Source organism: Pseudalkalibacillus hwajinpoensis (assembly GCF_015234585.1).
Classification (GTDB): Bacteria; Bacillota; Bacilli; order Bacillales; family Guptibacillaceae; genus Guptibacillus; species Guptibacillus hwajinpoensis_B.
On sequence record NZ_JADFCM010000003.1, the window covers coordinates 1 to 55,498 of the forward strand.

The window sequence follows — 55,498 nt, forward strand, 5'->3', positions numbered from 1 at the left end:
AGGGGTATATCCATACTACTTCAAATACTGAGGAGGAAGGTATCATGTATACGAAAATTGTAGTAGCTTATGATCGTTCTGAGGATAGTGAAAAGGCGCTCCACCAGGCAGTTAAATTAGCAGAACTAAGCAAAGCTTCTATTCATTTAGTACATGTTGCGAAAGAATCACATAAACTTTCAGCTCAACCAGCGACGAGAATTCCATATGGCACTGGAAGTATTGGTAATGAAGGACATGCTGGTGTCCCCACACCGATACCTGAAGAGCAAAGTGGCGTAACGGTCGAACGAAGTGATGGAGAAGCAATGCTTCGAGAAGTGAAAGAAACGCTGCATCATATGGGTGTGAATGTTCATTCTGATGTAAGAAGTGGCGATCCGGCGAAGGAAATCGTGGATCTAGCCGTTATGTCAGAAGCAGATTTAATCGTTATCGGGAGTCGAGGGTTGAGTGGGATTAAAAAATGGATGCTTGGAAGCGTAAGTGAGAAGGTTGCTCAACAATCGCCATGTCCTGTCCTAATTGTAAAATAGAAAGCCTGGGAAACCAGGCTTTTTTCTTTGGTCAAAAAGTTAATTATCATTAACTTGAAGTTAGGTTTACTTAACATTTTGTTTGGTATAGAATACATATAAAGGAAATGTGAGAGAGGGGTTCAGGTGACATTACAAAATCGAATTAGAGAACTAAGAGCTCGTTTTCAGTTAACACAGCAGCAGCTTGCTTCCAAAGTAGGGGTAACGAGACAAACGATTGCCGCTGTTGAAAAGGGAGAGTATGTTCCGTCATTATTACTAGCTATGAATATTTGTAGAGAATTTAACATGTCGGTGGAGGAAGTATTTCAACTGCAGGGGGAATCGGAGTGAAATTATCTTTCGTTTATTTAATGAATTTGGTTATAATTGGTCTGTTTGGTTGGGCAATGGTTACTTATTTCGATGCAGCTTCGCAATTTCAAACTATAATAAGTGGAAACGGAAATGAAGTTACGATTAACCTACTCCCTATTCTTATGACTCTTTTGATCACGGGTATTATTGGCTTTATATTCACTCGTAGTAAGAGAAGAAAGAATAAGGGTTGGAAAGAAGCGCTTTTGCTTCCTTCTGAACTGTGTGAAGATGATGAACGTGAAAAAGCCTTAACCGCCCATGCGTGTCGCAATGCTTATATTGCGATGATGTTTGTCACGCCTTTTCTAATTGCTGCAATGACTTTTCAACCGGTTATATCTCATCATTTCTCAGCCTATCCGATTCTAATATTGCTTCTACTGCCGTTCGTTCAGGTAAGTGTTTTTTATTTTTCTCTTCGGAGGAAGTTAAAGTAACGTTTACCAGCAGAGCTTTAGCGTTAATTCACTGCAATTATCTTGATTTCCTGCTGTGAGATCTACGCGAATGGCGTCTGGCGTATAAGCTATGTGAAAGGGAGAAGTCACGCCAGCACGTTGAATCAGCATATGAACATGGGAATGATCATTTTTCTGAGCGGCGTCTTTTAATTCATGAGCAAATTGAGCGTCGTTTTCCACTTTATTAAGCAGTTTCTCCCCATCTTTCATTAGCTTCGAACACGTCTCGGCTGATTGTTGGAAACGAGTAACTTCAATTGGAGGGAAAGGGCGATAATAAGAGGGATAACAAGGTGTATACGGATTGGGCCATGCGTTGTATCGGTAATGTTTAATCGACATCATAGGCCTCCTGAATATGTGATGCTATTACCCTATGGGTTTATAAAAAAGGTGTGCATCTTTCTTTAATTTGTGAAATTTGATTCCAACAGGTTACAATAATTCAGAAGACGTTTGGAGAAGGAGCATGGTGTTTTGAAGAAATACGTTATTTTTACGATCAGTCTTATTAGTTTCTATTTCATTTTGAATTTAATCATTGGTTCAATTGTTAATGCTATATTTCAACCAGATTGGCTGATGGCCTGGGCTAAGGGACAACAGGTGACAGGCACCGTTACGTTTGGCCTTCTATATAATCCTATTGATCTTATAAGTTTGATTTTGTCGCTAGTGATCAGTGTTATCATTACATCTAAAGTCAAACCATCTTAAATCGTGCTGAGGCACGATTTTTTATTTTTATGATGTTTGAAGGCGTTGTTCATAAAAGAATAGAATGATTAACTTGTGAAAAAGAAAAAAGGTAGGATGAAAATGAGTTAGTAAGGAGATTTTTTGATGAAGATAATGCAAATAAAAAAGGGTTTTCCTTATGATCTTCTACTTGATGCTGATCCATCTCTCGATCATATTGAACGTTATTTAAAAGTTGGGAGCTGTTATGTTGCGGTTGAAGAGCAAGAAGTTATGGGAGTCTATGTTCTAGTAGAAAAAGAAGAGGAAATAATGGAGATCATGAATATAGCAGTAAGGGAGGATAGAAGGGGAAAGGGAATAGGAAAAAAGCTTATTCACGATGCTATCCAAAGATCAGAGGCGCTTGGAGCCACCAAGATTGAGATTGGCACGGGTAATTCAAGTCTGGATCAATTAGCTCTCTTTCAAAAATGTCACTTTCGAATAACGGATATTATTGAAGGTTTTTTTGATAGCTATCCTGAGACGATTATAGAAAACGGTATTCCTTGTCGGGATATGATTCGGTTAAGCTATAGCAAAATATAAATTGGTCTGTTCCATTTTCCAATGTGAGGAAATGGAACTTTTTTGTAAAATTAGTAGTTATTGAAGAAGAGGAAGTGCATTCAGGGGGGCCGGGCAGGGAAGGTGAATTTTACATCTGTGTGAGGACGCTGAAGTGAAAGTGCTTCACTCAATTAAGCCAATATTCAAGAATTAATAGTAAATACACAGCTTTTTATTTTACAAAACAGAGTTGTATGATACGAGAATACAACTAATTACCTTATCAAAAATGCAGTTCTAGTTGAATGGTACAATGGTTAATAGAAAAGAAAAAGGAGTGGCTAGCGTGAAACCCGGTGAGCTTACTAAGAAGTGCAGTATGTTAGAAACAATTATTGATAACGCTTACGAATGGCTTGTCGTTGTAAACAAAGAAGGTATGATTGATTTCATGAACAAAACGTATTGTGAATTTCTAGAAGTAGATAGCTCAGAAGTTATTGGGATGCACGTAACGGATGTCATTGAGAACACACGGATGCATATCGTTGCTAGAAGCGGAAAGGTAGAAATTGCAGATTTGCAGTACATACGCGGAAACTACATGATTGCCAATCGCGTCCCTATTTATCACAACAAGGAATTAATCGGAGCTGTAGGCACAGTTATCTTTCGTGACACTGAACAATGGAAGCAAATGAATACGCATATTAAAGAGCTTTTATCTGAATTGGAATATTATCGAAGCGGATCTGCAAGGGAAAATGGTGCGAACTATTCCTTATATGACATCGTTGGTAGATCAGAATCTATTCAGAGTTTAAAAGAGAAGGTGAAGCAAGTAGCAAGCGGAAATGTTTCGGTTCTTATTCGTGGTGAAAGTGGCACAGGTAAAGAACTTTTTGCACATAGCATTCATCAACTGAGTGAGCGTAGCAATAGACCTTTTATTAAAGTGAATTGTGGTGCCATACCTGATCAACTACTTGAATCGGAACTTTTTGGATACGAGGAAGGGGCTTTTACAGGAGCGAAAAAAGGAGGGAAGCCAGGAAAATTTGAGCTGGCTAATACAGGTACAATTTTTCTTGATGAAATAGGAGACATGCCCCCTAACATGCAGGTGAAATTATTACGTGTCCTACAAGATAGAGAAGTAGAACGAGTTGGCGGAGTCTCATCGAAAAAAGTTGATGTAAGAGTGATTGCGGCTACAAACCGACCTTTAGAAGCGATGGTAGAGGAACGTCGCTTTCGTGAAGACTTATTCTATCGAATCAATGTAATGCAATTACAAATTCCCCCATTAAGAGAAAGAATTCAGGATGTAAAGCCTCTTGCAGAATCTTTTGTAAAGAAAATTTCCATGAAAGCAGGAAAGCGCGTCATAGGAATTAACGAGCAAGCCTTTCAATTATTAAGGAAGCACAACTGGCCTGGTAACGCTCGTGAGCTTGAGAATGCGCTAGAAGCTGCTGTTCATTTAACACGTAGTGAAACAATAGAAGTCACATCACTCCCCGATTACTTAAAAGATAAAGATGGGATCATAGCGGGAAACAGAAAGTTAAGAGAGATTTTAGAAGAAGCTGAATCAGAAGCGATTCGTAAAACGCTTGCTCAATGTGAGAATGATAAATTTGCAGCATCCGAAATACTTGGTATAGGGAAAACGAGCTTATATGACAAAATTAAAAAGTATAATCTTTAATGAAAATTCCAGAAAACCGGAATCTATTCCGGTTTTCTGGAATTTCTTTTTATTATATCTCTAGAAACGTGTTTTAAGAGATTGACGATTGAATATTGATTATTTTTTCCGGAAAAACGGAATGAAAAGAAAAAGAATAACCAATCAAACGTTGAATGCGCTTACAATATTGTGAACTAACCTGTTATGGCATGATTCTTGCACTACAAAGATTGAGAAGAAAAAAGGAGTTGGAATGATGAAGAAACAGTATAGGGATGGTTATGATGCAGTAAGCGAAATTGTTGATGGATCAACGCTAATGGTCGGTGGATTTGGTCTAGTCGGTATTCCAGAACAAATGATACTAGGACTAGTGGAGTCAGGAGTCAAGAATCTTACAGTGATTTCAAATAACTGTGGTGTAGATGATTGGGGACTTGGTCTGCTACTTAAAAACCATCAAATTAAGAAGATGATTGGTTCGTATGTTGGAGAAAACAAGGAATTTGAACGACAGGTACTGTCGGGTGAGCTTGAAGTAGAGTTAATTCCGCAGGGAACACTTGCTGAAAGAATTCGTGCTGGTGGTGCTGGGATTCCAGCTTTTTATACCCCTGCAGGCGTTGGAACTAAGGTAGCTGAAGGAAAGGAAACGCGAATGTTTGATGGGAAAGAATATGTTTTAGAGCATGCGTTATACGCTGACTATAGTCTAATTAGAGCCTGCTATGGGGATGATTCAGGCAATCTTATTTATAACAAAACGGCTCGCAATTTTAATCCAATGATTGCAACTGCTGGAAAAGTTACGATGGCTGAAGTGGAGCAAATCGTAGCTACAGGTGATTTAAATGCAGATCAAATTCATACGCCTGGAATTTATGTTCAGGGACTTCTTAAAGCCAAGCAGGAAAAACGAATCGAACGAAAGACTGTTCGAAATGGATCGGGGAGATAAGGATGAAGGGTACAAAAAGTAATGTACGGGAACGAATAGCGAGAAGAGCGGAACAAGAAATTATGAGCGGGTATTATGTGAACCTTGGCATTGGGATGCCGACGCTAGTTGCCAATTACATATCAGAGGATAAAGTGATTGTCCTCCAATCTGAAAATGGTTTGCTTGGTATCGGAGAATATCCACAAGAGAATGAGTTGGATCCGGACCTCATTAATGCTGGAAAAGAGACCGTAACAGCAATTGAAGGAGCTTCTTATTTTGATAGTGCGGAATCATTCGGAATGATTCGAGGCGGCCACATTGATCTTGCGATACTCGGTGGAATGGAAGTATCTGAAGGCGGAGATCTTGCAAATTGGATGATCCCTGGAAAGATGATTAAAGGAATGGGTGGTGCGATGGATCTCGTTCATGGAGCAAAGAAAATCACGGTGATCATGGATCATGTTAACAAAGATGGGGCACCTAAAATTGTGAAGGAATGTTCGCTCCCACTTACTGGGAAAGGTGTAGTCAATCGAATTATTACCGATCGAGCGGTGTTAGACATTACCGATGAAGGATTAGTCGTGCAAGAAATTGCTTCAGGATACACGTTAGAAGAGATCAGGAATTCTACAGAACCTGAAATCAATGTGTCACCAACACTTCAGTATGATGCTTACTAAAAAGGGGGAACAACCATGTTAAGTATGATTGGATTAATTGGTGGGTTACTATTGCTTATTTATCTCACAATGAAAGGGATGAATTTGCTCGTCGCAGGTCCACTTTGCGCTATTGTAGTAGCTGTTCTAAGTGGACTGCCTCTTTTCCCACAACTCGTTGAAGAAGGTGCTCCGAACTTCGTTGGTAACTATATGGGAGGATTCTCAGGATTTGTTGCATCGTGGTTTCCTATGTTTTTACTTGGAGCGATCTTTGGGAAGGTCATGGAAGACAGCGGTGCGGCAGATAGCGTCTCCAAATGGGTTGTAGCAAAACTTGGATTAAAACAGGCGGTGCTTGCTATTGTTCTAGCCTGTGCGATCTTAACGTACGGAGGTGTCAGTCTTTTCGTTGTCGCATTCTCTGTCTATCCAATGGCTGTAAGTTTATTTAAACAAGCGGATTTACCACGTCGTTTTATACCAGCTACGCTTGCGTTTGGCTCGGTTACCTTTACAATGACATCTGCAGGATCGCCAGAAATTCAAAACTGGATTCCGATCGAATATTTAAATACGAGTCCTTATGCCGGTTGGGAAGTAAGTTTAGTAGTGGCGTTGTTCATGGGGCTGTTTGGCTACTGGTGGTTGAAACGGATGATTTCAAAAGCTGTGGCAAAGGGAGAACGGTTTGAAGCGCGTAAGGAGGATCCTGAAGTGGAAAATCGTCCGCTTCCAAATCCATTACTCGGCCTTGTACCACTTGTCATCGTATTAATTATCTCATTCATTTTCCATGATAACTTAAAGCAATCAGCGCTCATTATTGCTTTACTTGGAGGAATTGTAGCTACATATTTGTTGAATCGCAAATACTTTGAGAACTTTGGACGTGCGGTTTCTGATGGAACGCTTGGATCATTGATTGCAATCGGAAATACAGCAGCGGTAGTGGGTTTTGGTGGTGTAGCAAAAGTTGTTCCGGCATTTGAAACAGCCGTGGATTTCATGACTGGTATTCCAGGAAGTCCTCTTATTGGGGGAGCCATTGCAGTCAGTGTGATCGCTGGGTTAACAGGATCAGCTTCTGGTGGTCAGGTTATCGCCTTGCCTCTTCTTGCACCTCACTATATTGATGCTGGTGTGAATCCAGAAGCGCTCCACCGTACGGTTGCGATCTCTTCTGGAGCACTTGATTCACTTCCTCATAATGGATACGTCGTAACAACGATTCGGGCTATTTGTGGTGAATCCCACCAGGATGCCTACGGAGCTGTAGGGGCACTAACAGTCATCGTACCTCTTATTGGACTTGCCCTAGCAATTCTATTATTCAGTTTAGGATTTGGAATTTAGCTCGACGAAGGAGAGGATTTTTTGTTAGTGGATAAGAAAGTAGTCGTTATTACAGGGGCAGCGAGCGGAATTGGGAAAGAGTTGGCACGAGTGTTTGCTGAAAATGGGGCAAAGGTTATTCTTAGTGATTTGGATGAGGATAAAGTAAAAAAGGCGGCAGCTGAATTAAAAGAAAGCGGTATGAATACGATTGGAATCCGCTGTGATGTAACGAAAGAAATGGAAGTTGAGTCGTTATTTAATCAAACGATTAACACCTTTGATCGATTGGATGTACTGATTAACAATGCAGGACTTCAACACGTTTCAGCCATTGAAGCTTTTCAAACGGAGAAGTTTGAGCTGTTAACGAAAGTAATGCTTGTTGCACCGTTTATTGCAACTAAGCTCGCCTTTCCAATCATGAAAAAACAAAAGTATGGACGAATTATTAACATGTCTTCTATTAATGGACTTGTGGGCTTCTCTGGAAAAGCCGCTTATAATAGTGCAAAGCATGGAGTGATTGGACTTACGAAGGTAGCAGCACTTGAAGGAGCGGAAGATGGCATCACGGTTAATGCGGTTTGCCCAGGATATGTTGATACCCCGCTAGTAAGAGGTCAGCTTGAAGATTTAGCTAAAAGTAGAGCCGTGGCTTTAGAGAGAGTACTTGAAGAAGTGATCTATCCGCTCGTTCCACAAAAGCGTCTGTTAACAGTGCAGGAAATTGCAGATTACACGATGTTTCTAGCAAGCGACAAGGCAAAAGGAATTACAGGTCAGGCAGTGGTCATTGATGGAGGATACACGGCACAATAATGGATTCAATCAGTGAAAGAGAGTTAAATCTTTTCTCTCTAAAAAAACTTGTAAACGCTTTCCTTTTATTTGTAAAATAGAGAAGAATGGAGGGGAGAACATGAAAGATGTTTTTATTTTGGAGGGTGCCAGAACGCCATTTGGAACGTTTGGAGGTTCACTTAAAGATATTAGTCCAACTGACTTAGGAATTACGGCAAGCAAGGAAGCGCTAGTAAAAAGCGGGATAGAGGCTAGTGAAATTGATCTTTCTGTAATTGGGAATGTGATTCATTCAACATCAAATGCTTCTTATCTCGCACGTCATATTGCTCTTGGAACAGGAATACCGATCGAGAGCCCTGCACTAACAGTGAATCGTTTATGCGGTTCTGGAATGCAGGCCGTCATATCAGCTGCTCAATCTATTATGATGGTAGACGGTCAAACGGCCCTTGCCGGCGGAGCGGAGAATATGAGTTTATCGCCTTATACGTTAAGAGGAAATCGTTTTGGAGCTAAAATGGGTGCTCCTAAAATGGATGATATGCTGTTGGCTACGTTAACAGATGAGTATACTGGAACTGGAATGGGGATAACGGGAGAGAATCTTGCAGTAAAGTATGGGATTTCTAGAGAAGATCAAGATGAGTATGCAACCCAAAGCCAGCAAAAGGCAGCCGAAGCAAGAGAGAAAGGTATTTTTGCGGAGGAAATCGCCCCTGTTGAGATAAAAGGGAAGAAGGGGATTGAAAGCTTTGCGATTGATGAGCATATTCGAAAAGGTACTACAGAAGATAAGCTAGCTAGTTTAAAGCCAGCTTTCAAAAAAGATGGAACTGTCACTGGTGGAAATGCAAGTGGAATTAATGATGGAGCAGCTTCGGTCGTATTAGCAGGAACAGATTACGTTACGTCAAAAAATCTCAAGCCTCTTGCTCGAATCGTTTCTTGGGGAATAGCGGGAGTAGAACCTTCAATCATGGGGATTGGTCCTGTTCCTGCCATTCGACAGGCACTAGATAAAGCAGGTATGACATTGCAAGATATGGACTTGATTGAAGTAAATGAAGCTTTCGCAGCTCAGTATCTGGCTGTTGAAAAGGAGCTAGAGCTTGATCGCTCACGAGTGAATGTAAACGGGGGTGCCATCGCGTTAGGACACCCAGTAGGAGCAAGTGGGACACGTGTTCTTTATACTCTCATAAAAGAATTAAAGCGCAGAAATGGGAAATATGGTGTTGCCTCCCTGTGTATTGGTGGAGGACAAGGTATTGCCGTAGTGATTGAAATCGATTGATTTGTCAGAAAAGATTGCTAATTCATGCGATGTTGCGTATACTAAAAGAACTAACTAACGGAAAGGGGTTGTGCATTATGGTAAATAACAAAAAGAATTCATTGTTAATTGCATATTGTGCACAGTCCAATTGGTAGGGTAGGAGCCTTTTCTTACTTCTGATTAATAAGATCAAAAACCATGGGCTGTGCGACTGTGTCTATGGTTTTTTATACTTTATCAGCTAATCACTTACGCTGATAGTATGATAAGAGCCGACATCATTGTACGGCTTTTTGTCATATTTACACTTATTAATCAGGAGGCTTTCAATTGAAACGAATAAAATTAGGATGGAATTCATACTTTGAAGAAAATTATCAAGCTATGGCAGAAGATGGACTTATACCAGCTCGAGTTAAAATGGAACATCGTGGAGGTTACAGCGTTTCAACAGGAGAAAGTTCTTATGCAGCAGAACTCTCAGGTAAGTTCCGATTTGAAGTAACACAGCGTGATGCTTTGCCAGCGGTTGGTGACTGGGTACTGATTACTCCAAAATCAGAGAATAAAGCGATCATTCATCAATTGCTCCCAAGAAAAAGTAAGTTCTCTCGAAAAATTGCTGGCACGACGACAGAAGAGCAAATTATCGTAGCCAATGTCGATACGGTTTTTCTTGTAAACGCATTAAATCAGGATTTTAATCCAAGTCGAATTGAGCGATACCTTTTGATGGCATGGGAAAGCGGGGCAAACCCCGTTATTGTTCTAAGCAAAGCAGATCTTTGCGATAACGTCATGGAGAAAGTGAATGCATTAACTGGGGTCGCAGGTGGAGTACCAATTCATGTGGTTAGTTCAGCGACTGAGATAGGGATTGATGAATTAACTCCTTATTTAATTGAGGGAACGACAACCGCTCTTCTTGGTTCGTCAGGAGCTGGAAAGTCCACGCTTATAAATAAGTTATACGGACAAGATATTCAAGTTGTTCAAGACATTCGTGAAGAAGACGGTAAGGGTAAACATACGACGACAAGTCGAGAACTGATTACTCTTCATACTGGAGGTGTACTGATTGATACGCCAGGTATGAGAGAACTTCAATTGTGGGAAACGAATAACCTGTCTCAGAGTTTTCCTGATATAGAAAGCCTTGCGGAACAATGTTATTTCAGGGATTGCAAGCACGAAGGTGAACCAAAATGTGCTGTAAGAAATGCTATTTCTGATGGAATGCTAGAAGAAAGAAGGTTTGAGAATTATAGAAAGTTCAATCGAGAGCTTGCTTTTCTTGAACGACAAACGAATAAGAAGGCCCAGCTTGAGGAGAGGAAAAAGTGGAAAAAAATCGCTGGAGATCGAACTAGAAAGCATCGCTAGGCTCTTTAATTTAGGAAGGAGTAGATGAGATGACAGATGAGCGTTCAATTTTAAATGAATATGCTTCATTAACGAACTGGTTAGAAACGACGGCGATGGAGATGAGTGAGAAAGTGTTTTTTAAGCCTATTAAATCAGGTAAATGGTCTCCAGCTGAAATTCTCTCTCACATCATGAAATGGGACGATTATCTATTAGAAGAGCGAATTCCACACATGAAGAGTGAAGCGATTTTGCCAAAACTTGAAAATGTAGAAGCAGTGAACAACCGTGCAGCCAAATTTGCTAGATCTGGGATTACCCAAAAGGAATTAATTAAGGAAACGATAAAATCAAGGGAACGAGTAGTCAAGCGACTTCTAGAGTGGCGCCCAATCGAGTGGAAAAACACGTTTTATATTGATAAGTATCCTCTCTGTCTAACAAGTTATATTAAAGGCTTAATTGAACACGACGAGCATCACAAACTTCAAATAGAAGTTTTTATGAATGAACAGGGAATACCCCACTCTCTTTTCTTAACATAGTTGTGAAAGGTATCGGATAATAAAAAGAGGCACGGGAGAGTCTAAAAGGTGGAGGTGAGAAAAATGGCAAAACATAAAGCAAACCCCACTACAAATGGACTTGCTTCATCTCAGCCAGAAGGACAAGGAACTGGTATTGAAGTTGGAACAGCCCGTGATTCTCAAAGAAAAAAGAAAAAGAAGTAACCAAAAACGCTGTCTCGCACGAGATAGCGTTTTTTTTGTGATTATTTGTCTTTATCTATCCAACGAAGTATTGTTGCCCGGGATGATCGGTGTTTGAATGGAAATCATTATCGCCAACTATTAGTAAATTGCTGCGAATTGTCTCACATGTAATGTATTTAAGACACTGATTAGGCGACTTGTCCCTTCTAAGAGCTGCTCTTTTGTTACATAAGAAAGCGGTAGTCTAATTCTTACAGCATGCTCTTGCTTATGTGGCACAAGCAGGACGTTTGATTCTAGTAGCGTATCAAATAATTCCTGGCGATTAAGTGATGGCTTGAAATCAAACCAAATAGAGGTAGGGTCTTCTATTTGAAGTATCGTTATGTGATCTTTAAGGGTATTAAGCTTATGCAGGACTTTCTGCTTTCTTACATACAGTTGTTCTTGGATCGTATCAATATGATCATGAAGTTCATCAGAATTTAAAATGTTATCAACGATTTCGAGCAATACAGGAGGAGGAGTCATGCAAAGTTGCATTTGTACCTCTTGTATTCGGTTTACCACATGCTCAGGCCCAAGAACCCATCCTAAACTTAGGCCTGGGGCTATGCCAGTGAAGTGGCCAATCTGAACAACTAATTCACGATTCGATCCTAGTTCAAAAAATGAAGGGAGATCGTTTCCTACAGAATTAGTAAGTAATGATGTTTCGACAATTTCGAGAATAGGAATGCCTACTTTCTCACATTGAGAAAGTAGTTTTTTTCTTTGTTGTAAAATGGCTGAATGACTTAAGGAATGATCGTAAATGTTGTTTGAATTAGCAATTACAAGTTTGATGCTTTCTTTTTGAAACATGGTTTGTGTTAATGGCTTGTCTGTTGAATACTTAATAACTCGGATGCCTGAGACAATTAGGATATTTAAGTGTGGGTAATTCACAGGTTCTTCCATAGCTATCGCATCCCCGGGGTTTAGAAAACATTTAACTGATAAGAGCATCGCTTGTTCAAGGCTTGATGTTAGGACCATATGTTCACTTAGAGATGATTGTTTCATAAACCGACAGATCGAGTGAGTGACGCGCTCTTTTGTTGGTGGAGCATTATCAAGCTTAGTTGTAAAAGGTGTTAATTCATGAGCAGATTTTGCCAGGCATAAATCTTCCGCTATTGATCCTGATATTAGATTTATTAGTGAAGGGTCTTTTAAATAATCGTAATGTTTTCCATACAAAGAAGAGTCTTCAGCTAAATGCTGATTTCGTAGTTTGTTCCATGTCATTGAATGATCAGGAATTAAATCTGCAGCCTCAGAACTTACGCGTGTGCCACTCCCCTGTCTGGATGTTATATAGCCATTTGCACGTAATTCGGCGTATGCTGTCGTAACGGTGCTCCGATTCACACCTAGTTGGACAGCCAGGTCACGCTCAGCTGGAAGGGCATTACCTGTTTGAAGAGATCCATTTATAATCGAATTCTCATAGTAATCAACGATTTGTTTGTACAACGGTTTGCTGCTCTCTGGATTGAGTATAAATCTCGCCATTGTCCACCACCTCACTCCTATTATAGAGAATTTTAGATAAAATTGTATAAAATTTTCAAAAAAATTAACGATTAAATATTCTCTATAAACACAGGTTTTAACCCATTTGACGGATATTTTTGTAGGAAAAGACAAATTGGATGGTATACTTTTGGCTAAATTGGATGGTTACAGAAAGTTTTTTGAAATTTAAAATAAATTTAATCATTCAGTTAATTGTTAATATTCAAACGAATAGTCGGCATTGGTTTACATAGGTTGAGTGATATGACCTCCCTGTTATAGATCTCACAACGTTTTCCGTCGAATGTATTCGTTTGAATAATTAACTGTGAAGAGTCTATATTGTGCTAGATCTTCAACTGAATGGTACAAACAAATAGGGGGTAACACAATGAAGAAAAAGTTTTCGCTTCTGCTTTCGGTCATCTTGTTGTTAAGCCTTTTCCTTGCAGCGTGTTCTGGTAACTCAAACACGTCTAGTAACTCGAACAGTGAGGGAGAAGCAACCAGCGGAGATAGCGATAGCTCTGAGGGATCAGCTGAACAGGTGCTAAATTTAACGGATACACAGGATATACCGACTATGGATTCAACACAGGCTACAGATACAGTAGCATTTAACGCAATGAACCAGGTATTTGAAGGACTGTATCGTCTAGATAAAGACAATAAGCCAGTTCTAGGTATGGCAGCTGAAGAGCCACAAGTTGAAGAAAAAGACGGAGAAACTGTATATACTTTCAAGATTCGTGATGATGCGAATTGGTCTGACGGTACTCCAGTTAAAGCAGATGATTTCGTATATGCATGGCACAAAATTATTCACCCAGATACTATGGGCGGATATGCATCAATGATGGGTGCTGCAGGAATTAAGAATGGTAACGAAATTATCACTGAAGGCGATCCTTTATACGGTAAGGTAGAAGAGCTTGGTGTTAAAGCAGTAGATGAGAAAACACTTGAAGTAGTAGTGACTCAAGAGGTTCCTTACTTCTTCGACCTTTTAACATTTGCATCTTTCTATCCACAGCCAAAAGACTTTGCTGAAGAGCAAGGCGAAAACTATTCTCTTGAATCTGATACAATGCTTTACAACGGTCCATTTACACTAGCTGAATGGAATCATGGCGACGGTTGGAAGCTTGCTAAAAATGATGGGTACTGGGATGCAGATACAGTACAACTTAAAGAAGCGAATTACAAAATCGTAAAAGATGAAGCAACTCGAGTTAACCTTTATGAAACTGGAAAAATTGATCGTGCTGGTCTTAGTGCAGATTTCGTTGATCAGTTCAAAGATCGCGAAGATTTCACAACAATTCTTGATACAACTATTTACTTCCTTCGAATGAACCAGAAGAATGAAGCACTTGCGAACAATGACATTCGTAAAGCGCTATACCTTTCTTATGATCGCGACGGTCTAGTAAATGTATTGCTTAACAATGGTTCAGTAGCAGCTCGCTATCTTGTACCAAAAGAATTCCTATTCTTTAACGATGAAGATTTCCGTGCACCAGCTCCAGACGGCTATCTTGCAGATCAAACAGCAGACGATGCTGCTGAGTACTGGAAGAAGGGTCTAGAAGCTCTTGGTACAGATAAAGTTGAACTTGAATTCCTTACAACTGATAGTGACCTTGCATCCAAAATTGCAGAGTATGCGAAAGATCAGTTTGAGTCTAAGCTAGACGGTCTTACAATTACAATTAACAAACAGCCTTGGAAGCAGTTCCTTGATCTTGAAGATGCAGGAGACTTTGATATCTCAACTGGTGGTTGGGGACCAGACTATCCAGATCCAATGACTTACATTTACATGTTTGAAACAGACGGCGCTTATAACCGCATGGATTACTCTAACGAAGAGTATGACAAGCTAGTTTCAGATGCAAAAACTGAAACGGACGAGCAGAAGCGCTGGGAAATGATGCAAGAAGCTGAGCGTATTCTAATCGAAGAAGATACAGCGATCTTACCAACTTATCAAGGTGGTTCCGCTATTATCATGAAAGACTACGTGAAAAACTACCACATCCACAAGTTTGGTGCCGATTCTTCTCTTAAATGGGTAACAATCGAGAAGTAATCTTAAAAAGCGCGAGCCGAGAGGCTCGCGCTTTTTATTTGGTGTGAAAAGGAAAAGTTTGATCATGGCTCTTTAATAAATGACAGTCATCTTGTCTCATGTGTCGTCTGGTTATTGATAAACAAATACGGCAATCTTCGATGATGTGTATGTTGTTCGAAGACGTAAGCAAGTTTAATAAGCTGTGGTTCACTAAATGCTTTACCAGTCAGAGTGATGCCAAAAGGTTTGTTATTAGAAGTGAAACCAGCTGGTACGGTTATAGAAGGGTAACCTGCTTTTGCGGGAAGTGTTGAACCGTAAGAGCCTGCGAATAGTAATAAATCTAGCTCTTCTCTTTCCATAAGTTGATCAATACCTTCATCCTTTGCGTATTTCAAATCTTGGAGTCGACTTTTGAGATAGGATGGATCAGATAATGTTCCTTGCGTTTGGTTTGATTCGATAAGAAGCGATTGACCAAATGGCAGAGAAGTCGACTGATTTTGGTTATAGTAATCAATAATTGTTGATAGATTTAGTGGAGCAGAAGAGGTTGTTTCCTTAGCAAGGTAGCTGTTCACCCCTGATTTGAATTCGTGGAGAAGGACCTGGTAGTCACTCTCTAACTCTTCCTGATATGGACTTATTTCTTTCACTTCTACAATAGAGCAACCTATCGTTTTAAGATCTTCCATGGCTTTAGCCAATTGTTCTTGTTCTTCCTGATGCATCGCATCATAATAGCCTTTTTGAACGACACCTATTCTTAAATTCTCAAGTAATGTAGGGAAGAGATATGGCGTATAATCATGGTACTCAGGTACAAAATGCGTCGCTTGATCTTGTAAATCCTTTCCCGATAACACACGGAGAAGGATAACAGCATCAGTGACATTGCGTGTCATTGGACCAGCGGTATCCTGTGAATAAGAAATAGGAATAATTCCAGTCCGGCTAATAGATCCCACGGTTGGTTTTAGACCAACACCAGCATTGGAGCTTGATGGGCTAAGAATAGAGCCATTTGTTTCTGTTCCTACAGCAGCCGTAGCGAAATGACAGGCAACAGCTACAGCAGAACCAGAGCTCGATCCTCCGACGTCAAGTGTTCCAGGCCCATAGGGGTTAAAGACTTGACCGCCTCTTGAACTAAATCCATTAGGCATTGTTTCACTCATGAAATTAGCCCATTCGGTCATATTGGTTTTCCCGAGAATCACAGCACCAGCCTGGCGAAGATTTTTTACTAGAAAAGCGTCATTTTTGCCATAAGAAGAAGCTAATGCCATAGAACCTGCACTTGTATGCATGTGGTCATCGGTGTTGATGTTATCTTTGAGCAGGATTGGGATTCCGTGTAATGAACTTCTAGGTCCATTTTGTATGCGTTCACGATCAAGAGATTCTGCAATAAAAAGGGCGTCAGGATTGATTTCTAGTATAGCGTTTACTCGTGGATTATAATTTGCGATTTGTTCAAGATAGAACTGTACGAGCTGCAGAGAAGTAAGCTTGTCTTCTAACATTGCTTGCTGAAGATCAAGGATCGTTGATTTTTCTAACCATTCTAATGACAGCATATAGTATCCCCCATAAAAAACCTTTTTGTAACTATTTCAACAAAAATTGGTAAAATCCTTTTGCAATAGTCAGTTCTTAAGCATTCGTTTTCAATTCACATAAAAAACCCGAATCTTATTGTAAGATTCGGGTTTTGATATTTAAGCAACTCTCGTTTGACGAGCAAACCAAGGTTTTAATTTTATAAAAAAGGCAACGAATATACTTGCTATAATAGCGCCTTTTACAAGGTTGAATGGTGTAATTCCTGTTAATACGAGAGCCTGACGAGCTGATGAAGACATTTCTTCAAAGCCCATAAACCACGTATATGCTGGAAGAATAATTAAATAGTTCAACAATCCCATCACTGCTGACATTAGAATCGTTCCGAGCGTCAATCCCAGTGCTAATCCTTTCTGAGTTTGATTAAATTTACGGAAGATTAAAGAAGTTGGTACGATCAAGAAAACTCCTGCAATGAAGTTTGATATTTGACCAATTGGTACTCCGGTGAAGCTTCCTTGAATTCCAAAATGAATGAAATTCTTAATCGCTTCTACAAGTATCCCTGCAACTGGACCATACAGAATGGCAACAAATAGTGCTGGAATTTCACTGAAGTCTATTTGTAGAAAAACAGGAAATCCAGGCAGTGGAAAATCTAAAAGCATTAACAAGTAAGAAATACTGCTGAACATCGCAACGACAATCATACGTTGCGTTTTTGAAACACTTTTCATTTTGACATTGCTCCCTTTTTTTCGAACCACCGAAAAAGGAGATGTGGCCCCAGTGCACACAAAAAACCATGAGTATGGGGCTCATGGTTACGGCATGGGGAAATAAGCAAGCTTCTGTTATAATTCAAAGAAAGCTTACTACTCCACCATCTTCTCCCATCCAGACTATACTGTCGGCTCTGGAATCACACCAGATCCTGCCCAAATTACAGGCTCGCGGGCTTGAGGAATTACTTGTCCTTCACCGCCGGTCGGGAATTACACCCTGCCCCGAAGATAGTTCGTTATAATATTTACAAGTTCATTATACAGCGAAAGTAGCGATATCTCAATGAAAACATCTTGAACATATGCTATTTTATGATAACGCTTTCTTTTTTAGGGGGAACTAGCACAGACAAAAACTTAAAAGCTCTCCATCTTTGAAGAGGGAGAGCTTAAAATAAAGCGCTATTATTTTTTCTCAGAGAGCCACGTTGCGACCTTTTCAGCGTCTTCACCTTGAATGACACCAGCGGGCATACCGCCGCCTTTACCATTCTTGATTATTTCTAGAATTTCATCTTTTGAATACTTGCCACCTACTGCTTCAAGAGCAGGACCAGCACCGCCTCCAAGGTTTTCACCATGACAAGACGCGCAGTTTTGAGAGAAGATTTTCTCGGCTTCTCCTCCAGCTGAATCTCCACCGCCTTCTTCAGACTGTTCACTATGGCCGGCTTCATTTCCACCAGCATGTTCTTCGGTTGTGGAAAGCCAGTATGTAAAGCCTACAACCATAACTAGGAACAAAATTATTGCAGTAATATATGCGGATGATTTTCCCATTCTGTTCACCTCCTGTATCCTCATCTTTATCATACTTTTCAAACATTCAATTATCAAATATATTTTGCTTATTTCTTCCTGAATTATGTATGCGTTTCTATGATCACTAGTGAAAAAATCTTCTATTTTGGGGTGCGGATTCATAGACATAGAGTATGACGTTTAAGGAGTGGGAGGGAAAAAAATGAAAAGTAGCTCACACAGTCTTTTTAGTAGTACAAGCAATAATAAAATTAGGTTTGTTTCATTTTTTACTATTGTTGGTCTTATTTTGTTATTTATTGTGGCAGGTATGATTTCCTCATCAGAAACGAAGTATCAACTCTCCTCTTCTGTGTTACATGATTGGATTACAAGTTTCTCGACTGAAGCTCTGGTTTATGGAATGGGGACGGAAAACCATTACTTGACACAAGTACTACCAGAGGAAAGTGAGCCGCCAGCGCTGTCCTTAGTTGCCTTTCAGTTTATTACGAGTGTGAAACCCGGGGATATACGTAGTCTTTTGGGTGGGGAGCTACCAGGGTTTGCTTTATATGATGCTAAAATCCACGTGGCTGGTGAAGGGACGAATTTCACTAATCTCCCTATTGAGTCAGCCCCTGCATTAGATGAATTGCTAAAAGAACGTGAAGTTCCAACTGAGAAGTTAAAAATAAACAACGCTAAGGATCAAGTAACACCTCCTCTTCAAACAACAAATGGTCGAAAAGTAGCTTTTATTTATCACTCTCATAGTTATGAATCATACCTGCCATTACTAGGACTTGAAGGCAACAAAAATGCAAATCTTGCAAATGATGGAAAAACGAATATTACGTTAGTTGGTAAGATGCTCGGAGAAGAACTGGCTGAGAGAGGGATTGGAGCAAAAGTAGATGATTCAAATATAGGCGCACTTTTAAATGAAAAAGGTTGGGAACACGGTAAAGCATATGATGTGTCTAGAACAATCGTACAATCGGCTGTGGCAGGAAATGATGATTTTAATTTGTTTATTGATATTCATCGAGACTCCTTAAGAGAAAAAGATACGACAGTGACAATTAACAATGAGGAATATGCTCGTACGGTCTTTGTTATTGGAGAAGAGAATCCAAATTACGAGAAAAACTTAGCACTTGCAAAAGATTTACATGTAGAATTAAAGACCAAGTATCCTGGGCTCAGCAGGGGAGTTATTGGTAAAAAAGGTCAAGGGGTAGACGGTATCTACAACCAGGACATATCTCCTAACGCTATGTTAATTGAAATAGGGGGCGTAGATAATAACCTCGAACAGCTGAGTCGAACAGTTAAAGCGATTGCGGATGTCGTTAGTGAACACTACTGGAAAACCCAAAAAGTAAATAACTAACAAAGCGCTGTGCATATGCACAGCGCTTTAAGCAGTTTCTTTATTTAATGTTAGTAAGCTAGTCGCAATTCCAACTGCAAAAATAGTTATGGCAGAGTATAATGTAGCATTCAATCCAATCGTCTTTGAACCGATAATAATAACAACCCCATCGATGAGAAAGATAATGATACCAATATTCAATGACAGGACACGGGAGATGAACTGAGCAAGCAGATCTGTTCCGCCGGTGCTTGTATCATATCTCAACATAATACCAATGCCTGATCCAACAAAAAAGCCGCCAAGGACAGCGCTAGTAAGGATCGGAAATGAAAACGTATATCGAAGGGGAGAGAGAATATCAATAAAAAATGAAGAAAGTAATAAACCATGAAGGCTATTGTAGAAGTAAGGCCGAAAATATAGAAACGCAATAATATAGAGAGGTACACTTAAACAAATAATGGTAAAGCCTGTTTGATAGCCCCAAATGTATTTGATAATGAGGCCAATTCCGATCATTCCCCCATCGATGAGATGGTTCGGTACAAGAAAGGCGTTAATGCCAGCACCAACTAGGATGCTTCCAGATATTACTGCAGCGATTTTTTGATACATATCATACTCACCTGCTTGGTCGTGGTTGTATCATATTTATGTAAGAATGGCTGAGTTCATAACGGGTTTCTCTAATATCTGTTCAATAGCAATGGACTATCCCAAAATACTATGAAAACGTCTGTCTTCGGAGAGACATAGAAGAAAGTCGGAGGATTTAATGAAGTCAATCATCTCGTTATATCAATTAGAATATATATTTGTTATTTTGGGTTTTCTTGTCTCTTTTCTTACCTTCTATGGCGGGCTCTCATTCATCCGTCTTTTCTTAAAGAAAGAGCGTGAACAACCAAAATGGAAGATTGGTATAGTTTCATTCGTATTAGGAGTTTTCTTTTATTCTATTAATATAATGGTGAATCTATCTGTTTTGGAAATAAACGATAGAGAAGTGTTGGTGTTTCACGGACTGATTATTGTGTTATTAAGCAGTGTGATTAGTTATATTGTTATAAGGATAATTTTGAATAAAAATTGGAGAGGGCGATTTTTACTCAGGGGTGGATTCCTAGTAGCGGGAGGTATTTTTTTAACTTTTTTTATAGGGAACCTTGTGTATTTCAATAAAGTTATCGCATTCAATTTCGTTCAATTGATATTAGCTTTGTTGCTTATTATAGGGTTTTCTCTATGCATTGTTAGGTTTCTTCATCTTATGAATAGTGATGAAAACTTATTAATTAGTTTGGGCTGGAATGTGTTAGGTAGCCTTGCTTCAGGAACGGTCTTTTTATTTTTACCGTACCTCGTGTTTTATGGAATGATCGAGGAAAAGTTGATTATTAATCTCGATCAGCAAGGTGATCCCTATCTTATTGCACTTGCATTCAACCTGTTGTGTATCGGTCTACTTATTTATATTCCTGATCGGTATGGAGTTTTGAAACAAATGGAGCAGTCCGAACAGTTAGTCAAGCACGAGCAACAGTTTCAAACCTTGTTTCATCATAACCCTGATGCTGTATTTTCTGTTGATCCGAATGGAAAGTTTATAAGTGTAAATTTCATTGCTTCGGAATATACCGGCTACTCCATTTCAGATCTTAAGAGAATGACATTTGAAGACGTGGTCGCTCCGGAGAATGCAAATCTTGCTAAAGGTATGTTTAAGCGTTCTTTACAGGGAGAGGTTCATCAATTTGAGGTTCTAATAAAGACTAAAATAGGAGACTATAAAGAGCTATATATTTCCACAGTACCTATTATGATCAGTGGGCGTATTGTTGGTGTTTATGGTATTGCGAAGGATGTCACTGAGAACAACCGCGCAGAGAAAATGATTCATTATTTAGCTTATCATGATGAGCTGACGGGCATGGCAAATCGCAGATATTTTAATGAAGAGCTAGAACGTTTATTAATGCATGAAAATCAGGTTTCATTTGCGATTATGTTGCTCGATTTTGATCGATTTAAACGAATTAACGATTTATTTGGTCATGAATTCGGAGATCGAGTCATTCAAGCAATCGGAAAGCGTCTTTCTGAAGTATTAGATGATCGTTTTGTTGTTGCACGTCTTGGGGGAGATGAATTCACCATTATAGTGACAGGCAATTTGGGAGAAAGGGGTGTGTCACTTCTTGCACAGCATGTGCTTGAGTCATTTCAATATCCACTCTTAATCGATCATCAGGAATGTTTGTTGACGGCAAGTATTGGTATTTCGCTTTATCCGCAGCACGGGAAGGATGCAGCTGAGCTGATAAAGTATGCGGATATGGCGATGTATGATGTGAAAGACAAGAGCACCAATAACTACGCTTTCTATAAAGAAGAGATGAGTAATCAAACCTTACATAAGATCGTATTAGAAAACGATTTGCGTCGTGCCATTGATGAAGACGAGCTGATCCTACACTACCAACCTAAGATCAATACGAGGTCGAACAGTGTGATTGGATTTGAAGCGCTTGTTAGGTGGCAACACCCGTCTATCGGATTGATTTCTCCGGATGAATTTATCTCCGCTGCTGAAGAAACAGGATTAATCATACCGATTGAGAAGTGGGTAATGAGTCAGGCTTGTCAGCAACTGAAAAAGTGGCAGTGTTATTTTGGAGAGAATTTAACGATGGCGGTTAATCTATCACAGCGCCATTTTTATCAAGAGGATATCGTTTGTACTATCTCATCTATACTGCAAAATGTGGGGCTTGCGCCTTCGTCACTTGAATTGGAAATTACAGAAAGCATGGCTATGTTTAATGAAAAGGAAACGATCGAGAAATTGAACAGGCTAAGAGAGTTAGGACTAGAAATAAGTATGGATGACTTCGGAACGGGATATAGCTCGTTAAGTTATATGAACAAGCTTCCGATTAATCGCTTGAAAATCGATCGGTTATTTATTCGTGATATTACGAGTAACTCAGGAGACCTAGCCATCGTGACAACAATTATTTCAATGGCTCATCACCTTGGGCTTGAGATTATTGCAGAAGGGGTAGAAACGGAAGCGCAGCTACGGATTTTGCATGAGTTAGATTGTTATGAAGTTCAGGGATATTTTTATAGTAAACCTCTCTCGGTTGAAGGGGTAGAAGAGTATATGCATAGTTATATGAAGTGAATTTTTAAATTTGGACATTCAGAAAGGTGGAAACATATTCGAAACATGTACTAGTTAAGAGATTACGATCGAAAAAAGTAGGGTAGAAATGCTAACATCCGAGAAATGTTACTTTAATCAAATGTAGTACCATTGGTAGATAAATAATAAATCATCACTTTCTAGACAGGCCATTGGTCTGTCTTATTTTCATTTAACCACCCATTTATGTAATAAATTTACATTTTATGATGAGCACAAGAAAATTATACCACGTAGATTACAAAGTTGTTATTGGGAAATTCAAAGTGAAATAACGACTTATAAACTCATGTTTTCCTCTATATTTCCCAATACAAACATTAAGAATTCTGTGATAATCTACAAATGTACCAAAAATTCTCACTATTCTGAAACGGAGGAAATGAAATGAAAAAAGGAATTGCCGTTGTACTTGCAACAGGTCTTGCGTTTGGTTCAGCTCTCCCGTCTGCTTCTGCTGCTTCTTCTAACAACTTAAATGCGGAGCAGAAACAAGCCCTGGAAAAAATGGAAATTGTAAAGCAGGATTGGGAAAGTGAACGTAAGGTCCCTTCATTCCTTTCTGGTAAACTATCAGAAAAGAATGTGAAAACAGAGAAAGCCGTGAAATCATATCTTAAGTCAAACGAATCTCTCTTCAAAGTGAAAACGAAAGATTTGAAACTAGTGAATGAAACGACAGATGAGCTCGGAATGACACACTATGAATATGTTCAAACAGTAAAGGGTGTTCAGATCGACGGAGCAAAATTCATCGTACATACGGATGAAAAAGGCGAGGTTACAGCTGTAAATGGAGACCTTCATCCAGAAGCATCTAAGAATTATAAAGGAAGTTCAGATGTAAAGATTTCTGATAAAGAGGCACTTGAGAAAGCATGGGATCACATTGATGTAAAACCACAGAACGTTGTGAGTGATGAACCAAGCTTTGTAAGAAAATCTGATGCTTTTGATATGGTAGAAAAAAGTGAGAAAGTTGTTTATGAGAAAGATAACAAGTACTACCTAACTTATAAAGTACAGCTTCAATTCATCGACCCTTATCCAGCAAACTGGCAAGTTTATGTGGATGCTCGCGATGGATCGATCGTAGACGCATATAATGCAGTGGCTGATGGAGCAGAAACAGGATACGGGTATGGCGTCCTTGGCAACTATAAGTCCCTCAACACGTATTATTCAAATGGCACCTACTACCTTTATGACACGACGAAGGCAATGAGCGGTGTGATTGAAACAAGAACAGCTAATAACGGAACATCCCTTCCAGGAAGCTATGCGGTAGATAGCAACAATGCGTTTACGTCTAGTTCTCAAGGTGCAGAAGTGGATGCTCATTACAATGCTGGTGTTGTGTATGACTATTACAAGAATACACATAATCGCAATAGCTTTAATAACAATGGAGCCACGATTCGTTCAACTGTACATTATGGATCGAATTACAACAATGCGTTCTGGAATGGCTCACAAATGGTTTACGGTGATGGAGATGGATCAGTATTCGCTCCGCTATCAGGTGCACTTGATGTAGTGGCTCATGAAATTACTCACGCCGTTACGGAAAGAACAGCTGGACTTCAATATCAGAACCAATCAGGGGCTCTTAATGAATCGATGTCGGACGTATTTGGCTACTTCGTTGAGCCAGGAGATTTCCTAATGGGTGAAGATGTCTATACACCTAACAAGGCAGGAGATGCATTAAGAAGTCTATCTAACCCAGAAGCGTATGGACAACCATCTCATATGGATGACTATTATTATACGTCTTCTGATAATGGAGGAGTTCATACGAACAGTGGAATTCCTAACAAAGCTGCATACTTAACAATTCAAAGCATTGGCAAAGCCAAGGCTGAGAAAGTTTACTATCGCGCACTAAGTGTCTATTTAACGCCTACAAGCAACTTTAGTTCAGCACGTTCAGCGCTACTTCAAGCGACATCAGATCTATATGGTACAGGTACAACATACAATGCTGTTGCAAGCGCCTGGAGTCAAGTTGGAGTAAATTAAAGTTAGAGAAGGAAGAGTTCGAACATTGAACTCTTCCTTTTTTTGTTTCGTTCAAGCCAACGATTATGAGCACTTTAGGCAACAGTGAATTTTCGAGCATGATTCATAAAGTGCAGGAGATAGTAAAGAAGGTAAGAGATCAGGTATGCTTTTACATTGTTTTGATCACCGCATGTTTATGAAACAGAAGTAAAAGGAATTTTCCAATACTGTGGGATATTGGTTATAATGAGAAGATACTTACGATCGGAGGCTCTATATGGAACATTTAGATATGCATCATATTTTTGAACTTGGACTTATCCTTACTATGATTGCAGCGGGTATTACAGCGATAGCTAAGAAGCTGAAGCAGCCTTATCCGATTGCCCTTGTGATTATTGGCACATTAATCGGCTTGTTTAACATTCCCGTGCTTGAACCGCTTAAAATGTTCATTACGGAGGGTGACGTTTTTAATTTTGTTATTTTAACGATTTTCCTTCCTGCACTTCTAGGGGAAGCAGCGCTAAAATTGCCTTTCTCCCATTTAAATCAAAACAAAAAGCCGATCATTGCCCTGGCTTTTGGGGGAACCTTCCTTTCCTTTCTAGTGATCGGGTTCTCAACACACTTTCTTCTTGGATTATCAATTCCAGTGTCGTTCGTCTTTGCTGCATTAATGAGTGCAACAGACCCTGTTAGTGTATTATCGATTTTTAAAAGTATGGGGGTAAACCACAAACTCTCTACAGTAATTGAGGGAGAGAGCCTATTTAATGACGGGCTTGCAGTTGTTTTATTTAAAATCTCAGCCTTCTCTCTTTTAGCTTATCTTGATATGGGCTGGGGCGGCTTAACGAGCGGTGCTTTTGAATTCATAAAAGTTGTTGCTGGTGGATTGCTTGTCGGTGGAGGATTAGGATATGCGATTTCAATCCTTACAAAGTACTTTGATGATTATCCACTTGAAATTATTTTTAGTATTCTCCTTTTCTATGGTTCCTATTTAACTGCAGAAAGTATCCATGTTTCCGGGGTTATTGCAGTAGTTGTAGCAGCTTTAACGTTTGGTAATTTTGGTTCGAAAGTTGGAATGAGTCCAACAACAAGATTAAATATCAACAACTTTTGGGATGTTGCCGCTTTATTAGCAAATTCCATTGTTTTCTTAATGGTTGGTCTTGAAATTACTCGAATTAATTTCGCCGATCAGTGGGGTACGATAGGACTTGCGCTTTTAATTGTTCTAATAGGTAGAAGTATTGCAGTCTATGGAAGCACCTTACTTGTTAAAGGTCTTCCGTGGTCATGGAGACATGTCCTTAATTGGGGCGGTTTAAAAGGGTCGTTATCCATAGCGCTAGTCCTTAGTCTTCCGGGAGATTTTGCAGGACGAGACACCGTTTTGATTCTTACATTTAGTATTGTTTTATTTTCATTAGTTGTTCAAGGTCTAACGATTAAACCACTAATTAGCTACTTCGGTTTAAGAGCGAAGCATAGCGGATCGAAAGAGTATGAAGACATTGTTGCGAATCTGCATCGTCATGAAGCTGGAGTTGCAGAAATTAAAAAACTGAAGACACAGCTATTCGTTCCCGAACCAGTTTTTTCTGAATTGTTGACAAGTTACCAGAATGAAATTGACAACAGTCATCGTGAACTTGATGCTTTATTAGATCAATATCCTGAACTTAAAAAAAGTCAGTTAATTACGTTACGAAAGCACTCACTTTATGCCCAGTACGATAAAATTAACGAGCTAGAACAAGAAGAAATCATTTCAGGTGAAATAGCTGGAAAGTATAAAGAACTATTAAATAATGGCCTGGCGGATTTTGAAGAAGAAGAAGTTGTGAAAGATTCGAAAAGAAAACATTAAGCTGCTACATTTGTAGCAGCTTTTTCCTTTGGCTTGCATATCCTAGTAAAGAAAGGGACAAAGCACGTGCAATGATGGGAATATTCCGTTTATTATTAAATGATCGGGGTATTGTTTACAGTAAGTAAAGCAATAAGGTATAGTGTAAAAAGTCATTTTCAACCACAAGAAAATAACTCACAAGGAGGACTTTTGAGAGAAAATGCCTTATCTTCAGACCGATCGTCTGACCATTATTCCTTTCTCATTTGATTTAATTAAAGCTATGACTGATAAGAAAGAATTAGAGAAGCTGTTACATGTTGAAGTACCTGAAGAGTTTAAAAATGTGCAGTTCGAAGAATTCCTACCTTTTCATCTAAATGACTCTGCTATTTCAAGAGTGAGTCACAAGTGGGAAGGCATATTGATTCATACTTCTGATGAAAAAGTAATCGGCACGATGGGATATAAAAATATGGAAGCGTCAAGTAATCTTGAAGTTGGGTATCATCTGATACCTGAGTATCGTAACAAGGGGTACGCCATTGAAATGGCCAGCGCCCTCGTTAACTGGGCATTTCCAGACGAAAAAGTGACCAATAAAGTGTCTTCAGAAGAAGTAAACAACGTCATGGAACGAATTGGATTATCAAAACTAACGGTTGAACCACCTGTTGTTAAAAACAAAATAGATGAAGAAAAATTCATGAAGGAAAATGAATATATGTAAAACCCTACAAAAAACTGTAGGGTTTTTTTATGTGAATTTCGCGTGATAATCATTAGAATCCATACCTTCAGTGATACTTACAAAAATAGAGGAATTTGGAGATTTTTGTCGAATATTTTATGGTATAATCATCATTGCTTTGAAAAATATGTAACTGCATGAGCGGGGTAAGGAGCTAATATGCGTTCACCTATACGTAATGAAATCAAGATTGAGGAAGAAAGACGGGCAAATAAGTTATTTATCTTTCTGTTTTTTGTATCCGTTATTTTATATGATGTGTATCGGTTTATTATTAGTCCTTTAATCGATCCCGATACGACTATGATCTTGCTAAATGAATCGAAAGAACTCATTCCACTAATGATGATCTATGCCATCGAATTTTCATTAATTCCTATTTCCAAGTGGTATTCAAATAGAGAGCAGCCTTTTGCTACAAAATATCTCTTTTTTGTAGTATTCATGACGACTGCCCTCATTACAGAGATTTTTCGCTACATTGGAACAGACGAGATGTATGCTAGCGGAAGCCCGGTGGAATTATTCTTTGTTTTGTTCTCTCCTTTGTTCGTGAACAAACGGTTTTATATCACTGTTGTGGCTGGAATAACAGGAAAGTATGCCATAATGGGCTTTCTTACGATGTCGCCAGTCGTTGTATTTCCGATTCTTATACTTCTTTTATTTTCGGGAATTACGTTTATTATTTTAAATCGCTTCCAATCCTATTTAAACACAATTGTGAAATCGTATGAGCAAGCTGCGCATAATGAGAAGTTAGCTTTTATTGGAAGGATTGCGACTGGAGTCACTCACGAAATTAAGAACCCTTTAACTTCTCTTAAAGGGTTTGTACAGCTGCAAGAATTGGAGCAAACCTACAACCCGAAATATTCTAAAATCATGCTACAGGAGTTAGAACGATTAACGATAATCGTCAATGATTTAATGGTGATTGGCAAGCCACAATCAATTAATTTGAAGCCGATTAGCTTAACGAATTGCCTCGAGTACGTTGTCAGTTTATTGCAGCAGGAAGCAGAAAATAAGCAAATCACGATTTATACTAACTTTCCTGAAGAGCAAGTTCAGATCATGGGGGAAGACGTTAGGTTGAAACAAGTTATACTCAATTTGGTGAAAAATGCGATGGAAGCGATGCCTGATGGAGGAGAAATTCGCTTGAAGCTTGTTAATGATGGTGATTGGACAACTATTCATATTATGGATAGAGGAGTTGGAATTGCCGAAGAAGACATTCCGCATTTAGATCAAGCTTTTTATACAACCAAAGAAAATGGGACTGGGCTTGGTTTAATGGTCAGCTATAAAATTGTAGAGGATCACCATGGTAAAATTGACGTACATAGTGAAGTGAATCACGGGACAACTTTTTCAATTAGCTTTCCCATACTGTCACATTCCTTAGATAACACAGTAGTTAATTTGGCGTCATACCAGGGAAATAAAGAACATACCCTGTAGAAAAAAATGAAATGACGTTAAATATCAAACAATATCAAAAATATCACATATTTAGGAAACGACCGTCATCTCTCGTTACAATAGAACTATAAACAAATCAAAAGGGAGAAAGGGTGACCGGGGAATGGGTTACTATGACGATAATCAATCAAGAGCGAAACAGACAAAAAGAGGTATGAATTGGTTTTTACCGAGCACTTTCGGCGCAATTGTCGGAGCATCCGTTATGCTTGTTGCGGCGCCGCTCGTCTCGAATGTAGAACAGTCTTCAACAAATCAAGCGGCGGTAACCACTACTGCAAGTGGGGATGTTGAAACTTCCAATGTAGCATACAATGTCTCATCTGATATAACAACGGCTGTTCAAAAAGCACAGGATGCTGTCGTAAGTATTACAAGCTATCAAAACCAGGGTAGTGGATTTTCTTTAGAAGATCCATCTGGCCAATCGGGACAGGCTGCAGCATCAGGGTCTGGTGTTATTTACAAGAATGAGGGCGGAAAAGCATATGTTGTGACTAATAATCACGTAGTTGAAGGGGCATCTTCAGTAGATGTAACGTTAAGCAATGAGAAAAAAGCAGAGGCGAAGGTACTAGGTACGGATGCGTTAATGGACTTAGCTGTGTTAGAAATTGATGCGAAGAATGTTGAAGCAGTTGCGGAACTGGGTTCTTCTTCTAGCCTACAAACAGGGGAACCTGCTATTGCGGTTGGGAACCCATTAGGTTTCCTTCAAGGATCTGTGACGCAGGGAATTATTAGTAACCCAAGTCGAACGATTCCTGTCGATCTTGACCAGAATGGACAACCTGATTATGAGGCGGATGTTATTCAAACAGATGCATCGATTAATCCAGGGAACAGTGGCGGTGCATTAATTAATATAAAAGGTCAATTAATTGGTATTAACTCATCCAAAATTGCAGAAGAAACAGTTGAAGGCATTGGATTTGCGATTCCGATTGACGATGCGCAACCGATCATTGAGCAGCTTGAAATGACAGGTGAAGTGAAGCGTCCAGTAATGGGGGTTACACCTGCCTCGTTAGCTGAAGTTCCAACACAGTATTGGACTGGTACGCTTAATCTACCTGAAGGTGTAGAGAGCGGAGTTGTTCTTATGGGCATTGCTCCTAATTCCCCAGCTTCAGACGCCGGATTAAAAGAAAGGGACGTCGTCGTTAAGCTTGATGATACGGAAGTAAAGGATTCAGCCGCACTTCGTAAGTACTTGTATTCCAATAAAAAAGTTGGAGATAAAATGGATGTCACGTTCTATCGTGATGGAAAACAACAGACTGTTACAATGACTCTAGCTAATCAGAATGGACTGTAAATATCAAAAAACCCTCTGGATCATGCATCCAGAGGGTTTTCGTTATGAATGGGCTTTTTAGCACCATTGATTTTTGTGAGAAAATAGAAGACAGGCGTATCTAAAAGAGCAAGCGCCATTTTAATCACAAATTGTGAAAGAATCATGATCCATATGTTTGGGACAGTTCCGATAAACGCAATTGTGATGAAAATGGTTGTATCAAGTAGCTGTGATGTCAGTGTACTCGCGTTATTCCGAAGCCACTTATGACGGTCAGCTGTACGCTTCTTAATCGCAGAGAAAATATAAACGTCTACGTGTTGCGAAACGAGATAGGCTGCAAGGCTGGCAAGGACAAATCGATAATTCTGACCTAGTAGAATTTCATAGGCTGCCTGCGTATCAGTTGCAAAAGGTGCTACAGGTAGAAGCATACCAAGATAAATCATAATACTAGCAAAAATTTGCGCAATAAATCCATACTGAACGGTTCGTTTTGCTTCTTCTTTCCCGTAGTTCTCGTGAATGATATCTGTGAATAGAAACGAAAAGGCGTACATCACAACGGCCGCGGGAATCACGAAACTTCCGATCATCACCACTTTTCCTGCTAGTACGTTTGCGATCACAATGGAAGTCGCAAATAACACGTTAAACAGGACAAGTTGACGGTCGATGTATTGGTTCGTCATATTATGATGCTGCTTTCTCACGAACAGCTGTTGTTTTTAGCTCGATACCGCCTCGTGCTGATTGATAAACAGTAATTGTAACTTTCAAAGGGTCGATTGCGTAGACAACATCATCTGCGATACGGGCAGCTAGTGTCTCGCAGAAGCTTCCTTCGTCACGGTAAGACCAGAGGTAAAATTTCAGTGATTTTGACTCGATGCATTTTTCATCGGGTACATATGAAATTTCAACTCGTCCAAAATCAGGCTGTCCTGTTTTGGGACAAACTGCTGTGAATTCGAGTGCATTAAACGTGATTTCCTGAACGTTCGGTGCATCAAATGCTTCGTTTTTTATTACTTCTCGTGCTTGTTCTACGCTTTCCGGGCGAGGCATTGGTCCGGAAGAAGGTAGCCATGCTTTATCCATGCTATTCATTCTAATTCCTCCTTTAGTTTTGATGAAGCAGGAAGGTTACGAACTGCTGTCATACAACGTTGTCTATTATAACAGAGCAGCATTCTGATGCGAAGAAGGAAGTTCATGTCAAATTTTTTAGTTTAGCTTTTAACATAAAGGGAAAGAAAAAACTAGCTAAGTAAACTAAGAAAGACAATAGGAGGAATCGTCATGCAAACGACAACGACAGTAAACGAAGAAAAGAACGGAAAGCTTGTTAAAGGTATTTTGGTAGGCGCGATTGTAGGTGGCGCTGTAGCTATGCTTGATTCTACAACTCGAAATAAAGTACGCTCAACAGCAGGAAACGTAAAGGATTCTTCAAGAGGTTTCTATACACGTGTGAAAGAAAATCCAGGTGAAGTGAAGGACGACTGGATGGATCGTATTCAATCAGCATCTTCCGTATTAAAGGAAGCTATGAACGATGCACAATCACTTTATGAAAAAGTAAATGATGAAGTGGTTGATCAGGTGAATCAGGTAAAAGAAGATTCAACAGAAGTGATTTCAACAGCGAAAGAAGCTGGAGAAGACCTGCATGAAATTGGAAGTAAAGTAAAAGAAGCAGGTCAGGAAGTATCTGATTCTAGTGAAAATCAATATGAGCCAACAAATATTCCAGGAAGCGAAACGCGTACACCTGGAAATACATCTTCCAATCCGAATACGAGCTTGTAATTGAACGAACATCACGATATAAAAGATTAATGAAGGATTAACAAAGAAGGCTTCCGCTTATAAAGAGCGGAAGCCTTCTTTGTAATTTAGTTACGAAATGTAAGATGCACCAATGATTATTAAAAGAATAAACAAAACAACGATTAACGCAAAACCTTGACCGTAACCACTCATGATTGTTCCTCCCGTCAATATGTGTCGCTTCTTTACTAACGTATGTTGGGAGGTGGAAATGTGGACGTAGGCATTAGCCCTTTTTGGGTGGGCAGGCTATATCGTTTGGATAGCAGAAGCAGGGTAGTCCGTAAATATCGCTGAACAACCGAGTTTTTGGAGGTTGGATACTTGTAGAGGATCATTTACTGTGAAAGCTCGCACAGGAATTCCGCGCTTCTGGGTATTTTTCATTAAATGTTCATCCACTGCCTGCCATTCTATGTGAAGACTTTGAGCTCCAACGCGTTGAAGGTAGTCCCATGGATCAATGATTTTTTCCATTAAAAGAACTGCTGTTTCAATTTTATCGTTTTTTTGTGCGAGTTTCTGAATACTATAATGATTGAAGGATGACAGAATGGTTCGGTCGCAAAGCTTATAGTAAGTAAGAAGATCCAGGACGCGATCTTCTAGACTATTATACGGAAAGACGCCATTCTTTAGTTCAATGTTTAGGAGTAAAGAAGTGGAAGAAACCCATTCCAACACGTCTTTTAATGAAGGGATCGACGTGCCCTGAAAGCGGTTGGAGAATGTTAGGCCAGCGTCTAATCGGATAAGATCTTCGTAAAGAAAGTCTTTTACAAAACCTATGCCATTCGTCGTTCGCTCAACTCGTTCATCATGAATAACAACAGGAACAAGATCTTTAGTTAATTGAACGTCGAGTTCGATTCCGTGAGCACCAGCTCTATGAGCAGCCTGGAATGAAAGGAGTGTATTCTCAGGATGCGTACCTGATGAACCGCGGTGTCCATAAATTTGAAATGAAGAAGCCATAGGTCACCTCTCTCTGGTTTGGATTTAAAAATCCGTCTTTGTAATGTATTCGCTCATTGATTCATTTTTCCTTTGATTTCATGCATCAACTTCAAGCTAAATAAGGGTTTTAATCGATTTGAATTAATGAAGGAAGAAATCTGGGCTACAGATACGCGGAGTCATGTGTGTAGAAGGGGAGGAGGGAGTATGTGTCTAAAGGAGTTGCTTTACCTGAAGCTCACTCTCATTATTTTCGTGGGAGCATCGAAAAGAGATACAATCATCACCATTTAAGTATGATAGGTTTTAGTTTGCCTGTAAATGGGACTTCGTTTGATCAACATGTTCACCGTATTGAAGGGATTACGGTAATTGATCAGGGTCACCAGCATCGTTATAGCGTTCAATCTAGTCCGCCGATTACATTGCCTGGTGGTGGTCATTATCATACGTTTAGCGGTGAAACGATATCAAAAGAAAAACATGAGCATTATTTCTCTGGTCAAACGAGTCCTCCTATAGGAATTCCTCCGTTGAATTGGTAGGCTAGTTAAATGGTGCGTCTTCCTCCAATGAGTCGAAATCTAAGCCTCATGAGCGGCGGTTAGTGAAAAAAGGCGATGCGCATGGCATCGCCTTTATTACATTTTAATTTCTCGCTTGTTTTGATAAAACGTGAATGCAAGGGCACCAATCAGAATCGTACCCTTAATTATATCTTGAGCATAATAAGGAACATTCAACATTGTTAGACCATTTAAGAGAATTCCGATTAAGACAGCTCCAATGAACGTACCGAATGCATTTGGCTTTCCGGAACCGAGTACAGAATAACCAATTAGCGCAGCGGCAACGCCGTCCATAAGTAAAGGTGCACCAGCAGAAACCTGACCAGTTCCAATTCTTGAGGCAAGAACAATTCCAGCAATTCCGGCAAACAGTCCGCTAAGTACATAGGCGAGCGTACGATATCGTTGAACCGCCACACCTGACAATCTTGCTGCTTCACGATTACTGCCTGTCATATAAAGTAATCGTCCCGCTCGTGTATAAGTGAGAAAAAGGTGAACGAGAATGACGCAAACAATCATAAAAATCGCTGGAAAAGGAACACCCGAGATTTCACCCTGGCCAATAAAAAGAAAAGATGGAATGAAACTGCCTGGGGCTGTTGTCCCGTCACTCATAGGCATATTGTTGTAAATGGAAAAACCTTTCGTATAAGTTAGTTGAATCCCATTCACGATATACATAACGGCTAGCGTTGCAAGAAGATCAGGGATTCTGATTTTAATTGTTATGAAGGCATTTATTAAGCCAATCAATACCCCGATCAGAATAGGAATGAGTAGAGCGACGAGAAGTTCTTGCCTATACCAGACTAAGGCAGATGCGCTCGCAACAGTAGCGAGACTAACGGTTGAGCCAACAGATAAGTCAAAACCTCCAACAATTAATGTAAAGGTAACACCGAGTGCAACGAGTGTCACAATTGAAATGGAGCGAAGGATATCTGCAAAGTTACTGTAAGTAAGAAAGCGATCGTTAAGAATAGTGAAGATGAGAATAAGTCCAACGATGACGAGTAACGTACCATATTTGACGAAAAAGCTGATCACTTTATCCTTGCCTGGTGAGGCGAGCCCTTTTTGATTTTGTGTTTGTACGAGTTCAGCTGCTGATTTCAATCTTCCTACCTCCTGTAGCTGCTTGCATAATGGCTTCCTCTGTCATCTCTTCACCTGTGAGCGTGGCGGTAATTTCGCCATCGTACATGACAAGGATTCTATCTGATAGATCAAGAAGCTCTTCGATTTCGCTGGAAAAATATAAAACCCCTTTTCCTTGATCGGCAAGCTCTTTTATTAGAGCTAACACTTCGGCTTTGGCTTCCACATCAATGCCTTTTGTTGGTTCATCAAAGAGAAATACTTTCTGATCATCGTATAACCATTTTCCGATAGCTGCTTTCTGTTGATTTCCGCCACTGAGATGATGGATCGGTTCTTTAGGTGAAGCTGCTTTAATGCCGAGCTGCGTTATTTGCCTAGATGAATAATCTTCCTCTTTTTTTCGATTAAGGAATCCTCTAAGCGAATGACGCCGTAGAGAAGGGAGCGTTAGGTTTTCTGATAATGAGAAATCGAGTAGAATACCCGATTTTCTTCGTTCTTCTGGTACAAGACAAATGCCGGCTTTAATCGCATCAGCTGGAGAGCGAAAGCGGTATGTTTGGTTGTTAATGTGAACACATCCTCTTGTATGCTTTGTTGCTCCAAAGAGGGTTAATGCTGTTTCCGATTTTCCTGCACCCACAAGTCCTGCGATACCAATGATTTCACCATGATTCAATAAGAAATTCACTGTTTTTCCAGTTTCGGGAATAAAGAGATTCTCAGCCCGCATTAAAGCATGACTCGTGCTCTTTGTTTGACGGGGTTCTTTTTTTCTAAGGGTTGATCCAACCATACTGGTAATGATCTCATCCGCTGAAACAGTTTTTGTTTCAGCGGAAAGATGAACTTTGCCGTCTCGTAAAATCGTAAAACGATCGCTTATTTCTTCTATTTCTGGCATGCGGTGAGAAATGTAAATCATCCCCACGCCTTTCTTCTTCAGTTTGTTAATAAGATGAAATAATAGCTTTGTTTCCTCTACACTAAGTGGAGCAGTTGGTTCATCCAGGATCAAATATTGCGTCTCCTGTGCCATTGCTCGAGCAATTAGGATCATTTGTTTCTCTGAGAGTGAGCATTCGCAAGCCAGTTTATCAGGGGATAAGGTCATACCAAGAGAATTAAGTAAATCTCTTGTTCGTTGCCGTTCTTTTTTAGAAGAATAACGTTTGAAAGGTGATTTATTCATTGAGTCAGCCCAAATATTTTCAGAAACGGATAGGGTAGGAAACAAGGCCGTATCAACTTCTTGTACAACCATTCCGATTCCTGCTTTTTTTGCATCGGAAGGTGTATGAATCGGGAGAGGTTCTCCGTTAAGTAAAATAGAACCGCTGTCTCGTTCATAGTCTCCACAAACCATTTTCATAAGCGTGCTTTTACCAGCTCCATTCGTACCGAGCAGGGCGTGCACTTCGCCTGAACGAATCGTTAGGGAGACGTTTTTTAATACAGGGATATTTCCGAATGATTTAGAAATGTTTTGAATGGATAACTCACTCATTTGCTATCATCCTGTTGCGTTAATTTCTCCATCCACGGAGAAATAGCTGCGTCAGAAGAACCCCAGTCATCGACGTAATTGCCTAATTCACTCATTGAAATGGTTTCGTCTGGTAAATCAGATTGTTTTACAAGATGAGGATCAAGTGAGAAAATCTCAGGCGTTTCTTCTCCAGCAATTTTTTGATAAGCAAAACGTACTTGAACACGTCCTACTTCCGCCGGATCAGTAGCAGCAGATGAAAGCCATGGGCTATTATCCTTTTGCATCATTTGGAGATCTTCGTCACTCATGTCGATGCCATAAACTTTGATTTCTTCTCGACCAGCTTGCTCAATGGCACGAGTAGCGCCTTTCGCAAATTCATCCCATGGGGCAAATACAGCATCAATATCTCCTTTGTTTGGATATTGCTTTAGAATAGTTTCCATTTGGGTTTGGGTATCAAGAGCTGTATTAGCACTCGCGGTCCCGAACTTAGCGATTTCATTGATTTCTGGATAGCGTTCCTGGAAGGCCTCATAAATCGCATTTCGTCGCTCCATGGGCGCGAATCCTCCCACCCATACATAGACAATATTTCCTTCGCCATTTAAATCTTGAGCAAGCGTTTTTAATGTATTCCATGCAAGACTATAATCATCTTGATCAATAACTGTTACACCTGGCACGTTAATATCGCTATCAAACACAACGACAGGTATGCCTTTATCAACGGCTTTTTTCACTCCAGCTTCGAGTGCATCTGCTCGGCCATGATCAATTAAGATCGCATCGACTTTTTGGTTGATGGCTGTATCAAGGTGTGTAGCCATTTTGGAAAGGTCATTATCAGCATTATAAACTTGAACGCTTCCACCAAATTTTTCAACCTGATCTTCAACCCCTTTTACGTACTGGGAAGAAAATGTACCGAGGGATGCTTGCATAATCGCTGCTATTTTGATAGGTTTTTGAACTTCTTTTGGAATGTCTGAAGAAGTTTTAGACGCTTCTTCACCTGTGTTTGAAGTTGTCTCACTAGATTCCGCTGTGCTTGCTTCTGGTGTACTTACGGCATCTTGCTCATTAGTACAAGCTGCAAGAACGATGAGAAGAAGAATGGATAAAATAAGTCCTAAGCGTTTCATGAATGTACCTCCGTGTTTTTAGCGTGTGGCAAAGCAAGGTGAGCAAGGTTTTCAGCGTACGGTGTTCGAACGATACCGTGCTCCGTAATGATTCCGCTGAGTAATTCATTTGGCGTCACATCAAAAGCAGGATTAAATACATCAATGTTTTCAGCTGCAACACGTTCACCTTTATAGTGCGTAATTTCTTTCGGATCTCGCTCCTCAATCGGTATCGCTTCTCCGTCAGGGATCGAGTAGTCAATTGTTGAGATGGGTGCAGCAACATAAAAAGGAACGTTGTATGCTTTTGCGATATGGGCAAGGCCGAGCGTACCAATCTTGTTAGCTGTATCACCATTTGCAGCAATCCGATCAGCACCGACTATAACTGCAGCGATTTTCTTCGTTTTTAAAACGTGAGCTACCATACTGTCTGTAATAAGCGTAACGTCAATACCAGCACGCTCAAGCTCCCATGCGGTTAATCGAGAACCTTGTAGAACTGGTCTGGTTTCCGTCGCAATTGCGGAGACGGAGAGACCGTTTTCCTTTGCCAGGTGGAGAGGCGCAAGAGCAGTACCGTATTTTGCTGTTGCGATCCCACCTGCATTGCAATGTGTGAGGATGGTATCCCCATCATTTAATAGCTTCAGACCATGTTCTCCAATACGCTGACAGACAAGCTCATCCTCTTTATGGATGGTAAGTGCTTCGTGCAGAATCGCTTCTTTCATTTTTTTCACTGTTGGTAAGGAAAAGCTAGCTCGGATGATGCGATCCATCGCCCAAGATAGATTTACTGCAGTGGGACGAGAGGATGCAAGATATTTCCCTTGGTTTACTAGCGCTGTCTTGAACGCTGTTGCTTCGTTTGTTTGAACATGCTGGCTCCAAAGAACTAGTCCATACGCGGCGGCGATTCCAATGGCTGGTGCTCCGCGGACGACAAGGGCAGAAATGCTATTCCAGACATCCTCGATTGCCGTTTGCTTAAGGTAGATCTCTTGATGTGGAAGCTGCCGTTGATCGAGCAGTAAGAGATGATCACCTTTCCATTGGAGTGATGAGATGACAGTCATTTAAATGACCTCCTTGATGGCTTTAATGTATTGTTCAATCGAAGTGATGTTTTTTCGGTCTAAAATGAGTTCTTTTCCAAGGCTAAGCGCTTTTTTTTCCACAGCGAGTTTTACTTTTGGATCAGTGATTGTCTCGATCTCTTCTACATGAGCAAGTCCAATCGTTCTTCGGATGATCTTACAGCCAGAAAATCCAATGCTATCGACAAAAATAGATTGTAGAAGAGCGTCTAGGTATCCTCTCGAATAACGATTATCTTCTGAGAGATTGTCGTCCCATAATGATCGGAAAGTAGATTCAAATACGTTCCAAACCTCAGTAGTGACGCCAAATAAATAAGCGAGGTATCCTTCTTTCTCTTCTTCTGACCTATGTGCCTCCTGCGACAGGATACTAAGCGCAATATTGGCGATAAAAGCACCGACATCAAAACCAGCTGGGCCATAGAAAGCAAATTCTGGATCGATTATTTTGGTTGAACTTTCCGTAACAAACAGGCTACCTGTATGTAAGTCCCCATGTATCAAAGCTTCTCCTTTTGTTAAAAAAGAGTGTTTGAGGGAGGCAACTTCAGTGAGGAAATCGTCATCTTCCCACAGCGATTCAACATCTGCTCGAAGCTCTTCTGTAAAGGCATTACTTTCGGCATTGTAGAAAGGATCTGAAAATACGAGGCTTTCTGTTATGCCACATAAGTCTGGATTACTAAACCGTTTGGCAAGCTCTTTCTTATTTGCCGAACCAAGACCATAGTCAGAAGTGAAAAAGAGCGTATGAGCGAGGTAGGTACCGACGTTTCTTGCAAGTTCAGGATATATACGTCCTTCAATAAGTCCTTTGCGTAAAATAGTGTGCGTTGATAAATCTTCCATAACCGTTGCGGCTTTTTCAGAGTCATGCAAATAAACGATCGGAGAAAATTCAGGAACGAGCGAGTGAGCTTGCTTGAGCGCCTCGCTTTCAATTCTGGACCGATCAAGTGTAAGCGGCCAGGATTCGCCAACAACTTTGGCATAAGGCAAGGCTTGTTTGACGATCCAGGATTGTCCGGTTTTCTTGTGTTGAACATGAAAGACATAATTTAAATTGCCATCGCCAATTTCCTTTACGTGAACGGGAGCGGTGCGATCCAAAAGCTCGTGATGCTCTAAAAATTGCACAACGGTTTCTGTTGTAAACGGTGTGTACCCTGAAGTGATCTGAATACCCATGTAAAAATCCCCTTTCAACTATTTATGGTTGATGTATTGCATGAACATTGGAATTTCGGCATAAAAAAAGCCTCTTTCCGAAGAAAGAGGCTTGAAGATAGAGATACTTCACACCTCTTATCTTCCAGAATGAATATCATCCTGTTGGAAGTAGCACCGTGCCATTTAAGTCATCGATTCATCTGAACTTAAAAATAGGTCGGTTGCTGGGCGTCATAGGGCCAAATCCCTCAGCCTGCTCTTGATAAGAGAAAGTTTATGAAATTATTTTACAATTTTTTCGCTTGAAATGTATGTTACAGAGAAAGGAACATGTTTGTCAATAATATTTTGAATATTATTTATAAATATCTGGACGTCGATCTTCAAAGATAGGAATGCGACTCCGGATTGATGACATTTCCTCTTCGTCAATAGAACCTGTTAGAATAACTTCTTCTTCTCCTGCTTCTGCGATAATTGTTCCCCACGGATCAATGATCAAAGAGTGTCCTCCAAACGCATTTTCAGGATCTGCCCCGACACGATTACAAGCAATCACATAGCACTGATTTTCAATCGCGCGACTGATAAGTAATGCTCGCCAATGATCGGTGCGTTGCTTTGGCCATTCTGCTGGTACAAATAATACTTGGGCACCTTCAACTGCATGAAGGCGAAGCCACTCAGGAAAGCGAATATCATAACAAATGAACCCGGCACATGGGAGTTCTTCAAGTGTAAAATGACTTTTTTCATTTCCAGAAACGAGGAATTTCTCTTCATTCATCAAACGAAACAGGTGCGCTTTGCTATACTCATGAACTAGCTGCCCATCTCGATTGAACACAAGCATGGTGTTCGTTACTTCGCTGTTATGATGCTTAGCGATGGAGCCCCCGACGATATTTACGTCGTTCTTTTTGGCGAGGCGAGATAGAAAAGCAATCGACTTTTCTGCATCAGTATCTCCAATTTCATCAAGGCGAGATAAATCATAACCTGTGGACCACAATTCTGGTAAAACGATGATATCCGGTTTGTCACTCACCGCCTTAGAAACAAGCTCTTCAACTTTAGAGAAATTCTTTTCTGGATTGCCAAAAGCAATATCAAATTGCAACAGGGCAAGGTTTTTCATTGAGTTGTCCTCCTTACATGTTTAAAAATTGACCTTTACATGGTTGTGTATCCAAGATAACATAACTTATTAGAATTTCTCGAAAATTTTAACAGGATGTGATTCCATTTGAAACAATTTCAAACTTCAGATGCACTTAAACGTTTACCAGAACAATTTTTTGCGAAGCTTGCTGGAAAAGTGAACCGTTATGTAGAGGCGGGATATGACATTATTAACCTTGGCCAAGGAAATCCTGACCAGCCGACGCCTGCGCATATTATCGAGTCTTTGCAGCAGGCTGCTGAAAATCCTACATACCACAAGTATCCGCCATTTAGGGGACAGCCCTTTCTGAAACAAGCCGCGGCTGATTTCTATAAGCGAGAGTTTGGTGTGGAGCTTGATCCAGAGAAAGAGGTAGCCGTCCTCTTTGGTGGGAAAGCGGGCCTTGTAGAAGTCAGTCAATGTTTGTTAAATAAAAGTGATGTGGCGCTCGTTCCGGATCCTGGATACCCTGATTATTGGTCTGGAGTTGCGATGGCTGAAGCGGATATGCAAATGATGCCGTTACTTGAAGAAAATGATTTTCTGCCAGATTATAGCGCGATCCCTGAGAGTGCTCTCGCAAAAGCAAAGCTCATGTTCTTAAATTATCCAAACAATCCTACCGCTGCTGTAGCAACGAAAAGTTTTTTTGATGAAACGGTTAGGTTTGCGGATGTCAATGACATCTGTGTCGTTCATGATTTTGCTTATGGAGCAATCGGATTCGATGGAGAGCGTCCTCAAAGCTTTTTAGAAACAGAAGGTGCTAAAGATGTGGGGATTGAGATTTATACTCTTTCCAAAACGTATAATATGGCAGGGTGGCGTGTTGGGTTCGCTGTCGGAAACCCATCTGTAGTGGAAAGCATCAACCTGCTTCAGGATCATTTCTACGTTAGTTTGTTTAGTGCAGTGCAAGAAGCAGCTGCAGAAGCTTTACTAGGTTCACAGAAATGTGTTGAGGATCTTCGCCAAACGTATGAATCTAGACGGAATGTTTTGATACAGGGACTTCATGATATTGGCTGGGATGTAACCTCTCCTGCGGGATCATTTTTTGCCTGGTTAAAAGTACCTGAATCATTTACTTCAGAGGGATTTGCGGACTATTTGCTTGAAAATGTTCAAATTGTTGTTGCGCCTGGGAACGGCTTTGGAGAGTATGGGGAAGGCTATGTGAGAGTAGGCTTATTAACTTCCGAAGAAAAACTCAGGGAGGCAGTTGAACGGATTAAATCCCTTCATCTCTTTTGATTCAGAAAAGTAAAAAAATAGATTGACAGGATTTCCTACGTCTGGCATAATTCGAATCAATTACTTAAACGAATAGTTGCATACTCTTATCCAGAGAGGTGGAGGGACGAGCCCTTTGAAGCCCGGCAACCGATTTTCAAGGTTACTTGAAGACACGGTGCTAATTCTCGCAGCAAAAGCTGGAAGATAAGAGGAAGAGCATGGTGATAAAGACCTCTTCCTCGTGAAGGGGTCTTTTTTGTATGATCAAAGATTGAGAACTAGCGCGATGGAAAGGAATGAGCATGATGAGTCGTCTTGTGGCAACTTACCTTGTTAAGAATGACCAACAATTATCTAAGCGCGCTGAAGCGATCGCCCTTGGATTAACGATTGGGACTTGGACCAATCTACCGTTATTAGAAAAAGAGCAGTTAAAGAAGCATAAGGGTGAAGTCGTTCACGTAGAGGAAAAAGGGGAAAAGGGCATCATCGCGATTGCTTACCCGACCATCAATTTCAGTGCGGATCTACCTGCAATTTTAACAACAGTCATCGGTAAGCTTTCACTTGATGGTGAAATTAAGCTGATTGATTTAGAGTTCTCTGAAGGGTTACTAAATCAGTTCCCAGGTCCAGCATTTGGAATAGAAGGTATTCGAAATCTTACAGAAGTATACGATCGACCGCTTGTTATGAGTATTTTCAAAGGAGTTATTGGAAAACCGTTAGGCGAATTGCAGGAACAAATGAAACAGCAGTCGCTTGGTCGAGTCGACTTTGTGAAGGACGATGAAATCCTTTTTGAAAATGAGTTAACCCCTCTGGAAAAGCGAGTACCCGCCTTACGAAAAGTGCTGGATGAAACGGCTGAATTGACAGGAAAGAGAACGCGTTACGCAGTGAATTTAACAGGAAGAACGTCAAACCTCAGTGATCGAGCAAAGCTTGCTGTGGAATTAGGAGCAGATGCGCTTTTGTTTAATGTTTTTACATATGGACTAGATGCATTGCAATCACTTGCAGAGGACCCGGAAATTCCAGTTCCAATCATGGCACACCCTGCTTTCGCTGGTGCAATGGCTGCCTCAAGCACACATGGGGTAAGTTACTCCCTATTACTTGGAAAGTTGCTTCGAACTGTTGGGGCAGACTTTTCCCTTTTCCCTTCGCCTTATGGGAGTGTAGCGCTTGATCGAAGAGAGGCGCTCGCAACAGCAGAAGCCTTAACGAGAAATAATAAGCTGAAAAGAACATTCCCTGTTCCTTCAGCGGGCATTCATCCTGGACTAGTACCGCTTCTTATAAAAGATTTCGGTATAGACAGTGTGATTAATGCGGGAGGTGGCGTGCACGGGCATCCCGGTGGAGCAGCTGCAGGCGGAAAAGCTTTCCGAGACGCCATTCAAGCTGTTTTAACAGAGCAACCTCTTGAACAGGCCTCTCAAAATAGTGAGGAACTTCATCAGGCTCTTAATAAGTGGGGGAGCGGGGAGGTAGTGCGATGAAGCAGCCGATTATTTTTTGCGATTTTGATGGCACCATTACGAAAAGTGATAATATCGTTTCTTTGATGAAACGATTTGCTCCGAAAGAGTGGGAGCAAATAAAAGATGATGTTCTCGCCCAAAACCTTTCCATTCGTGAAGGAGTCGGAAGGATGTTTCACTTAATCCCTTCCAATTTGAAACAGGAATTACTCGATTATTTAGTAGCTACAACTGAAATCAGACAGGGTTTTAGCGAATTCGTAGACTATACGAGGCATGAAGGGATCGAGCTTTATATCGTCAGCGGAGGGATCGATTTCTTTGTTTACCCCCTTCTTAAGCCATTTGGTATTCCAGAAGAAAACATCTTCTGTAATGGTAGTGATTTTACTACTGATACCATCTCAATAACTTGGCCGTATGCCTGTGGAGATGATTGTACGAAAGATTGCGGTTGTTGCAAGCCAGGTATATTAAATCGTTTTGATAAAAAGGCTAACCGAAAAATTGTGATTGGAGATTCTATTACCGATTTAGAAGCTTCAAAGGAAGCAGATTTTGTGTTTGCTAGAGACTATTTAGCGGAGAAGTGTCAAGAACTTGGCATTCCAGCCGTTTTATTTGAAACGTTTGATGATATCGTCGAAAAGTTAACTGAAGAAAGGGAGGAGAATCATGTGCCAAGTGGAGAATCGATGGAACGAACTTGCTGATATTAAAGATGAATTAGCAGCAAGAGATTGGTTCCGTGGAACAAGTGGAAATCTTTCAATTAAGGTAAGTGATTCGCCGCTTCAATTTTTAGTAACGGCTAGTGGAAAGGATAAAAGAAAACGAACAAAAGAAGATTTCATTCTAGTGGATAGACAAGGGCAGCCAATTGAAGAGACTCTATTGAAACCATCAGCAGAGACCATTATTCATCAGGCGATCTATTCCAAGACAGATGCAGGCTGTTGCTTGCACGTGCATACAGTTGAAAATAATGTTGTATCTGAACTTTTTGCCGGAGAAGGAGAAGTTACGTTTCAAGGACTTGAGTTAGTTAAAGCTTTTGGTTTATGGGGACAGAATGACAAAGTGACAGTACCGATTATCGAGAATTCAGCTGATCTTTCTCTACTAGCTCATGATGTGGTGCACGTGCTTAAGAATGACACGAAAGCCATTTTGATGCGAAACCATGGGATTACGGTATGGGGACGTAATGGTTTTGAAGCAAAAAAATATCTGGAAGCATTTGAATTCCTTTTTGAATATCATCTTAAGTTACGAAGCTTTCAAGCAATTGTAAGTTAATCAGTAATCAACAAAGTTTTATTAGCTTAACAAAAAGAGGAGGAAGCATTAATGGCAGTAATTAAAATACGAAATACAAATGAAGTTATTGAAGGTCAAGATCGAGTAGGGGCATTTCTTCAGAATGAAGGAGTGTTATATGAACACTGGGATGTTGAGAAGCTACCGACGTCTCTTAAGGGGAATTGTCATGTTACAGAGGAACAGAAAAATGAAATTCTGAGTGTATTTGATGATGACATTCGTTCTCTAGCTCAGCGAAATGGATATGGAAACTGGGATGTGGTGGCACTTTCTGAACAAACGCCTGATCTTGATAAGATTCTGAAAAAGTTTGAACAGGTTCATGTGCATACTGAAGACGAAGTAAGAGCGATAACGGCGGGACATGGGATTTTTATCATTAAAGGTAGCGTGGGGTATTTTGATGTTGAGCTCGATCCGGGTGACGTGATTTCTGTACCGGTTGATACACCACACTTCTTTACATTAATGGATGATCGGCAGGTTGTAGCCGTACGCCTTTTCATCGATCCATCAGGATGGGTAGCCCATCCATATGAAGAAAAAGAAAGTGTGAAGTGAAAAAAGGGCCGTGAGCAGTCACGGCCATCATTTTTGATTTTGCTTCAATCCCTTTAGCTACAAAATCCAATTAATTCATTCAGGTCTTTCCAACCAAAGCCGGTTTCTTTAAATGTTTTACCTGCAATTTCTGTTTCTTCCACGGCAATTTGAAGTGGATGAAAGCTTTCGTAGAATTGAGAAGCAGGGTTTCCGTTCAGTACCCAAACAAGCATAGACTGATAAGATTCGCTTCTAAGATGTTTAGCTACCGAGCACAGGAGTTGTTTGCCAACTCCCTTTCCCTGTGCTTCTTCAAGAAGGTATATTGCATAAAGCTCTCCATCGAATTTGTAAGCAGACGATCTATTTTTTCCGCCATTCGCAAATCCTATTATTTCCCCTTCTTCGACTGCTACAAAGATAATACTTCCATCTTCAATTCCTTTCCGCCAACGAGCCTCCCGTATTTGAACGTCTAATGAATTCAAATAGTCTTCTGAGATAAGCGTACGGTAAGTCGTTCTCCAGCTGCTTACATGAACATTTGCTATCGCTAAAGCATCATCTACGACCGCTTTTCTGATTTCCATTGATTACCTCCAGGTCAATTTGGTTTTCCTATCAGACTCATTTCGAGAGAGAGGGAATGAATCCTGCTAGTCGAATATATGAAGTAAGTCATAGTTTAAAGGAAAAGTGAAATGAAAAAAATCATAATAGAAATAGATGGCAGTTATGTTCATGGGTTTGAATGGGGAGATAGGAGTCAGCCAACTGTCATTCTTCTTCACGGTTTAACGAACAATGCACTTGGTTTTAGTGAGATGGCAGAAGGTCTTAAGGATTCCTTTCATCTAATCTCGATTGATCTACCAGGCCATGGTGAGACGCCTCCATTTAATGAAGATAAAAGTTATTCTTTTGAATTTCTAACAGAGTGGCTTCATAAGGTTTGTACATCATTAAGTGACGTACCAGTCTGGCTCATTGGGCATTCGTGGGGAGCAGCTCTGGCACTTCAATATAGTAGTCAATTCTCTAAAATGGTAAAAGGTATCGTGATGATTGATGGCGGTTATCTTCATTCTTCTGATGATCCGTCACTAACGCTTGAAGAACTTCTAGAACAAATGTCTCAATGGGTGGTAGAAAATCATTACAGAAAATTGGAAGAATATGAACAAAAGAAGAAAAGGGAAATCGGAAGGTGGAGCAAGGATTTAGAGCAAATGGTACATAGGGATATGGAGGAAAGAAAAAATGGCGTAGCCTTAAGGGCTAGTGATAGTACAGTAAGAGCGATTATGGAGTCCCTCTATCAAGAACCATGCAAAGAAATTTTTCATATGGTAAATGTTCCTATCTATCTCCTAAGGGCAACACTTCCTGTAGCAGATGAAACTAATAGAAAGCATGCAGCAAACGTGATGCGGAATGAAGTGAAAGGTGAATGTAGAATTGACGCTATTCCACAGACAGGTCATGTTCTACATTGGCAAAAACCTAAAGAAGCTTTATATATGGTAGAGAGATGGTTAAAGGAGCAGACAAAGCAAAAGGGCCATACGCAAGGCCCTGAATAACAGGGGGGTTAATTGCCAACCCCCTTTGGAAAAGTGAGCGTAATGATCGTGCCCTTCCCCTTATTACTTTCGATAGTTAAGTTCCCTTTATGTTTTTTTACTATACGTTTGCATATCGTAAGCCCAAGTCCTGTCCCGTTCTTTTTGGTAGTGAAAAAAGGAGAGCCGAGTTTCTCAAGCTCTTCATCTGTGATACCGCTACCGTTATCAATGATTCTAATTTGTAATTTATCGTTACATTCTCGGGCTGAGATCGTAATTTCTCCCTCTTCACCGATAGCGTCCATCGCATTTTTTATCAAATTAATAAAAACTTGTTTTAATTGATTACTTTCACAATAAATCTCTGGGAGAGAAGAATGGTACTCTTTTGTTAGAATGATCGCTTTCATATTAGCCTGGCCATTTAGTAATTCAATGACTTCATCTAATATGAGATCAATTCGATTATAGTTAAAATTTATTTTTGTTGGTTTTGCAAGAATTAGAAATTCGTCGATGATCTGTTCGATCCGATGAAATTCTGAATCCATGACCTGGGCATAGCGATCAATGTCTTGATCAGTGTTTTTGAACTGTATTAATTTTAAGAAACCCTTTAAAGAAGTGAGCGGGTTTCGAAGCTCGTGTGCGATCCCGGCTGCAAGTTGTCCAACAATCGATAGCTTTTCGGATTGAGCAAGGTGCTCTTCATTCATTCTTTTCTCGGTAATATCTTTCGCAATTCCAATGATCCTCGAAACATTTCCCTCTTCTACAAGTGGCACTAGTGTAATATCAAATAGCTTGTAGCCCTGTTTCGGGAAAGAATAACCTTCTTCAAATTGAATGGTTTTCTTACGAATAATGGCTTCTTGGAATCTTCTAATCGCTTGTATTCCTTGGTCAACCCCTAGAAAGTCTTCGATTCTCCGCCCAGATATGGCTTCTTTGGAAGTCTCATAACTTGCTAGATAAGCTTCATTTACAGCTTCGATTTCATAATGGTGAACATCGATCACACGAATTTGGAAAATAAGATCTGAAATATGGTGAAAAATAATATCTAAATTCGCATCTTGTAGCTCGCTTCCATTTTTCATAGAAATCCCCCATAATCAGCATTTTAACGTAGCACTAATTGGATATTTCTACAAGATATGCGTATCCCCTTCAAATTATGATCGATATTCGTAATAGTTTGGAATTTTTTGGCGGACGAAGTGGTTGATATGGTAGAAAAAACAGTAATAATAATGGAACCAATTCCAATGAAAGCGCATTGCAATTCAATTGTACTTACTATAGAGTTAGAAGAAGTATTTTGAGCGCATTACATTTAGCAAGGGAGGACGGCTTAAAAGATGACCAAAAGAGACTCTGTCTTTTTCCTTAGTCTGTTCTTGTTCTTTTTTCATGGAGCAAATACAATCATCATTAGCTATATGCCAGTATATTTTCAACAAAGTGGTATGTCAGAGAGTAAAATTGGCTCTATCCTAGCGATCGGACCCCTTGCAGCCATATTGGCCCAACCGTTTTGGGGTTACATAAGCGATAAATTTGGAACAATTAAAAAGGTTCTACTCGTAACGTTAGTTGGCGTTGCCATCATTAGCATTTTTCTTCTAACGAACCATAACTATGTGTTTATTCTCATCTCCGCTGCGGCGTTCTATGTTTTTATGTCCCCAACAGGGGCTCTTGGTGATAGTCTGGCTGTTAAAACAGCAGCTAGCGTGAATAGAAACTTTGGAAGTATTCGAACCTGGGGCTCAATTGGTTTTGCAGTTTCAACTTTAGTAGTTGGTCAGTTTTTTGCTTTTTTTGGTATAGCTTTTATTTTGGTTCCTTTTATGCTCATGATTTTGCTTGCTTTTTTTACAGCTATGAGAGTATCAGATGTCAAAACACATAATAAACCTGTGACTGTATGGGATGCCATACGGATTGGAAAGAATCCTCGATTCCTACTCTTTTTGATTACAATCATGTTTTTAACCATTCCGCATCGAGCAAATGACAGTTTCATAGGGATTTATATCACGGATCTTGGTGGAAATGAATCTCAAATAGGACTAGCCTGGTTCGTTGCAGTTGCTAGTGAAGCTCTAATATTTGCGACAAGTCATCTCTGGTTTAGGCGTTTTAATGAAGTGGTCTTTATCTTAATAGCAGGTTTGATCTACGCTGTCAGATGGTTAGGATTAGCTTACGTTGGAGGACCTCAAGCAGCGATACTTCTTCAAGTTTTCCACGGCGTGACGTTTGGTGTATTTTACGTTGCGGCCTTTCAATACGTGACCAAATTAGTTCCAGAGCATTTACAGGCGACAGGTCATTTATTATTTATTTCTGTGTTTTTTGGTTTGTCTGGCATACTAGGTTCATTGCTTGGAGGAATGATTTTTGAAGAAACTTCTGGAGCTACTTTGTACAGTGTGATGGGGTACGTGACCTTAATTGGCTGTCTTGCATTACTTTTCTATCGTGCAGTCGATAAGAGAAAATCAAAAAGAGACGAAAGTTATGCATAGGACAGAAGAGATTCTGGCCTATTTGAATTATCCAGTTATTTCATACCCGAATCGTAACTATATAAAACAGTTAGATTAATAGTGATGTAATTCACATAATGTTTTTAGAAGCTCCCTTACAATAAAGGTGTGTTAAGAATAAATAGTGGGGAGTGAGAGAGATGTTTGTTCATTTTCTAAGAGAAAATAAAGCAGCTGCTGGTATACTCTTTTTTATTCGAATATATCTTGGTTATCAATGGGTGACATCTGGTTGGACAAAAATCACTAATGGTTTTGATGCAAATGGCTTCTTACAGGGGGCGGTAGCCAACGCTAGTGGTGAGCATCCTGCAGTTCAAGGGTGGTGGGCTACATTCTTAGAAGTGACAGCAATTCCAAATGTCGATTTCTTTAATGTTTTAATTCCTTGGGGCGAATTCTTTGTTGGCCTAGGATTACTACTTGGAACATTTACAACACTTGCCGCTCTTATGGGAGTGATCATGAATTTTGCCTTCCTGTTTAGTGGCACAACAAGTACAAATCCAATGATGGTCATTCTTGGAATGTTATTACTCATTGCTGGTTACAATGCAGCTAAAATCGGGTTTGACCGTTGGGTTGTTCCTTATTTAAAGAAGAATATTAAAACACACCAGAGTAAGCCCATTTTCCATCACTAAAGCGAAAGGTTCCGCATAAGAGCGGAGCCTTTTAAATTTCTATAAGTACGAATCAAACTATTATAAGAAGGTTAGATGAAAAATTGATATTCATCTCACTCTTTGTATGTCGAATATTACGATCTTTATTTGTTACCCGATTAGTAAAAAGCCTTCTTCGGAAAATAAATTACATTTAGTTAAAAAAAGACTGACATCTGTAATAAATTGTAAAGAGGGGGAGCGAGTGTAACGACGAAAATGGTCTAGTGATAAATAAGTGGGAGGCTAGACTATGATCGGTATTTTCAAAGAAAATGAAGAACGTTATTTAAACTGGTATCGTGCTAATCCAGAAGGATATGTATTTAATCATTTTAAAGGGAGCGATCCTGATTATAATAAAATTCATATCGCCACATGTCGAACGTTATGGCGACAAAAAGACGCGGGTGTGCGAACGAAAGTTGAAAAGATTTGTTCAAGTAATCTTGATGAACTTATACAAATGACTGCGAATGTCAGAGACAAAAAAGGTTTTTCTTTTTGCAAAATTTGCATGACCGACCATGTGATTAAAAATGATCTATCAGTTAATTAATCATTTTTCTAGACAATGGAAGATAATGATAGAATGATACGTAATAGAAAGATGGAATTAGAGAGGGATATAAAATGGGATCTGAAGAGATTGTTATAAAAGGTAAAGTTGTAGATGATGAAACTAGATGCCAACATTACTATAGTAAACGGGACATTATTGCGATTAAATTCAAATGTTGTGGTACATATTATCCATGTATCTATTGTCATGAAGAAACAACGGATCATGCTGTTATAAAGTGGCCCAAACACGAATTTGATGAAAAAGCTGTACATTGTGGGAATTGCAAGTCAGAACTAACGATACAAGAGTACATTTCTTCAAACTCAATTTGTCCATACTGCCAGTCTCTCTTTAATGATGGATGTAAGCTTCACCAACATCTTTACTTTGAGTAGATCGACGCTAAATGATTTTCTTTACTTGTGGGTAGTCTGGATGTATTATTATTTCAATCATATTGAGAAATCCTTTATTGTGTCGATAGCATAGGGATTAAGAATAACATCAGGCTGTGGTAAAAAAAGAATTTTAATGAGCTATATCTTCGTGTCAAACACAGATGTCCTGTGTTTTTTCTTTTTGTTTACTTCTATATAAATGAATCGTTTTAACGCTTTTGATGTGGAAAGTATATTTCAAGGGGTTTGCGTTGCTGTTCCTAAAGAAGAAAGAGGGGTATATCTTGAAATACAAAAAGGTTTTACTGCATCCGCCTAGAGCTTTGTTGCTTCTATTTCTATTTGTTAGTACGATCGGAACGTTTCTTCTAAAGCTACCACAGGCAACCACTACTTCAGTTAGCTGGCTAGATGCCTGGTTTACGGCTATATCTGCTATCACTGTAACTGGTCTAGTAGTAGTGGATACGGGTAGTGTGTTTACTATTTTTGGTCAGCTTGTTATCATGTTACTCATTCAAATTGGCGGGCTTGGCATTATGTCATTTGCAGTTGTGATCTTTCTATTAATAGGGAAAAAAATAGGGGTTTCTCAAAGACTCTTAATTACTCAGGCATTAAATCAAAAAGGAATGGGAGGCATTGTTAAGCTCGTTCGAAGTCTACTTTTATTTTCGATCATAATAGAAATGATAGGAGCCATTATTCTTTCGGCGAGGTGGATACCTGAATACGGAGTAGGAAGCGGAATTTACGCCGCAATTTTCCACTCTATTTCAGCTTATAATAATGCTGGCTTCTCGATTTGGTCAGACAGTCTTTCTTCATATGTTGGAGATCCCGTTATCAATATTGTTATTACTCTCTTGTTTATCTTAGGTGGAATTGGCTTCACGGTTTTAATCGATCTGAAGAATAAGAAACATTTTCGTGAATGGACCCTTCATACGAAGTTGATGGTAATCGGGAGTATCATCATAAATGCACTTGCTTTTATCGTAATTATCACGCTCGAGTGGAATAACACTTCTACAATTGGGCAACTAAATGGGCCAGGAAAAGGATGGGCTGCATTATTTCAGGCTGTAACTCCTCGAACAGCAGGTTTTAATACGGTAGATATCGGTAGTATGGAAGAAGCTTCTCTCTTCTTTATTATATGTCTTATGTTCATAGGGGCTGGAAGTGCTTCTACTGGAGGTGGAATTAAGCTTACTACCTTCATCGCTATGCTCCTTTCAGTTAATACCTTTTTAAAAGGTAAAAACGAAGTAACCATTTTTCATAAAACGCTCGCTTTCTCTATCATTATTAAAGCTCTTGCAATAACTGTGATTTCAACAGGGGTTGTTATACTCGGAGTTTTTATTCTTGAACTAACGCAGGAATCTCCTTTTTTAGTTAATTTATTTGAAGTTGTATCCGCATTTGGAACAGTAGGACTTTCCATGGGATTAACAGGCAGCCTAGATGGAATAGGAAAAGTAACAATTATTGTAATCATGATGGTTGGTAAACTTGGTCCCCTGACGCTTGCCTTCATCTTTGCTTCTAAGAAGACTTCTAAAATAAGATACCCTGAAGAAGAAGTACTTACAGGATAAAACTGCCCCCTTCCATCGATGAGGAAGGGGGATGAAAATTAATTCCCATAAATGGTTGACGCCATTGTTATCACATGGTAAGATGTTTCTTGTCACTTCGAAAAACAAACAACATCTTACATACAAATCACATACAAAAATGTTTAAAAAAAGACATTGACTTATATGAATGTTACTGGTAAGATAGAAGTTGTCACTCGGGAGAACAACACCGAGATTAATAGAATTAAATCGATCTTTGAAAACTGAACGAAACGCCATGTAAGTAGTTGTTTCTACGGAAACAAAACATTGTTTTAAAGCTAGATTAAGCTTTCTATCGGAGAGTTTGATCCTGGCTCAGGACGAACGCTGGCGGCGTGCCTAATACATGCAAGTCGAGCGAAGAGATGGGAGCTTGCTCCCTGATCTTAGCGGCGGACGGGTGAGTAACACGTGGGCAACCTGCCCTGCAGACTGGGATAACTCCGGGAAACCGGAGCTAATACCGGGTAATACATCGCACCGCATGGTGCAATGTTGAAAGTTGGCTTTCGAGCTAACGCTGCAGGATGGGCCCGCGGCGCATTAGCTAGTTGGTAAGGTAATGGCTTACCAAGGCGACGATGCGTAGCCGACCTGAGAGGGTGATCGGCCACACTGGGACTGAGACACGGCCCAGACTCCTACGGGAGGCAGCAGTAGGGAATCTTCCGCAATGGACGAAAGTCTGACGGAGCAACGCCGCGTGAGTGACGAAGGCCTTCGGGTCGTAAAGCTCTGTTGTTAGGGAAGAACAAGTACCGTTCGAATAGGGTGGTACCTTGACGGTACCTAACCAGAAAGCCACGGCTAACTACGTGCCAGCAGCCGCGGTAATACGTAGGTGGCAAGCGTTGTCCGGAATTATTGGGCGTAAAGCGCGCGCAGGCGGTCTTTTAAGTCTGATGTGAAAGCCCACGGCTCAACCGTGGAGGGTCATTGGAAACTGGAGGACTTGAGTGCAGAAGAGGAGAGTGGAATTCCACGTGTAGCGGTGAAATGCGTAGATATGTGGAGGAACACCAGTGGCGAAGGCGGCTCTCTGGTCTGTAACTGACGCTGAGGCGCGAAAGCGTGGGGAGCAAACAGGATTAGATACCCTGGTAGTCCACGCCGTAAACGATGAGTGCTAGGTGTTGGGGGGTTCCACCCTCAGTGCTGAAGTTAACACATTAAGCACTCCGCCTGGGGAGTACGACCGCAAGGTTGAAACTCAAAGGAATTGACGGGGGCCCGCACAAGCAGTGGAGCATGTGGTTTAATTCGAAGCAACGCGAAGAACCTTACCAGGTCTTGACATCCTCTGACAATCCTGGAGACAGGACGTTCCCCTTCGGGGGACAGAGTGACAGGTGGTGCATGGTTGTCGTCAGCTCGTGTCGTGAGATGTTGGGTTAAGTCCCGCAACGAGCGCAACCCTTGATCTTAGTTGCCAGCATTTAGTTGGGCACTCTAAGGTGACTGCCGGTGACAAACCGGAGGAAGGTGGGGATGACGTCAAATCATCATGCCCCTTATGACCTGGGCTACACACGTGCTACAATGGACGGTACAAAGGGCAGCAACACCGCGAGGTGAAGCGAATCCCATAAAGCCGTTCTCAGTTCGGATTGCAGGCTGCAACTCGCCTGCATGAAGCCGGAATTGCTAGTAATCGCGGATCAGCATGCCGCGGTGAATACGTTCCCGGGCCTTGTACACACCGCCCGTCACACCACGAGAGTTTGTAACACCCGAAGTCGGTGGGGTAACCTTTATGGAGCCAGCCGCCGAAGGTGGGACAAATGATTGGGGTGAAGTCGTAACAAGGTAGCCGTATCGGAAGGTGCGGCTGGATCACCTCCTTTCTATGGAGAATTACGAAGGTAACTTACGTTACCAACCTTACATGAGCGTTTCGTTTAGTTTTGAAAGAATGATTTATTCTTTCAAACCAGGTGAAGTGATGAAGCTTAGGCGGATTCAAGTAGTAGCCTTGTTCCTTGAAAACTAGATAGCACAAACAACGACATCCAATAATTATTTTTATGCAATAACTTAGTAATAACTGATGCGTGATGGCTTACGCCACACAAATCGAAGGTTAAGCTACTAAGGGCGCACGGTGGATGCCTTGGCACTAGAAGCCTAAGAAGGACGGGACGAACACCGATATGCTTCGGGGAGCTGTAAGTACGCTTTGATCCGGAGATTTCCGAATGGGGGAACCCACCATCTTTAATAGGATGGTATCCATTTCTGAATACATAGGGAATGGAAGGCAGACCCGGGGAACTGAAACATCTCATTACCCGGAGGAAGAGAAAGCAAACGCGATTTCCTGAGTAGCGGCGAGCGAAACGGAATCAGCCCAAACCAGAGGGCTTGCCCTCTGGGGTTGTAGGACGTCTCTTTGGAGTTACAAAGGCACGGATAGACGAAGCGACCTGGAAAGGTCCATCAGAGAAGGTAACAATCCTGTAGTCAAAATCCGATGCCCTCCGAGACGGATCCTGAGTACGGCGGGACACGTGAAACCCCGTCGGAATCCGGGAGGACCATCTCCCAAGGCTAAATACTCTCTAGTGACCGATAGTGAACCAGTACCGTGAGGGAAAGGTGAAAAGCACCCCGGAAGGGGAGTGAAAAAGAACCTGAAACCGTGTGCCTACAACTAGTTGGAGCCCGTTAATGGGTGACAGCGTGCCTTTTGTAGAATGAACCGGCGAGTTACGATCCCGTGCAAGGTTAAGCTGAGAAGGCGGAGCCGCAGCGAAAGCGAGTCTGAATAGGGCGAAATAGTACGTGGTCGTAGACCCGAAACCAGGTGATCTACCCATGTCCAGGTGAAGTTCAGTAACACTGAATGGAGGCCCGAACCCACGCATGTTGAAAATGCGGGATGAG

General features: G+C 40.4%; 53 protein-coding genes, 2 rRNA genes and 3 riboswitches. Of the genes, 37 read left to right on the forward strand and 18 right to left on the reverse strand.

What is annotated here, in order from left to right; all coding sequences use genetic code 11:
* Positions 1-44: 44 nt before the first annotated feature.
* From IQ283_RS09320 to IQ283_RS09330, 3 genes are all read left to right on the forward strand, one after another.
* On the forward strand, positions 45-536 hold the full coding sequence (locus IQ283_RS09320) for a universal stress protein (RefSeq protein ID WP_194219925.1): 492 nt from the start codon (positions 45-47) through the stop codon (positions 534-536).
* A 126-nt stretch (positions 537-662) separates the two neighbouring features.
* Entirely contained in the window at positions 663-872 is a 210-nt protein-coding gene (locus IQ283_RS09325; RefSeq protein ID WP_194219926.1) for a helix-turn-helix transcriptional regulator, read from the forward strand.
* Entirely contained in the window at positions 869-1,336 is a 468-nt protein-coding gene (locus IQ283_RS09330; protein WP_194219927.1) for a hypothetical protein, read from the forward strand. Before IQ283_RS09325 ends, IQ283_RS09330 begins: the two co-directional genes overlap by 4 nt.
* Before the next feature lie 3 nt (positions 1,337-1,339).
* Here the strand turns inward: IQ283_RS09330 and IQ283_RS09335 are convergent, their stop codons facing one another.
* Positions 1,340-1,702, reverse strand: a complete 363-nt coding sequence (locus IQ283_RS09335; protein ID WP_194219928.1) for a hypothetical protein — start codon at positions 1,700-1,702, stop codon at positions 1,340-1,342.
* A gap of 135 nt (positions 1,703-1,837) precedes the next feature.
* Here IQ283_RS09335 and IQ283_RS09340 point away from each other — a divergent pair, with 135 nt between their 5' ends.
* The 11 genes from IQ283_RS09340 (at position 1,838) to IQ283_RS09390 (ending at position 11,426) form a co-directional block, all read left to right on the forward strand.
* On the forward strand, positions 1,838-2,077 hold the full coding sequence (locus tag IQ283_RS09340) for a hypothetical protein (RefSeq protein ID WP_194219929.1): 240 nt from the start codon (positions 1,838-1,840) through the stop codon (positions 2,075-2,077).
* A gap of 126 nt (positions 2,078-2,203) precedes the next feature.
* Positions 2,204-2,650 carry a GNAT family N-acetyltransferase gene (locus IQ283_RS09345; protein ID WP_194219930.1) on the forward strand — a complete coding sequence of 149 codons (447 nt, stop codon included), beginning with the start codon at positions 2,204-2,206 and terminating at the stop codon, positions 2,648-2,650.
* A 307-nt stretch (positions 2,651-2,957) separates the two neighbouring features.
* A complete protein-coding gene (locus IQ283_RS09350; protein ID WP_408962589.1) occupies positions 2,958-4,322 on the forward strand; it encodes a sigma-54 interaction domain-containing protein in 1,365 nt (454 codons plus the stop codon).
* 238 nt (positions 4,323-4,560) lie between these two features.
* The gene (locus IQ283_RS09355; protein WP_194219931.1) at positions 4,561-5,262 is read left to right on the forward strand and encodes a CoA transferase subunit A; all 702 of its coding nucleotides are present in this window, start codon (positions 4,561-4,563) and stop codon (positions 5,260-5,262) included.
* Positions 5,263-5,264: 2 nt separating this feature from the next.
* A complete protein-coding gene (locus IQ283_RS09360; RefSeq protein WP_194219932.1) occupies positions 5,265-5,933 on the forward strand; it encodes a CoA transferase subunit B in 669 nt (222 codons plus the stop codon).
* A 15-nt stretch (positions 5,934-5,948) separates the two neighbouring features.
* Positions 5,949-7,268 (forward strand): GntP family permease, encoded by a 1,320-nt coding sequence (locus tag IQ283_RS09365; protein ID WP_194219933.1) that lies wholly within the window; start codon positions 5,949-5,951, stop codon positions 7,266-7,268.
* Between the two features lie 21 nt (positions 7,269-7,289).
* Positions 7,290-8,069, forward strand: a complete 780-nt coding sequence (locus IQ283_RS09370; protein ID WP_242057312.1) for a 3-hydroxybutyrate dehydrogenase — start codon at positions 7,290-7,292, stop codon at positions 8,067-8,069.
* Between the two features lie 100 nt (positions 8,070-8,169).
* Positions 8,170-9,348, forward strand: a complete 1,179-nt coding sequence (locus IQ283_RS09375) for a thiolase family protein (protein ID WP_194219934.1) — start codon at positions 8,170-8,172, stop codon at positions 9,346-9,348.
* A gap of 366 nt (positions 9,349-9,714) precedes the next feature.
* Positions 9,715-10,713, forward strand: a complete 999-nt coding sequence (gene rsgA / locus IQ283_RS09380) for a ribosome small subunit-dependent GTPase A (RefSeq protein WP_194219973.1) — start codon at positions 9,715-9,717, stop codon at positions 10,711-10,713.
* A gap of 29 nt (positions 10,714-10,742) precedes the next feature.
* Complete coding sequence (locus IQ283_RS09385) at positions 10,743-11,240, forward strand: DinB family protein (protein ID WP_194219935.1); 498 nt, start codon at positions 10,743-10,745, stop codon at positions 11,238-11,240.
* A gap of 63 nt (positions 11,241-11,303) precedes the next feature.
* The gene (locus IQ283_RS09390) at positions 11,304-11,426 is read left to right on the forward strand and encodes a YuzL family protein (RefSeq protein WP_194219936.1); all 123 of its coding nucleotides are present in this window, start codon (positions 11,304-11,306) and stop codon (positions 11,424-11,426) included.
* Between the two features lie 120 nt (positions 11,427-11,546).
* On the opposite strand, the gene IQ283_RS09395 is transcribed toward IQ283_RS09390, so the two are convergent.
* On the reverse strand, positions 11,547-12,965 hold the full coding sequence (locus IQ283_RS09395; protein WP_194219937.1) for a PLP-dependent aminotransferase family protein: 1,419 nt from the start codon (positions 12,963-12,965) through the stop codon (positions 11,547-11,549).
* Between the two features lie 394 nt (positions 12,966-13,359).
* Here IQ283_RS09395 and IQ283_RS09400 point away from each other — a divergent pair, with 394 nt between their 5' ends.
* Positions 13,360-15,060, forward strand: a complete 1,701-nt coding sequence (locus IQ283_RS09400; RefSeq protein ID WP_194219938.1) for a peptide ABC transporter substrate-binding protein — start codon at positions 13,360-13,362, stop codon at positions 15,058-15,060.
* Positions 15,061-15,146: 86 nt separating this feature from the next.
* Here IQ283_RS09400 and IQ283_RS09405 read toward each other — a convergent pair whose 3' ends face one another.
* The 3 genes from IQ283_RS09405 to IQ283_RS09415 all read right to left on the reverse strand — a co-directional run bounded on the left by IQ283_RS09405 (position 15,147) and on the right by IQ283_RS09415 (position 18,125).
* Positions 15,147-16,622, reverse strand: coding sequence for an amidase family protein (locus tag IQ283_RS09405; RefSeq protein ID WP_194219939.1), 1,476 nt, complete (start codon positions 16,620-16,622; stop codon positions 15,147-15,149).
* A gap of 141 nt (positions 16,623-16,763) precedes the next feature.
* Positions 16,764-17,345, reverse strand: coding sequence for an ECF transporter S component (locus IQ283_RS09410; RefSeq protein WP_242057313.1), 582 nt, complete (start codon positions 17,343-17,345; stop codon positions 16,764-16,766).
* 144 nt (positions 17,346-17,489) lie between these two features.
* Positions 17,490-17,627: riboswitch (FMN riboswitch) on the reverse strand.
* A 171-nt stretch (positions 17,628-17,798) separates the two neighbouring features.
* Complete coding sequence (locus IQ283_RS09415) at positions 17,799-18,125, reverse strand: c-type cytochrome (protein ID WP_194219975.1); 327 nt, start codon at positions 18,123-18,125, stop codon at positions 17,799-17,801.
* A 232-nt stretch (positions 18,126-18,357) separates the two neighbouring features.
* On the opposite strand from IQ283_RS09415, the gene spoIIP reads away from it, so the two are divergent.
* Complete coding sequence (gene spoIIP, locus IQ283_RS09420; RefSeq protein ID WP_194219940.1) at positions 18,358-19,530, forward strand: stage II sporulation protein P; 1,173 nt, start codon at positions 18,358-18,360, stop codon at positions 19,528-19,530.
* Positions 19,531-19,557: 27 nt separating this feature from the next.
* Here spoIIP and IQ283_RS09425 read toward each other — a convergent pair whose 3' ends face one another.
* A complete protein-coding gene (locus IQ283_RS09425) occupies positions 19,558-20,130 on the reverse strand; it encodes a YitT family protein (RefSeq protein WP_194219941.1) in 573 nt (190 codons plus the stop codon).
* A 655-nt stretch (positions 20,131-20,785) separates the two neighbouring features.
* Here IQ283_RS09425 and IQ283_RS09430 point away from each other — a divergent pair.
* The 6 genes from IQ283_RS09430 (at position 20,786) to IQ283_RS09455 (ending at position 30,148) form a co-directional block, all read left to right on the forward strand.
* Positions 20,786-22,702: a putative bifunctional diguanylate cyclase/phosphodiesterase gene (locus tag IQ283_RS09430; RefSeq protein ID WP_194219942.1), complete on the forward strand. Its 1,917-nt coding sequence runs from the start codon at positions 20,786-20,788 to the stop codon at positions 22,700-22,702.
* 408 nt (positions 22,703-23,110) lie between these two features.
* On the forward strand, positions 23,111-24,745 hold the full coding sequence (locus tag IQ283_RS09435) for a M4 family metallopeptidase (RefSeq protein ID WP_194219943.1): 1,635 nt from the start codon (positions 23,111-23,113) through the stop codon (positions 24,743-24,745).
* A gap of 259 nt (positions 24,746-25,004) precedes the next feature.
* Entirely contained in the window at positions 25,005-26,609 is a 1,605-nt protein-coding gene (locus IQ283_RS09440) for a cation:proton antiporter (protein WP_194219944.1), read from the forward strand.
* Positions 26,610-26,811: 202 nt separating this feature from the next.
* Positions 26,812-27,321, forward strand: a complete 510-nt coding sequence (locus IQ283_RS09445) for a GNAT family N-acetyltransferase (RefSeq protein ID WP_194219945.1) — start codon at positions 26,812-26,814, stop codon at positions 27,319-27,321.
* A gap of 180 nt (positions 27,322-27,501) precedes the next feature.
* A complete protein-coding gene (locus IQ283_RS09450) occupies positions 27,502-28,809 on the forward strand; it encodes an ATP-binding protein (RefSeq protein ID WP_194219946.1) in 1,308 nt (435 codons plus the stop codon).
* 124 nt (positions 28,810-28,933) lie between these two features.
* Positions 28,934-30,148: a S1C family serine protease gene (locus IQ283_RS09455; RefSeq protein ID WP_194219947.1), complete on the forward strand. Its 1,215-nt coding sequence runs from the start codon at positions 28,934-28,936 to the stop codon at positions 30,146-30,148.
* Between the two features lie 20 nt (positions 30,149-30,168).
* Here IQ283_RS09455 and IQ283_RS09460 read toward each other — a convergent pair whose 3' ends face one another.
* A complete protein-coding gene (locus IQ283_RS09460) occupies positions 30,169-30,822 on the reverse strand; it encodes a queuosine precursor transporter (RefSeq protein ID WP_194219948.1) in 654 nt (217 codons plus the stop codon).
* A gap of 1 nt (position 30,823) precedes the next feature.
* Positions 30,824-31,240, reverse strand: a complete 417-nt coding sequence (queF, locus tag IQ283_RS09465; protein ID WP_226615987.1) for a preQ(1) synthase — start codon at positions 31,238-31,240, stop codon at positions 30,824-30,826.
* A 192-nt stretch (positions 31,241-31,432) separates the two neighbouring features.
* On the opposite strand from queF, the gene IQ283_RS09470 reads away from it, so the two are divergent.
* Positions 31,433-31,942, forward strand: a complete 510-nt coding sequence (locus IQ283_RS09470; RefSeq protein WP_194219949.1) for a YtxH domain-containing protein — start codon at positions 31,433-31,435, stop codon at positions 31,940-31,942.
* A 90-nt stretch (positions 31,943-32,032) separates the two neighbouring features.
* Here IQ283_RS09470 and IQ283_RS09475 read toward each other — a convergent pair whose 3' ends face one another.
* The gene (locus IQ283_RS09475; protein ID WP_136948306.1) at positions 32,033-32,116 is read right to left on the reverse strand and encodes a YjcZ family sporulation protein; all 84 of its coding nucleotides are present in this window, start codon (positions 32,114-32,116) and stop codon (positions 32,033-32,035) included.
* A 96-nt stretch (positions 32,117-32,212) separates the two neighbouring features.
* Positions 32,213-32,938, reverse strand: coding sequence for a glycerophosphodiester phosphodiesterase (locus IQ283_RS09480; protein ID WP_194219950.1), 726 nt, complete (start codon positions 32,936-32,938; stop codon positions 32,213-32,215).
* Between the two features lie 191 nt (positions 32,939-33,129).
* Between IQ283_RS09480 and IQ283_RS09485 the strand changes: the two genes are divergently transcribed.
* Positions 33,130-33,465: a YmaF family protein gene (locus IQ283_RS09485; protein WP_194219951.1), complete on the forward strand. Its 336-nt coding sequence runs from the start codon at positions 33,130-33,132 to the stop codon at positions 33,463-33,465.
* A 96-nt stretch (positions 33,466-33,561) separates the two neighbouring features.
* On the opposite strand, the gene IQ283_RS09490 is transcribed toward IQ283_RS09485, so the two are convergent.
* The 6 genes from IQ283_RS09490 to IQ283_RS09515 form a co-directional block, all read right to left on the reverse strand.
* Positions 33,562-34,536, reverse strand: coding sequence for an ABC transporter permease (locus IQ283_RS09490; RefSeq protein ID WP_194219977.1), 975 nt, complete (start codon positions 34,534-34,536; stop codon positions 33,562-33,564).
* A 55-nt stretch (positions 34,537-34,591) separates the two neighbouring features.
* On the reverse strand, positions 34,592-36,100 hold the full coding sequence (locus IQ283_RS09495) for a sugar ABC transporter ATP-binding protein (RefSeq protein WP_194219952.1): 1,509 nt from the start codon (positions 36,098-36,100) through the stop codon (positions 34,592-34,594).
* Positions 36,097-37,230, reverse strand: coding sequence for a sugar ABC transporter substrate-binding protein (locus IQ283_RS09500; RefSeq protein ID WP_194219953.1), 1,134 nt, complete (start codon positions 37,228-37,230; stop codon positions 36,097-36,099). Before IQ283_RS09500 ends, IQ283_RS09495 begins: the two co-directional genes overlap by 4 nt.
* Positions 37,227-38,291, reverse strand: a complete 1,065-nt coding sequence (mtnA, locus tag IQ283_RS09505; protein ID WP_194219954.1) for an S-methyl-5-thioribose-1-phosphate isomerase — start codon at positions 38,289-38,291, stop codon at positions 37,227-37,229. The genes IQ283_RS09500 and mtnA overlap by 4 nt, the downstream gene beginning before the upstream one ends.
* Positions 38,292-39,503, reverse strand: a complete 1,212-nt coding sequence (gene mtnK, locus IQ283_RS09510) for an S-methyl-5-thioribose kinase (protein WP_194219955.1) — start codon at positions 39,501-39,503, stop codon at positions 38,292-38,294.
* A gap of 114 nt (positions 39,504-39,617) precedes the next feature.
* Positions 39,618-39,754: riboswitch (SAM riboswitch) on the reverse strand.
* A gap of 86 nt (positions 39,755-39,840) precedes the next feature.
* A complete protein-coding gene (locus IQ283_RS09515; RefSeq protein WP_194219956.1) occupies positions 39,841-40,623 on the reverse strand; it encodes a carbon-nitrogen family hydrolase in 783 nt (260 codons plus the stop codon).
* Between the two features lie 108 nt (positions 40,624-40,731).
* Here IQ283_RS09515 and IQ283_RS09520 point away from each other — a divergent pair, with 108 nt between their 5' ends.
* From IQ283_RS09520 to IQ283_RS09540, 5 genes are all read left to right on the forward strand, one after another.
* Positions 40,732-41,904: a pyridoxal phosphate-dependent aminotransferase gene (locus IQ283_RS09520; protein ID WP_194219957.1), complete on the forward strand. Its 1,173-nt coding sequence runs from the start codon at positions 40,732-40,734 to the stop codon at positions 41,902-41,904.
* 83 nt (positions 41,905-41,987) lie between these two features.
* Positions 41,988-42,097, forward strand: a riboswitch (SAM riboswitch).
* A 94-nt stretch (positions 42,098-42,191) separates the two neighbouring features.
* Complete coding sequence (locus tag IQ283_RS09525; protein ID WP_194219958.1) at positions 42,192-43,391, forward strand: 2,3-diketo-5-methylthiopentyl-1-phosphate enolase; 1,200 nt, start codon at positions 42,192-42,194, stop codon at positions 43,389-43,391.
* A complete protein-coding gene (locus IQ283_RS09530) occupies positions 43,388-44,086 on the forward strand; it encodes a 2-hydroxy-3-keto-5-methylthiopentenyl-1-phosphate phosphatase (protein WP_194219959.1) in 699 nt (232 codons plus the stop codon). The genes IQ283_RS09525 and IQ283_RS09530 overlap by 4 nt, the downstream gene beginning before the upstream one ends.
* Positions 44,049-44,672, forward strand: coding sequence for a methylthioribulose 1-phosphate dehydratase (locus IQ283_RS09535; protein WP_194219960.1), 624 nt, complete (start codon positions 44,049-44,051; stop codon positions 44,670-44,672). The genes IQ283_RS09530 and IQ283_RS09535 overlap by 38 nt, the downstream gene beginning before the upstream one ends.
* 51 nt (positions 44,673-44,723) lie before the next feature.
* A complete protein-coding gene (locus IQ283_RS09540) occupies positions 44,724-45,257 on the forward strand; it encodes an acireductone dioxygenase (protein WP_194219961.1) in 534 nt (177 codons plus the stop codon).
* A 53-nt stretch (positions 45,258-45,310) separates the two neighbouring features.
* Here the strand turns inward: IQ283_RS09540 and IQ283_RS09545 are convergent, their stop codons facing one another.
* A complete protein-coding gene (locus tag IQ283_RS09545) occupies positions 45,311-45,829 on the reverse strand; it encodes a GNAT family N-acetyltransferase (protein WP_194219962.1) in 519 nt (172 codons plus the stop codon).
* Between the two features lie 111 nt (positions 45,830-45,940).
* Between IQ283_RS09545 and IQ283_RS09550 the strand changes: the two genes are divergently transcribed.
* A complete protein-coding gene (locus IQ283_RS09550) occupies positions 45,941-46,822 on the forward strand; it encodes an alpha/beta fold hydrolase (RefSeq protein ID WP_194219963.1) in 882 nt (293 codons plus the stop codon).
* Between the two features lie 8 nt (positions 46,823-46,830).
* On the opposite strand, the gene IQ283_RS09555 is transcribed toward IQ283_RS09550, so the two are convergent.
* Positions 46,831-47,904, reverse strand: a complete 1,074-nt coding sequence (locus IQ283_RS09555; RefSeq protein WP_194219964.1) for an ATP-binding protein — start codon at positions 47,902-47,904, stop codon at positions 46,831-46,833.
* A 261-nt stretch (positions 47,905-48,165) separates the two neighbouring features.
* Here IQ283_RS09555 and IQ283_RS09560 point away from each other — a divergent pair, with 261 nt between their 5' ends.
* The 7 genes from IQ283_RS09560 to IQ283_RS09595 all read left to right on the forward strand — a co-directional run.
* Positions 48,166-49,338 carry an MFS transporter gene (locus IQ283_RS09560; RefSeq protein WP_194219965.1) on the forward strand — a complete coding sequence of 391 codons (1,173 nt, stop codon included), beginning with the start codon at positions 48,166-48,168 and terminating at the stop codon, positions 49,336-49,338.
* 161 nt (positions 49,339-49,499) lie between these two features.
* A complete protein-coding gene (locus tag IQ283_RS09565; RefSeq protein ID WP_194219966.1) occupies positions 49,500-50,003 on the forward strand; it encodes a DoxX family protein in 504 nt (167 codons plus the stop codon).
* Between the two features lie 274 nt (positions 50,004-50,277).
* On the forward strand, positions 50,278-50,583 hold the full coding sequence (locus tag IQ283_RS09570; protein WP_194219967.1) for a hypothetical protein: 306 nt from the start codon (positions 50,278-50,280) through the stop codon (positions 50,581-50,583).
* 74 nt (positions 50,584-50,657) lie between these two features.
* Positions 50,658-50,984, forward strand: coding sequence for a CHY zinc finger protein (locus IQ283_RS09575; RefSeq protein WP_194219968.1), 327 nt, complete (start codon positions 50,658-50,660; stop codon positions 50,982-50,984).
* A gap of 287 nt (positions 50,985-51,271) precedes the next feature.
* Positions 51,272-52,591 (forward strand): TrkH family potassium uptake protein, encoded by a 1,320-nt coding sequence (locus IQ283_RS09580; protein ID WP_242057314.1) that lies wholly within the window; start codon positions 51,272-51,274, stop codon positions 52,589-52,591.
* 316 nt (positions 52,592-52,907) lie between these two features.
* Positions 52,908-54,459: ribosomal RNA gene (locus IQ283_RS09585) — 16S ribosomal RNA — on the forward strand.
* 234 nt (positions 54,460-54,693) lie between these two features.
* A 23S ribosomal RNA gene (locus tag IQ283_RS09595) occupies positions 54,694-55,498 on the forward strand; the annotation flags it as partial.

Excerpts from the sequence above, each read along its gene's own strand:
- IQ283_RS09320 (WP_194219925.1), top strand. The coding sequence starts at position 45 with ATGTATACGAAAATTGTAGTAGCTTATGATCGTTCTGAGGATAGTGAA.
- IQ283_RS09335 (WP_194219928.1), bottom strand. The coding sequence starts at position 1,702 with ATGTCGATTAAACATTACCGATACAACGCATGGCCCAATCCGTATACA.
- IQ283_RS09345 (WP_194219930.1), top strand. The coding sequence starts at position 2,204 with ATGAAGATAATGCAAATAAAAAAGGGTTTTCCTTATGATCTTCTACTT.
- IQ283_RS09355 (WP_194219931.1), top strand. The coding sequence starts at position 4,561 with ATGAAGAAACAGTATAGGGATGGTTATGATGCAGTAAGCGAAATTGTT.
- IQ283_RS09360 (WP_194219932.1), top strand. The coding sequence starts at position 5,265 with ATGAAGGGTACAAAAAGTAATGTACGGGAACGAATAGCGAGAAGAGCG.
- IQ283_RS09365 (WP_194219933.1), top strand. The coding sequence starts at position 5,949 with ATGTTAAGTATGATTGGATTAATTGGTGGGTTACTATTGCTTATTTAT.
- IQ283_RS09375 (WP_194219934.1), top strand. The coding sequence starts at position 8,170 with ATGAAAGATGTTTTTATTTTGGAGGGTGCCAGAACGCCATTTGGAACG.
- rsgA (WP_194219973.1), top strand. The coding sequence starts at position 9,715 with ATGGCAGAAGATGGACTTATACCAGCTCGAGTTAAAATGGAACATCGT.
- IQ283_RS09385 (WP_194219935.1), top strand. The coding sequence starts at position 10,743 with ATGACAGATGAGCGTTCAATTTTAAATGAATATGCTTCATTAACGAAC.
- IQ283_RS09390 (WP_194219936.1), top strand. The coding sequence starts at position 11,304 with ATGGCAAAACATAAAGCAAACCCCACTACAAATGGACTTGCTTCATCT.
- IQ283_RS09395 (WP_194219937.1), bottom strand. The coding sequence starts at position 12,965 with ATGGCGAGATTTATACTCAATCCAGAGAGCAGCAAACCGTTGTACAAA.
- IQ283_RS09400 (WP_194219938.1), top strand. The coding sequence starts at position 13,360 with ATGAAGAAAAAGTTTTCGCTTCTGCTTTCGGTCATCTTGTTGTTAAGC.
- IQ283_RS09405 (WP_194219939.1), bottom strand. The coding sequence starts at position 16,622 with ATGCTGTCATTAGAATGGTTAGAAAAATCAACGATCCTTGATCTTCAG.
- IQ283_RS09410 (WP_242057313.1), bottom strand. The coding sequence starts at position 17,345 with ATGAAAAGTGTTTCAAAAACGCAACGTATGATTGTCGTTGCGATGTTC.
- IQ283_RS09415 (WP_194219975.1), bottom strand. The coding sequence starts at position 18,125 with ATGGTTGTAGGCTTTACATACTGGCTTTCCACAACCGAAGAACATGCT.
- spoIIP (WP_194219940.1), top strand. The coding sequence starts at position 18,358 with ATGAAAAGTAGCTCACACAGTCTTTTTAGTAGTACAAGCAATAATAAA.
- IQ283_RS09425 (WP_194219941.1), bottom strand. The coding sequence starts at position 20,130 with ATGTATCAAAAAATCGCTGCAGTAATATCTGGAAGCATCCTAGTTGGT.
- IQ283_RS09430 (WP_194219942.1), top strand. The coding sequence starts at position 20,786 with ATGAATAGTGATGAAAACTTATTAATTAGTTTGGGCTGGAATGTGTTA.
- IQ283_RS09435 (WP_194219943.1), top strand. The coding sequence starts at position 23,111 with ATGAAAAAAGGAATTGCCGTTGTACTTGCAACAGGTCTTGCGTTTGGT.
- IQ283_RS09440 (WP_194219944.1), top strand. The coding sequence starts at position 25,005 with ATGGAACATTTAGATATGCATCATATTTTTGAACTTGGACTTATCCTT.
- IQ283_RS09445 (WP_194219945.1), top strand. The coding sequence starts at position 26,812 with ATGCCTTATCTTCAGACCGATCGTCTGACCATTATTCCTTTCTCATTT.
- IQ283_RS09450 (WP_194219946.1), top strand. The coding sequence starts at position 27,502 with ATGCGTTCACCTATACGTAATGAAATCAAGATTGAGGAAGAAAGACGG.
- IQ283_RS09455 (WP_194219947.1), top strand. The coding sequence starts at position 28,934 with ATGGGTTACTATGACGATAATCAATCAAGAGCGAAACAGACAAAAAGA.
- IQ283_RS09460 (WP_194219948.1), bottom strand. The coding sequence starts at position 30,822 with ATGACGAACCAATACATCGACCGTCAACTTGTCCTGTTTAACGTGTTA.
- queF (WP_226615987.1), bottom strand. The coding sequence starts at position 31,240 with ATGAATAGCATGGATAAAGCATGGCTACCTTCTTCCGGACCAATGCCT.
- IQ283_RS09470 (WP_194219949.1), top strand. The coding sequence starts at position 31,433 with ATGCAAACGACAACGACAGTAAACGAAGAAAAGAACGGAAAGCTTGTT.
- IQ283_RS09475 (WP_136948306.1), bottom strand. The coding sequence starts at position 32,116 with ATGAGTGGTTACGGTCAAGGTTTTGCGTTAATCGTTGTTTTGTTTATT.
- IQ283_RS09480 (WP_194219950.1), bottom strand. The coding sequence starts at position 32,938 with ATGGCTTCTTCATTTCAAATTTATGGACACCGCGGTTCATCAGGTACG.
- IQ283_RS09495 (WP_194219952.1), bottom strand. The coding sequence starts at position 36,100 with ATGAGTGAGTTATCCATTCAAAACATTTCTAAATCATTCGGAAATATC.
- IQ283_RS09500 (WP_194219953.1), bottom strand. The coding sequence starts at position 37,230 with ATGAAACGCTTAGGACTTATTTTATCCATTCTTCTTCTCATCGTTCTT.
- mtnA (WP_194219954.1), bottom strand. The coding sequence starts at position 38,291 with ATGACTGTCATCTCATCACTCCAATGGAAAGGTGATCATCTCTTACTG.
- mtnK (WP_194219955.1), bottom strand. The coding sequence starts at position 39,503 with ATGGGTATTCAGATCACTTCAGGGTACACACCGTTTACAACAGAAACC.
- IQ283_RS09515 (WP_194219956.1), bottom strand. The coding sequence starts at position 40,623 with ATGAAAAACCTTGCCCTGTTGCAATTTGATATTGCTTTTGGCAATCCA.
- IQ283_RS09525 (WP_194219958.1), top strand. The coding sequence starts at position 42,192 with ATGAGTCGTCTTGTGGCAACTTACCTTGTTAAGAATGACCAACAATTA.
- IQ283_RS09530 (WP_194219959.1), top strand. The coding sequence starts at position 43,388 with ATGAAGCAGCCGATTATTTTTTGCGATTTTGATGGCACCATTACGAAA.
- IQ283_RS09535 (WP_194219960.1), top strand. The coding sequence starts at position 44,049 with ATGTGCCAAGTGGAGAATCGATGGAACGAACTTGCTGATATTAAAGAT.
- IQ283_RS09540 (WP_194219961.1), top strand. The coding sequence starts at position 44,724 with ATGGCAGTAATTAAAATACGAAATACAAATGAAGTTATTGAAGGTCAA.
- IQ283_RS09545 (WP_194219962.1), bottom strand. The coding sequence starts at position 45,829 with ATGGAAATCAGAAAAGCGGTCGTAGATGATGCTTTAGCGATAGCAAAT.
- IQ283_RS09550 (WP_194219963.1), top strand. The coding sequence starts at position 45,941 with ATGAAAAAAATCATAATAGAAATAGATGGCAGTTATGTTCATGGGTTT.
- IQ283_RS09555 (WP_194219964.1), bottom strand. The coding sequence starts at position 47,904 with ATGAAAAATGGAAGCGAGCTACAAGATGCGAATTTAGATATTATTTTT.
- IQ283_RS09560 (WP_194219965.1), top strand. The coding sequence starts at position 48,166 with ATGACCAAAAGAGACTCTGTCTTTTTCCTTAGTCTGTTCTTGTTCTTT.
- IQ283_RS09565 (WP_194219966.1), top strand. The coding sequence starts at position 49,500 with ATGTTTGTTCATTTTCTAAGAGAAAATAAAGCAGCTGCTGGTATACTC.
- IQ283_RS09570 (WP_194219967.1), top strand. The coding sequence starts at position 50,278 with ATGATCGGTATTTTCAAAGAAAATGAAGAACGTTATTTAAACTGGTAT.
- IQ283_RS09575 (WP_194219968.1), top strand. The coding sequence starts at position 50,658 with ATGGGATCTGAAGAGATTGTTATAAAAGGTAAAGTTGTAGATGATGAA.